At 60.7% G+C, this 56,717-nt stretch carries 50 protein-coding genes and 2 pseudogenes (2 of these 52 only partly in view); 26 read left to right on the top strand and 26 right to left on the bottom strand.

The features are described from left to right. Together ACP7CJ_RS05935 and ACP7CJ_RS05930 are read left to right on the top strand one after the other, a co-directional pair. Window positions 1-1,424, top strand: partial view of a VRR-NUC domain-containing protein gene (locus tag ACP7CJ_RS05935; RefSeq protein WP_426099815.1) — the 3' portion only. It extends 223 nt beyond the left edge of the window; 1,424 of the gene's 1,647 nt are visible here — the last part of the coding sequence; its start codon lies beyond the left edge, outside the window; its stop codon occupies window positions 1,422-1,424. Further along, complete coding sequence (locus ACP7CJ_RS05930) at window positions 1,421-3,685, top strand: ATP-dependent DNA helicase (RefSeq protein ID WP_426099814.1); 2,265 nt, start codon at window positions 1,421-1,423, stop codon at window positions 3,683-3,685. Before ACP7CJ_RS05935 ends, ACP7CJ_RS05930 begins: the two co-directional genes overlap by 4 nt. On the opposite strand, the gene ACP7CJ_RS05925 is transcribed toward ACP7CJ_RS05930, so the two are convergent. Beyond that, window positions 3,675-3,845 carry a hypothetical protein gene (locus ACP7CJ_RS05925; RefSeq protein ID WP_247399924.1) on the bottom strand — a complete coding sequence of 57 codons (171 nt, stop codon included), beginning with the start codon at window positions 3,843-3,845 and terminating at the stop codon, window positions 3,675-3,677. The genes ACP7CJ_RS05930 and ACP7CJ_RS05925 overlap by 11 nt on opposite strands. 99 nt (window positions 3,846-3,944) lie before the next feature. On the opposite strand from ACP7CJ_RS05925, the pseudogene ACP7CJ_RS05920 reads away from it, so the two are divergent. After that, window positions 3,945-4,864 (top strand): annotated as a pseudogene (locus ACP7CJ_RS05920) (AraC family transcriptional regulator). Here ACP7CJ_RS05920 and ACP7CJ_RS05915 read toward each other — a convergent pair. Further along, a complete protein-coding gene (locus ACP7CJ_RS05915; protein WP_276193062.1) occupies window positions 4,861-5,811 on the bottom strand; it encodes an alpha-E domain-containing protein in 951 nt (316 codons plus the stop codon). The pseudogene ACP7CJ_RS05920 and the gene ACP7CJ_RS05915 overlap by 4 nt on opposite strands. Before the next feature lie 2 nt (window positions 5,812-5,813). After that, window positions 5,814-7,223, bottom strand: a complete 1,410-nt coding sequence (locus ACP7CJ_RS05910) for a circularly permuted type 2 ATP-grasp protein (RefSeq protein WP_247399929.1) — start codon at window positions 7,221-7,223, stop codon at window positions 5,814-5,816. Between the two features lie 418 nt (window positions 7,224-7,641). Between ACP7CJ_RS05910 and ACP7CJ_RS05905 the strand changes: the two genes are divergently transcribed. Next, complete coding sequence (locus ACP7CJ_RS05905; protein WP_276193060.1) at window positions 7,642-8,187, top strand: hypothetical protein; 546 nt, start codon at window positions 7,642-7,644, stop codon at window positions 8,185-8,187. A gap of 111 nt (window positions 8,188-8,298) precedes the next feature. Further along, on the top strand, window positions 8,299-8,427 hold the full coding sequence (locus tag ACP7CJ_RS05900) for a hypothetical protein (protein ID WP_426099813.1): 129 nt from the start codon (window positions 8,299-8,301) through the stop codon (window positions 8,425-8,427). A gap of 64 nt (window positions 8,428-8,491) precedes the next feature. Here the strand turns inward: ACP7CJ_RS05900 and ACP7CJ_RS05895 are convergent, their stop codons facing one another. The 3 genes from ACP7CJ_RS05895 to ACP7CJ_RS05885 form a co-directional block, all read right to left on the bottom strand. Next, window positions 8,492-9,055, bottom strand: coding sequence for a GNAT family N-acetyltransferase (locus ACP7CJ_RS05895; RefSeq protein WP_276193059.1), 564 nt, complete (start codon window positions 9,053-9,055; stop codon window positions 8,492-8,494). Window positions 9,056-9,155: 100 nt separating this feature from the next. Further along, window positions 9,156-9,905 carry a helix-turn-helix domain-containing protein gene (locus ACP7CJ_RS05890; protein ID WP_276193058.1) on the bottom strand — a complete coding sequence of 250 codons (750 nt, stop codon included), beginning with the start codon at window positions 9,903-9,905 and terminating at the stop codon, window positions 9,156-9,158. 213 nt (window positions 9,906-10,118) lie between these two features. Then, window positions 10,119-11,042: a universal stress protein gene (locus tag ACP7CJ_RS05885; protein ID WP_276193057.1), complete on the bottom strand. Its 924-nt coding sequence runs from the start codon at window positions 11,040-11,042 to the stop codon at window positions 10,119-10,121. Window positions 11,043-11,285: 243 nt separating this feature from the next. Here ACP7CJ_RS05885 and ACP7CJ_RS05880 point away from each other — a divergent pair, with 243 nt between their 5' ends. Further along, window positions 11,286-12,359 carry an NAD(P)-dependent alcohol dehydrogenase gene (locus ACP7CJ_RS05880; protein ID WP_276193056.1) on the top strand — a complete coding sequence of 358 codons (1,074 nt, stop codon included), beginning with the start codon at window positions 11,286-11,288 and terminating at the stop codon, window positions 12,357-12,359. Window positions 12,360-12,416: 57 nt separating this feature from the next. On the opposite strand, the gene ACP7CJ_RS05875 is transcribed toward ACP7CJ_RS05880, so the two are convergent. Genes ACP7CJ_RS05875 through ACP7CJ_RS05845 form a run of 7 tightly spaced genes read right to left on the bottom strand, consistent with a single transcriptional unit; the run spans window position 12,417 to window position 18,705 of the window. Then, a complete protein-coding gene (locus ACP7CJ_RS05875) occupies window positions 12,417-13,781 on the bottom strand; it encodes a sensor histidine kinase (protein ID WP_276193055.1) in 1,365 nt (454 codons plus the stop codon). Further along, the gene (locus tag ACP7CJ_RS05870; protein WP_426099812.1) at window positions 13,778-14,440 is read right to left on the bottom strand and encodes a response regulator; all 663 of its coding nucleotides are present in this window, start codon (window positions 14,438-14,440) and stop codon (window positions 13,778-13,780) included. The genes ACP7CJ_RS05875 and ACP7CJ_RS05870 overlap by 4 nt, the downstream gene beginning before the upstream one ends. Before the next feature lie 11 nt (window positions 14,441-14,451). Further along, window positions 14,452-15,096: a tetratricopeptide repeat protein gene (locus tag ACP7CJ_RS05865; RefSeq protein ID WP_276193053.1), complete on the bottom strand. Its 645-nt coding sequence runs from the start codon at window positions 15,094-15,096 to the stop codon at window positions 14,452-14,454. Further along, a complete protein-coding gene (locus tag ACP7CJ_RS05860; protein WP_426099811.1) occupies window positions 15,093-15,902 on the bottom strand; it encodes an SDR family oxidoreductase in 810 nt (269 codons plus the stop codon). Before ACP7CJ_RS05860 ends, ACP7CJ_RS05865 begins: the two co-directional genes overlap by 4 nt. Beyond that, a complete protein-coding gene (locus ACP7CJ_RS05855) occupies window positions 15,889-16,563 on the bottom strand; it encodes a TenA family transcriptional regulator (protein WP_276193051.1) in 675 nt (224 codons plus the stop codon). Before ACP7CJ_RS05855 ends, ACP7CJ_RS05860 begins: the two co-directional genes overlap by 14 nt. After that, the gene (locus tag ACP7CJ_RS05850) at window positions 16,560-18,038 is read right to left on the bottom strand and encodes an AMP-binding protein (protein WP_276193050.1); all 1,479 of its coding nucleotides are present in this window, start codon (window positions 18,036-18,038) and stop codon (window positions 16,560-16,562) included. Before ACP7CJ_RS05850 ends, ACP7CJ_RS05855 begins: the two co-directional genes overlap by 4 nt. After that, on the bottom strand, window positions 18,028-18,705 hold the full coding sequence (locus tag ACP7CJ_RS05845; protein ID WP_276193049.1) for a thermostable hemolysin: 678 nt from the start codon (window positions 18,703-18,705) through the stop codon (window positions 18,028-18,030). The genes ACP7CJ_RS05850 and ACP7CJ_RS05845 overlap by 11 nt, the downstream gene beginning before the upstream one ends. Before the next feature lie 182 nt (window positions 18,706-18,887). Between ACP7CJ_RS05845 and ACP7CJ_RS05840 the strand changes: the two genes are divergently transcribed. The 6 genes from ACP7CJ_RS05840 to xylB all read left to right on the top strand — a co-directional run bounded on the left by ACP7CJ_RS05840 (window position 18,888) and on the right by xylB (window position 25,566). Then, window positions 18,888-19,439 carry a cytochrome b gene (locus tag ACP7CJ_RS05840; protein ID WP_276193048.1) on the top strand — a complete coding sequence of 184 codons (552 nt, stop codon included), beginning with the start codon at window positions 18,888-18,890 and terminating at the stop codon, window positions 19,437-19,439. A 154-nt stretch (window positions 19,440-19,593) separates the two neighbouring features. Next, window positions 19,594-21,126, top strand: coding sequence for a sugar ABC transporter ATP-binding protein (locus tag ACP7CJ_RS05835; RefSeq protein ID WP_276193047.1), 1,533 nt, complete (start codon window positions 19,594-19,596; stop codon window positions 21,124-21,126). A gap of 13 nt (window positions 21,127-21,139) precedes the next feature. Continuing rightward, window positions 21,140-22,108 (top strand): ABC transporter permease subunit, encoded by a 969-nt coding sequence (locus ACP7CJ_RS05830; protein ID WP_247407449.1) that lies wholly within the window; start codon window positions 21,140-21,142, stop codon window positions 22,106-22,108. A 34-nt stretch (window positions 22,109-22,142) separates the two neighbouring features. Next, on the top strand, window positions 22,143-23,075 hold the full coding sequence (locus tag ACP7CJ_RS05825) for an ABC transporter substrate-binding protein (protein WP_276193046.1): 933 nt from the start codon (window positions 22,143-22,145) through the stop codon (window positions 23,073-23,075). Between the two features lie 21 nt (window positions 23,076-23,096). After that, window positions 23,097-24,089 (top strand): LacI family DNA-binding transcriptional regulator, encoded by a 993-nt coding sequence (locus ACP7CJ_RS05820; RefSeq protein WP_426099810.1) that lies wholly within the window; start codon window positions 23,097-23,099, stop codon window positions 24,087-24,089. A gap of 16 nt (window positions 24,090-24,105) precedes the next feature. Next, the gene (gene xylB, locus ACP7CJ_RS05815; RefSeq protein ID WP_426099809.1) at window positions 24,106-25,566 is read left to right on the top strand and encodes a xylulokinase; all 1,461 of its coding nucleotides are present in this window, start codon (window positions 24,106-24,108) and stop codon (window positions 25,564-25,566) included. 65 nt (window positions 25,567-25,631) lie between these two features. On the opposite strand, the gene ACP7CJ_RS05810 is transcribed toward xylB, so the two are convergent. Next, entirely contained in the window at window positions 25,632-26,072 is a 441-nt protein-coding gene (locus ACP7CJ_RS05810) for an Lrp/AsnC family transcriptional regulator (RefSeq protein WP_193040203.1), read from the bottom strand. A 109-nt stretch (window positions 26,073-26,181) separates the two neighbouring features. Between ACP7CJ_RS05810 and ACP7CJ_RS05805 the strand changes: the two genes are divergently transcribed. Next, window positions 26,182-27,078 carry a DMT family transporter gene (locus tag ACP7CJ_RS05805; protein ID WP_276193042.1) on the top strand — a complete coding sequence of 299 codons (897 nt, stop codon included), beginning with the start codon at window positions 26,182-26,184 and terminating at the stop codon, window positions 27,076-27,078. Between the two features lie 40 nt (window positions 27,079-27,118). Here the strand turns inward: ACP7CJ_RS05805 and ACP7CJ_RS05800 are convergent, their stop codons facing one another. Next, window positions 27,119-29,107: a peptidase U32 family protein gene (locus ACP7CJ_RS05800; protein ID WP_276193041.1), complete on the bottom strand. Its 1,989-nt coding sequence runs from the start codon at window positions 29,105-29,107 to the stop codon at window positions 27,119-27,121. Window positions 29,108-29,223: 116 nt separating this feature from the next. Further along, a complete protein-coding gene (locus ACP7CJ_RS05795; RefSeq protein WP_276193040.1) occupies window positions 29,224-29,604 on the bottom strand; it encodes a RidA family protein in 381 nt (126 codons plus the stop codon). 204 nt (window positions 29,605-29,808) lie between these two features. On the opposite strand from ACP7CJ_RS05795, the gene ACP7CJ_RS05790 reads away from it, so the two are divergent. Beyond that, window positions 29,809-31,164, top strand: coding sequence for a methyl-accepting chemotaxis protein (locus tag ACP7CJ_RS05790; RefSeq protein ID WP_276193039.1), 1,356 nt, complete (start codon window positions 29,809-29,811; stop codon window positions 31,162-31,164). Window positions 31,165-31,184: 20 nt separating this feature from the next. Here the strand turns inward: ACP7CJ_RS05790 and ACP7CJ_RS05785 are convergent, their stop codons facing one another. Continuing rightward, complete coding sequence (locus tag ACP7CJ_RS05785; RefSeq protein WP_276193038.1) at window positions 31,185-32,054, bottom strand: isocitrate lyase/PEP mutase family protein; 870 nt, start codon at window positions 32,052-32,054, stop codon at window positions 31,185-31,187. A gap of 280 nt (window positions 32,055-32,334) precedes the next feature. Between ACP7CJ_RS05785 and ACP7CJ_RS05780 the strand changes: the two genes are divergently transcribed. Then, on the top strand, window positions 32,335-33,249 hold the full coding sequence (locus ACP7CJ_RS05780; RefSeq protein ID WP_276193037.1) for a universal stress protein: 915 nt from the start codon (window positions 32,335-32,337) through the stop codon (window positions 33,247-33,249). A 27-nt stretch (window positions 33,250-33,276) separates the two neighbouring features. On the opposite strand, the gene ACP7CJ_RS05775 is transcribed toward ACP7CJ_RS05780, so the two are convergent. Beyond that, window positions 33,277-34,260, bottom strand: a complete 984-nt coding sequence (locus tag ACP7CJ_RS05775) for a zinc-dependent alcohol dehydrogenase family protein (protein WP_426099808.1) — start codon at window positions 34,258-34,260, stop codon at window positions 33,277-33,279. Window positions 34,261-34,519: 259 nt separating this feature from the next. Here ACP7CJ_RS05775 and ACP7CJ_RS05770 point away from each other — a divergent pair, with 259 nt between their 5' ends. Continuing rightward, a complete protein-coding gene (locus ACP7CJ_RS05770; protein ID WP_426099807.1) occupies window positions 34,520-36,889 on the top strand; it encodes a phosphoketolase family protein in 2,370 nt (789 codons plus the stop codon). A 16-nt stretch (window positions 36,890-36,905) separates the two neighbouring features. On the opposite strand, the gene ACP7CJ_RS05765 is transcribed toward ACP7CJ_RS05770, so the two are convergent. From ACP7CJ_RS05765 to ACP7CJ_RS05755, 3 genes are all read right to left on the bottom strand, one after another. Beyond that, window positions 36,906-37,331 (bottom strand): potassium channel family protein, encoded by a 426-nt coding sequence (locus ACP7CJ_RS05765; RefSeq protein WP_426099806.1) that lies wholly within the window; start codon window positions 37,329-37,331, stop codon window positions 36,906-36,908. Window positions 37,332-37,364: 33 nt separating this feature from the next. Further along, the gene (ftsH, locus tag ACP7CJ_RS05760; protein WP_426099805.1) at window positions 37,365-39,188 is read right to left on the bottom strand and encodes an ATP-dependent zinc metalloprotease FtsH; all 1,824 of its coding nucleotides are present in this window, start codon (window positions 39,186-39,188) and stop codon (window positions 37,365-37,367) included. A 67-nt stretch (window positions 39,189-39,255) separates the two neighbouring features. Then, window positions 39,256-39,903 carry a BON domain-containing protein gene (locus ACP7CJ_RS05755; protein WP_426099804.1) on the bottom strand — a complete coding sequence of 216 codons (648 nt, stop codon included), beginning with the start codon at window positions 39,901-39,903 and terminating at the stop codon, window positions 39,256-39,258. A 279-nt stretch (window positions 39,904-40,182) separates the two neighbouring features. Between ACP7CJ_RS05755 and ACP7CJ_RS05750 the strand changes: the two genes are divergently transcribed. Next, window positions 40,183-41,103, top strand: a complete 921-nt coding sequence (locus ACP7CJ_RS05750) for a universal stress protein (RefSeq protein ID WP_276193031.1) — start codon at window positions 40,183-40,185, stop codon at window positions 41,101-41,103. 246 nt (window positions 41,104-41,349) lie between these two features. After that, window positions 41,350-42,030 carry a BON domain-containing protein gene (locus ACP7CJ_RS05745; RefSeq protein ID WP_276193030.1) on the top strand — a complete coding sequence of 227 codons (681 nt, stop codon included), beginning with the start codon at window positions 41,350-41,352 and terminating at the stop codon, window positions 42,028-42,030. A 32-nt stretch (window positions 42,031-42,062) separates the two neighbouring features. Here the strand turns inward: ACP7CJ_RS05745 and ACP7CJ_RS05740 are convergent, their stop codons facing one another. Next, window positions 42,063-43,133 (bottom strand): response regulator, encoded by a 1,071-nt coding sequence (locus tag ACP7CJ_RS05740; protein WP_426099803.1) that lies wholly within the window; start codon window positions 43,131-43,133, stop codon window positions 42,063-42,065. Between the two features lie 697 nt (window positions 43,134-43,830). Between ACP7CJ_RS05740 and ACP7CJ_RS05735 the strand changes: the two genes are divergently transcribed. The 8 genes and pseudogenes from ACP7CJ_RS05735 to ACP7CJ_RS05700 all read left to right on the top strand — a co-directional run. After that, window positions 43,831-45,213, top strand: a complete 1,383-nt coding sequence (locus tag ACP7CJ_RS05735) for an NAD-dependent succinate-semialdehyde dehydrogenase (RefSeq protein ID WP_426099802.1) — start codon at window positions 43,831-43,833, stop codon at window positions 45,211-45,213. A 63-nt stretch (window positions 45,214-45,276) separates the two neighbouring features. Beyond that, complete coding sequence (locus ACP7CJ_RS05730; protein ID WP_276193027.1) at window positions 45,277-46,416, top strand: NAD(P) transhydrogenase subunit alpha; 1,140 nt, start codon at window positions 45,277-45,279, stop codon at window positions 46,414-46,416. Continuing rightward, window positions 46,413-46,754: an NAD(P) transhydrogenase subunit alpha gene (locus ACP7CJ_RS05725; protein WP_276193026.1), complete on the top strand. Its 342-nt coding sequence runs from the start codon at window positions 46,413-46,415 to the stop codon at window positions 46,752-46,754. Before ACP7CJ_RS05730 ends, ACP7CJ_RS05725 begins: the two co-directional genes overlap by 4 nt. A gap of 9 nt (window positions 46,755-46,763) precedes the next feature. Continuing rightward, a complete protein-coding gene (locus ACP7CJ_RS05720; RefSeq protein ID WP_276193025.1) occupies window positions 46,764-48,200 on the top strand; it encodes an NAD(P)(+) transhydrogenase (Re/Si-specific) subunit beta in 1,437 nt (478 codons plus the stop codon). Window positions 48,201-48,543: 343 nt separating this feature from the next. Continuing rightward, window positions 48,544-48,903 carry a response regulator gene (locus tag ACP7CJ_RS05715; protein WP_247396059.1) on the top strand — a complete coding sequence of 120 codons (360 nt, stop codon included), beginning with the start codon at window positions 48,544-48,546 and terminating at the stop codon, window positions 48,901-48,903. Further along, window positions 48,903-49,514 carry a chemotaxis protein CheC gene (locus ACP7CJ_RS05710; RefSeq protein WP_276193024.1) on the top strand — a complete coding sequence of 204 codons (612 nt, stop codon included), beginning with the start codon at window positions 48,903-48,905 and terminating at the stop codon, window positions 49,512-49,514. Before ACP7CJ_RS05715 ends, ACP7CJ_RS05710 begins: the two co-directional genes overlap by 1 nt. Then, entirely contained in the window at window positions 49,471-50,856 is a 1,386-nt protein-coding gene (locus tag ACP7CJ_RS05705) for an ATP-binding protein (RefSeq protein ID WP_426099801.1), read from the top strand. Before ACP7CJ_RS05710 ends, ACP7CJ_RS05705 begins: the two co-directional genes overlap by 44 nt. 2 nt (window positions 50,857-50,858) lie before the next feature. Then, a pseudogene (locus tag ACP7CJ_RS05700) lies at window positions 50,859-51,266 on the top strand (response regulator); the annotation flags it as partial. Between the two features lie 103 nt (window positions 51,267-51,369). Here the strand turns inward: ACP7CJ_RS05700 and ACP7CJ_RS05695 are convergent. From ACP7CJ_RS05695 to ACP7CJ_RS05680, 4 genes are all read right to left on the bottom strand, one after another. Continuing rightward, complete coding sequence (locus ACP7CJ_RS05695; protein WP_276193020.1) at window positions 51,370-52,176, bottom strand: CheR family methyltransferase; 807 nt, start codon at window positions 52,174-52,176, stop codon at window positions 51,370-51,372. 30 nt (window positions 52,177-52,206) lie between these two features. Next, entirely contained in the window at window positions 52,207-52,731 is a 525-nt protein-coding gene (locus tag ACP7CJ_RS05690) for a chemotaxis protein CheW (RefSeq protein WP_247396053.1), read from the bottom strand. 41 nt (window positions 52,732-52,772) lie between these two features. Continuing rightward, entirely contained in the window at window positions 52,773-54,428 is a 1,656-nt protein-coding gene (locus tag ACP7CJ_RS05685; RefSeq protein ID WP_346429956.1) for a methyl-accepting chemotaxis protein, read from the bottom strand. 576 nt (window positions 54,429-55,004) lie between these two features. After that, window positions 55,005-56,717, bottom strand: partial view of a sensor domain-containing phosphodiesterase gene (locus ACP7CJ_RS05680; protein ID WP_426099800.1) — the 3' portion only. The gene runs 54 nt beyond the window's last position; only the last 1,713 of its 1,767 coding nucleotides appear in the window; its start codon lies off the right edge, out of view; it ends in the stop codon at window positions 55,005-55,007.

The following is a 56,717-nucleotide window of genomic DNA, read 5'->3' as shown; positions in this document are numbered from 1 at the left end:
GCCCGCATGCTGCGGCGCACCCGTTGAAGGCATTGGGTTGGATCGATGATCAGTGCCTGCTGGGTTTTGACGAACTGTTTGGGTTGCTGCAAAAGGGCGAGGTGCTGGGCGCGTTCCAGCCATGGATCGACCAGCCCAAGGGTAAGAAGACCGATTGGCTTGAGCAGTTGGCGCCGCAGTTCACTGAGCAGCGCCGCTTTGCGCACTGGTGCCCCGAGCTGGATGACGTGCTCTACAGCCTCACCGTGATGGACTTGTGTGATCGCCTACGGTTGTTGTTCTTCGGCAACCTGCATCAGGACTGGTCGGAGTTCGTGCTCGCGGACCTGGGTATCTACACCTACGAAAAGGTCGAGTTTTGTGCCGAGTCCCGTGGTTTGCGCAGCCGCGATGATGTGCTGGGGTTTCTGTTCCTGCACCAGTGCCAGCAAGCCTTTGAGTCCGCACAGGCGCTGCACAGTGTGCTGGCGCAGATCGCCATGTTGCAGACCGACAACCCATGGCTGGAAAAACGCCGGGCCAAGCTGTTGTTCCAGGTCGGCCAGTATTGCGAGCGCAGTGCCGAGTTGGCGCTGGCCGAGCAGATCTACCGCGCTTGTGTTTATCCCGGCGCGCGCGCGCGCTTGATTCGCGTGCTGGAGCGCCAGGAAGACTACGCCCAGGCCATGGCCCTGGCATGCGCCGCCCAAGAGGCACCGGAAAGTCCCGCCGAGCAGCAACACCTGCTGCGTGTGTTGCCACGCCTGCGGCGCAAATTGGGCGCGCCGGCCTTGCCCAAGGTCAAGCCTCGCGAAGTCACGCGCCTGGACCTGGCGCTGCCACTGCCGGAACCCTTGATGTCGGTGGAGTATTGCGTGCAGGCCCATCTGAGCGAGCCCGATGCGCCGGTGTACTACGTCGAAAACGGCCTGATCAATTCGCTGTTCGGCCTGTTGTGCTGGGAGGCGATCTTCGCGCCGCTGCCGGGGGCGTTTTTTCACCCGTTCCAGCGCGGGCCGGCGGATCTGCACAGCGAAGACTTTCATCAGCGCCGTGCGTCACTGTTCGCCGCCTGTTTCGAGCAACTGCGCGATGAACGCTACAAAAACACCATCCGCCAACGCTACGTGGACAAGTGGGGCATCCAGTCACCCTTTGTCTTCTGGAATCTGCTCAGTGAAGAGCTGCTGGAGCAGGCCTTGGCGTGCTTGCCCGCCGAACACTTGCACTGCTGGTTCGAGCGGCTGCTGCTGGACATCCGTGCCAACCGCGCCGGTATGCCGGACCTGATCCAGTTCTGGCCCGCCCAGAAAACCTACCGCATGATCGAAGTCAAAGGCCCTGGCGATCGCCTGCAAGACAACCAACTGCGCTGGCTGGAGTTCTGTGGCGAGTACCAGATGCCGGTCACCGTCTGTTATGTGCGCTGGGCGCAGCCCGCTTGAGTTACACCGTGGCGGTGCGCGCCCTGTGTGAGTTCACGGCCAAGGTCGGCGACCTTGACCTGCGCTTTACACCGTCGCCCAGCGCCCAGGAAGGCATCGCCGGTCATCGCACGGTCGCCTCCCGGCGCAGTGCGCATTACCAGAACGAAGTGGCCCTGGAAGGCGAATACGAGGCGCTCAAGGTGCGGGGCAGGGCGGACGGTTACGACCCGGACAGTAACCGCCTCGAAGAGGTGAAGACCTATCGCGGCGACCTCGATGCCCAGCCCGCCAACCATCGGCAATTGCACTGGGCCCAGGTCAAGGTCTACGGCTGGCTGATGTGCCAGAAGCTTGGGCTTGCGCACATCGATTTGGCGCTGGTGTATTTCGATATCGTTGGCGAGGGCGAAACCTTGCTGAACCAGCGCTTTGCGGCCGCCGATCTGCAACAGTTCTTCAACCAGCAATGCGCATTGTTTCTCGGTTGGGCGCGCCAGGAGATGCAGCACCGCGACGCCCGCAACCGCGCCGCGCAGACCCTGACGTTCCCTCACAGCGACTTTCGCCCCGGCCAGCGCACCCTCGCAGAGTCGGTGTACAAGGCTGTCAGCACCGGCCGCTGCCTGATGGCCCAGGCGCCCACCGGCATCGGCAAAACCGTCGGCACGATCTTCCCCATGCTCAAGGCCTTGGCGCCCCAGCAATTGGACAAGGTGTTTTTCCTCACCGCCAAGACCCCGGGCCGCAAACTGGCCCTCGACGCCGCACACGTGCTGTACGCCAGCAGTCCCGAGTTACCGCTGCGCGTGCTGGAGCTGGTGGCGCGGGACAAGGCCTGCGAACACCTGGACAAGGCCTGCCACGGCGAATCCTGCCCGTTGGCCAAGGGTTTCTACGACCGCTTGCCCGCCGCGCGTAACGCTGCCGCCAAGGTGCGCCTGCTCGACCAGCGCAACCTGCGCGATGTCGCCCTGGAGCACGGCGTCTGTCCGTATTACCTGAGCCAGGAAATGGCACGCTGGACCGACCTTGTGGTCGCCGACTACAACTACTATTTCGACTTTGGCGCGCTGTTGTTCGGGCTGGCCCAACTCAACCAGTGGCGCGTCGCGGTGCTGGTGGACGAGGCCCACAACCTGGTGGAGCGCGCCCGTTCGATGTACAGCGCGAGCCTTGATCAGTACGCCCTCAAGACCGTGCGCGATATGGCGCCTGAGCCGTTGAAGAAGCCCTTGCAGCGCCTGAATCGTGAGTGGAACGCCTTGCACAAGGACCAGCTCGCGCCTTATCAAGCCTACGCGGCCAAACCCGACAAAATGCTCCAGGCCCTGAGCCTTTGCGCCAGCGCCATGGGTGACTACTTCAACGACCACCCCGAGGCACTCACCGGCGATCTGCAAGCCTTCTATTTTGAAGCACTGCAATTTGCCAAGGTCGCCGAGCTGTTCAACGAACATTTCATCTTTGATATCAGCCTGCGCCAACTGCGCGGCAAGCGCAGCGGCTCCACGTTGTGCCTGCGCAATGTGGTGCCCGCCGAATTCATCCGCCCGCGATTGACGGCGGCACGCAGCAGCGTGTTGTTTTCCGCCACGCTGAGCCCGCGTCACTACTACGCCGACCTGCTGGGCCTGCCGGCGGACACCGCCTGGGTCGATGTGGAATCACCGTTCAATGCCGCGCAATTGCGGGTGCGCATTGTCGATGAGGTCTCCACCCGGTTCGTGCATCGCCAGGCCTCACTGGAACCCATCGTAGAATTGATCGCCGAGCAGTTCGCCCGCCAACCGGGTAATTACCTGGCGTTCTTCAGCAGTTTCGATTATCTGCAACAAGTGGCGCTGTTACTCGCCGAGCGACACCCGCACATCGCACTCTGGCAGCAGTCACGCGGTATGGTCGAAACCGAGCGCCAGGCCTTTCTCGAGCAGTTCACCGAACACAGCCAGGGCGTTGGCTTTGCGGTACTGGGCGGCGCGTTTGGCGAAGGCATCGACCTGCCCGGCGCGCGCTTGATCGGCGCGTTCATCGCCACGCTGGGGCTGCCGCAACTGAACCCGGTCAACGAACACATGAAGCAGCGCATGGGCGCGATCTTCGGCTCCGGCTACGACTACACCTACTTGTACCCGGGCATTCAGAAAGTCGTGCAGGCGGCGGGGCGGGTGATCCGCAGCCAGCAGGACACCGGCGTGGTGATGTTGATCGATGATCGGTTCGGCGAAGCGCGGGTGCGGCAGCTGTTGCCACGGTGGTGGGCGATAGCGACTAAAGCGTGACGCCTGCGCCTGCCAATACGCGCACGGCTTCCAGGCCAATGCCTGAATAACCTCCGGTGACGATGGCAGTCATACCGTGCAAATCTTTACCCGCCAACGCTTGCAAAGCGGTTGTCGTGCCGTCGAATCCACTCTCGATAGGGCTTTGTGTATGGATCATAGGGCGCTCTCCATGAGGGGCGGCTATGTTCTCCCCTAGAGGCCGGACGCGAAACGGCCTAAAGTCCGTTTTTCTATCGCGATCGTCCGGAGATTTTTTATGGATAGCCTGTCCGAGGTGGTGGCACTGTTAAAGAGCCATCGTGCCTATTTCGCCGGCCTCAAGGCTGGCGGCGATTGGGCCCTGGATTTTCCGCCGCCGGAGGGCATCAAGTTCAACGCTGTGGTGGAGGGAAAGTGTTGGCTGGAAGTGGAGGGCATGCCGGTGCCGATCCCCTTGAGCGAGGGCGATTGCTTTTTGTTGACGCAAAACCGTCCCTGGAGGTTGTCCAGCAACCTGGCGCGGGAGGGCGTTGATGCGCGCGAGGTGTACCGTGACGCGGTGGGGGTATTGCCCGTCTGGGTGAAACTGTTGATCTGTTCCTGATAGGCGGGCGTTTTAGCTACGGTGACGACGCCCGGCTATTGCTGGAGGGGTTGCCGCCGGTGGTGCGCATCAGCGCCAGGTCCGAGCAGGCCAGCGTTTTGCGCTGGTGCCTGGAGCGCTTGGCTCGGGAATATGCCAGCCCGATGCAAGGCGCGGCGTTGATGACCGAGCATCTGGCGCAGATGATGCTGGTGCAGATCCTGCGCCTCTATCAGGCATCCATGGGCGCCAGCACCACGGGATGGTTGGCGGCGTTGAACGATCCGCGGTTGGCACCGGTACTGCAGCAAATACACGCCGCACCGGCACGCCGCTGGACCTTGAGCGACATGGCCGGTGTCGCGAGCCAGTCCCGTTCGACCTTTGCCCTGCACTTCAAGCAGCGGGTCGGGATGGCGCCCCAGGAGTATCTGACTCGCTGGCGCATGCACCTGGCAGTACAGGCCTTGAGCACTTCGGGCAGCAGCGTGTCCCGTATCGGCCAGTCACTCGGGTATCAGTCGGACAGTGCGTTCAGCAGTGCCTTCAAGCGCCTGATGAACTGCTCCCCTCGGGAATACCGCGAGCGAAAGGGCGCGCACCTCGATGTCTAAACCACCTCCAGATACGAGCTGTGAATCGCCCGCGCTAACTCGCGCACAGTGTCGATGAATTCCGTCAGGCGGCTGTGCAAGCCTTCTTCGAGGATTTCGTCGATCCCGGTATAGCGCAGCCGCGCTTCGAACTCGGCGGCCAAGCGCTGCGCGGTGCGTCCATAACTGCCCGGCAAATCCGCCAAAATATGGCTCAGTTCCTCAATGCAGGCATGCAACGAGCGCGGCACATCACTGCGCAACAACAGCAACTCCGAGACCGAGCGCGCATTCAACGCATTCGGATACAGTTCCGTGTACGCCTCGAATGACGACAGCGCGCGGAGCAGGGCGCTCCACTGGTAATAACCGCGCGCCGACAAGTCGCTGACTTCCTCCGATTCCTCGCCGAACATCTCGTAGCGCGCATCCAGCAGACGCAAGGTGTTGTCGGCGCGCTCGACAAAGGTGCCCAAGCGAATGAACCGATAGGCATCGTTGCGCATGATGGTGCCCGACGTCGCCCCGCGAAACAGGTGTGAACGCTGCTTGACCCAATCACAGAAGTGGCTGATGCCATGCCGCGCCAGCCCGCCGGCGGCGATGCTGCGCATTTCCAGCCAGGTGGCGTTGAGGTTTTCCCACATGTCGGCGGTGATACGCCCGCGCACGGCATGGGCGTTGCCCCGCGCGGCGCGCAGGCAGTTGTAGATGCTGGCGGGGTTTTCTTCGTCGAGGGCGAAGAAGTGCAACATGCGTTCGGCATCCAGTTGGCCGTGGCGCTCCAGGTAGTTATCCAGGGTGCCGCTGCTGAGCAGCGACATCGCCAGTTCGTCGAGGCCATCGCTGTGCCCGGCCTGGGGCATCAATGACAGCGAATAGCTGACTTCGAGCATGCGCGCCAGGTTCTCGGCACGCTCCAGGTAACGGGACATCCAGTACAGATCTGCGGCGGTTCTACTCAACATACTCAGCCCTCCACCACCCAGGTGTCCTTGGTTCCGCCGCCTTGCGACGAGTTGACGATCAACGAGCCTTCGCGCAACGCCACCCGTGTGAGGCCACCGGGTACCAGGCGGGTTTCCTTACCGGACAGCACGAACGGGCGCAGGTCGATATGCCGGGGGGCGATACCGTTTTCGACAAACGTCGGGCAGGTGGACAGGCTCAGGGTCGGTTGGGCGATATAGGCGTGGGGACGCGCCTTGATGCGTTGGCGGAAGTCCTCGATCTCGGCCGCCGTGGATGCGGGACCGACCAGCATGCCGTAGCCACCGGAGCCCTGGGTTTCCTTGACCACCAATTCCGGCAGGTGGGCCAGTACGTGGGACAGCTCATCGGGCTTGCGGCACTGGAACGTCGGCACGTTTTGCAAGATCGGCTCTTCGTCCAGGTAGAAACGGATCATTTCCGGCACGTAAGGGTAGATCGACTTGTCGTCCGCGACGCCGGTGCCGATGGCGTTGGCCAGCACCACGTTGCCGGCGCAGTAGGCCGCGACCAGGCCCGGCACGCCGAGCATCGACTCCGGGTTGAACGCCTGCGGGTCGAGGAACGCGTCGTCGATACGGCGGTAGATCACGTCCACGGCCTTGGGACCGTCGGTGGTGCGCATGAACACCTTGAGGTCATGCACGAACAAGTCGGCGCCTTCCACCAACTCCACGCCCATTTCCCGGGCCAGGAACGCATGCTCGAAAAATGCGCTGTTAAAACGCCCTGGCGTCAGCACCACCACATTGGGGTTGTCCAGGCGGCTGGCGCTTTTCAGGGTTTTCAACAGCAGGTTGGGGTAGTGGTCTACGGGCGCGATGCGCTGCTTGGCGAATACTTCGGGGAACAGGCGCATCATCATTTTGCGGTCTTCGAGCATGTAGCTCACGCCGCTGGGGGTGCGCAGGTTGTCTTCGAGCACGTAGTAGGTGCCGTCGCCATCGCGCACCAGGTCCACCCCGGAAATATGCGAGTAGATGTCGCGGTGCAGGTCGAGGCCGACCATGGCCTTCTGGTAACCCTCGTTGCCTAGCACCTGGTCCGCCGGAATGATCCCGGCCTTGATGATGCGCTGGTCGTGGTAGATATCGGCAAGGAACATGTTCAGCGCATTGACGCGCTGGATACAGCCGCGCTCGATGACGCTCCATTCACTGGCGGGGATGCTGCGGGGGATGATGTCGAAGGGGATCAGGCGCTCGGTGTCCTGCTCGTCGCCATACAAGGTGAAGGTGATCCCGGCGCGGTGGAACAACAGGTCGGCTTCGCGGCGACGCTGGGCCAGCAGTTCCGGCGGCGTATTGGCCAGCCAGCGGGAGAAATCCTGATAGTGCGCACGGCACACGCCGTGTGCGTCATTCATTTCATCAAAGAAAGATTGAGCCATTCCAGTACCTTGTCAGTGCCGAGGGAAGCGCGGGGGGCACTGCCGCTTTGAAAAACGCATTTTTATGAGCCCGTGGCGCAGGGTGCCATCGGGCCAGGTCCTTACTTTCTTATGGGGTCGGCTCTGGGTCGGGGGGTAACGAATGCTCCTGTATCTGGGCATGGCAGGTGAACGATGAATGGATTAAGCAATGCCTGTGCCGAAACCGGCAAAGCGTCTCTATTCCCTTGTGGCGAGCGAGCTTGCTCGCGCTGGGCTGCGTAGCGGCCCCAAAAGACGGGAGCGCTGCGCACTCCAGCGCGAGCAAGCTCACTCACCACAATGGAGCGGTTTGCGCACTAGAACCGTGCACGAGCAAACTTGAACTTCACCCCAGCCACCGTTTTCCAAAGGGTTCAGCCCCGTAGGGAGCACTGATGTGCCCAGAATCATTTCACCCGACACCCCGGAATCGAACCTGACCGACCACAGTGAACACAACGCGAAGATCTTCGGCTCCCCCAAGGACCGCCTGGACTTCTATCGCCGCGAAATCCAGTACGAAACCTCGATTCTGGCCAACCGCACGGATGCGTATCTCACGGCGCAGTCGTTCCTGGTGATTGCCTTCGTGTCCGGCATGGGCAACCTCAACCCGGAATGGGGCAAGCTGTTCACCCTGGTGGTGCCGGCGTTCCTGGCCTTGCTCGGCATTCTCAGTTCCCTGAATGCCTGGCCGGGGATTCGTGCCGCTTACGAGATCATCGATCACTGGCACTACAAGCAGAGCGAACTGTTGCGCAGCGAGCCGCTGATGGGCATGGCCTACGACGAATCGCCGCTGTTTTCCGAGATGGAGTCATCCCACAAGGGCTATCGCAAGTCCCTGCTGTTTTCCATGCGCGCGCCGTGGCTGTTCATGGTGTTCTGGGTGCTGCTCGGCGCCTATGCGTTTTACATCCAGGTGGATAATCCAGGCGCTTAACATTCATAGGAACTTTAACGGCCCACACAGAACCTTATCTTTATGCAGGCTGCGTTTTTCAAAAGAGCTGGCCTATGCGTACACAACCCAACGCGGCTAGAGGCGACGGTCATGTCAGCAGATCAGGATGAAGATCAGGAAGAAGAGCTTAACGACCCCGGCAACGAAGACCCGGGGTCGCTGATGGATGATGCAGAAGCGCCGCTCAAGGACCCGGATGAAGCGGAGGACGTTGAGTGACAGTGTTCTCCCTTAGCTGACAGGCATTAGGGCGGCTGGCCGCCCTTTTACCGTGCTGTGATGCTCAAAGCACCACGCTGCTGATCACCTGGGTAGCGTCATCGGGGTCGGTTACGGTGTGGAAGCCCAAGGCATGGTTCAGTTCACGTAACGGGGCGTTGGTCGCTTCATCAACCGTGTACATCAACGTGAAGCCGTTTTTTCGCGCGGCGGTCATCAGGTGCTGCATCAAAATGCGCCCTAGCCCCAGGTGCTGCCAAGGGTCAGCCACGGTGACCGCGCATTCACATTCATGCTCCTTGGCTGCGGCATAGCGCGCGACGCCGATTTCGATCAGCTTGCCGTTCTCATGCACCAGAGCAATGAATGCCACACGTTGCTGATTGTCGACGTCCATCAATTGATCAAGCAGGGTCTTGCCGGGCTCGTTGATTTCACCGAGGAAGCGCGCGTGCCGGGACTCTCGGGACAAACCCTTGATGAAGTTATATTCGCGTTCCCGGTCGTCGGTCCTCAACGGACGGATCAACACATGGCGGCCGTCATCAAGCGCTTCGATCCAGTGTTCGTGCGGGACGGCCGCATAGGCGGGAGCGGCTTGCCGGTTGTGCTCTGCAATGGTGGGCATGGTAAAACCTCCGTGTTGGGGCGCCAGGAACAGCGCCCTGTTGCGTCGGTTCTACGCCTTTGCTCACCGGTCAATCTGATTTGGATCAGATGAAGCCCTGTTACTCGGCACCATGGCGATGACAGCCGGCGATAAACGTCTTGAGTTTCGGCATGTCGAGAATCTCGACATTGCGTGCGCTGATATGCACCAGGCCCAGTTTGCGCAACTGCGCAATACTGCGGCACACCGTCTCCAGTCGCAGGCCCAGGTAAGAGCCAATTTCTTCACGTCTCATGCGCAATACAAATGATCGCGGTGAATAGCCACGCGTACTCATCCGCATCGATAGATTCAATACAAATGCACAAAGCCGCTCATCGGCGTTCATATTGCCCATCTGCAATAGCATGCCGTGATCACGCACTATTTCGCGGCTCATGATTTTGTTCAAGTTATGTTGCAATGACGGTATTTGACCGGCCAGTCGCTCAAGTTGATTGAAGTGCAGAGGGCACACCTCGCTGTCTTCCAGAGCAATGGCATTGCAGGCATGGGCGTCGGCGCTGATGGCGTCGAGGCCGAGCATTTCCCCGGCCATCTGAAAACCGGTGACTTGTTCACGGCCGTCCATGGACAGTATGCAGGTCTTGAAAAACCCGGTACGCACGGCGTAGAGCGAGCGCAACGGATCGGCGGCGCGATATAGCGAAGCGCCTTTTTTCACTTTGAGACGTTGTGGAATCAGGGTGTCCAGGCGACCTACTTCGAGGTCGGTCAGGCCTATGGGCAAGCACAGCTCCAAAACGCTGCAACTGGCGCAGGTTGTTTTTAAATGTTGGACGTGTACAAGACGGGGTGTTGACTTCATTACACAAGCCTCTTGCACACCTATATTCCCTTTACTAAACATCCAAACATCGGAGAAAGATAGATGCACGTTTTATATAATTGAGCCGTTGATCGCTTTCGAGTGCAATGAGTCTAGCGCCGCCGTCGCAAAATGGATGCTTTTTGCATGCCCCTCGCTGCGAGTGCTACAGCGAGGGCGTGCCAACTATCGCGTGTGCGATCCGATGATCGTTCAGTCGAGCACTTCCGGTTTAACCATCCAGACGCTGCATGGCATTTTATACAGCAGCGTTTCGGCGGTACTGCCGAGCAGGCGTGACAGGCCGCGATGACCGACCCGGCCCATGACGATCACATCGACGTTATAGGCATCGGCATAGCTGGAGAGCACTTTCGCCGGGTTACCCAGGATCATATGGCGCTGTGCTGGCGGAATACCGTTGCGTGCGGCCAGGTCATTGAAGGCCTTGCCCTGTTCGTCGAACAGCCGTTTGGCGGCCACAGAAGAGAAGAACCCGGCGCCGCTACCAAACCCATACTCCTGGGCCCCCAGATCGGACAAGTCATGGGCGTAGATCACTTCTACCTCGGCATCACACGCTGTCGCCAATTTGACAGCTTCATGCAGGATGCGGTCGTTAAGGCTGTCGTAATGCTCGTCGTGATGGAACGGGTCGACGGCCGCTACGATCTTGCGCGGTAACGCGTGCTGGGCCCCGCTGACAAAATGCAGTGGCACCGGGCATTCGCGAATCAGGTGGACGTCCAACGGCGTAAATATCAAGCGCGATAACAGTGACTCGTGCTCCAGTGCCTTGATCACCAAGGCCATAGGCTCTTCTTTTAGACGAATCAGGAGTTCCTGTAGCGGGCTCTCCACCCAGGCCACTTCGGTGGTGACGGTCAGGCCGAGCTTGCGCAAGGGTCTGGCCTGATCTTCCAGCCACTGGTGATGGCGCTCAACGTAGCCAATACGCATCTGTTCCAGGGCTTGCTCGTTGACCAGCCCGGCGGTGGCCAGGCCCTCCAGATAGTCGAAGGCGAGGATGTGCAGCGCGGCGCCTTCAGCCTTGGCCAGGGCGGCGGCCCGGTCGAAGGCGGGGCTGTGTTCCATCAACGGCGAAACCAGCAACAAGTAACGTGCTTGAGCAGACATGGGCAATCTCCCTCGGGTAACCAGCAGGTAGCATCGGGCAGTGATGCTTGCCTCAGATCATGGCGCCGGGCGCCGGCGCCGGTTTGACTTGCATCAAGTCGCCTTGAGCCCAGGCAATGTCAGCGACATCCGGTCGGGTGCCGCGATCAATTGGGGGATTGTTGATCATTATCAACTTGCGCGGCGTCGTCGCGGTGCAGTCTGGGGGCCATTCAGGCTTTTTTAGGCGCAGGAGGTCACACCATGGCAACCATGAGAGCAGCTGTCTTCGTTGAAAAAAACCGCATCGTCCTCGACGACAAACCCATCCCCGAAGTCGGCCCACTGGATGCCTTGGTGCGCATCACCACCACGACCATCTGCGGTACCGACGTGCATATCCTGCGCGGTGAGTACCCGGTGGCCAAAGGTCTGACAGTGGGCCACGAACCGGTGGGCGTGATCGAGCGGCTGGGTTCCCAGGTGCGCGGTTTCGTTGAGGGCCAGCGCGTCATCGCGGGCGCCATCACGCCCAGCGGGCAAAGTTATGCCTGCCTGTGCGGGTGCGGTTCCCAGGACGGCCCCGACACCCGCCATGGCTTTCGCGCAGCAGGCGGCTGGAAGTTCGGCAATACCCTCGACGGCTGTCAGGCCGAATACGTGCTGGTCCCCGATGCGCTGGCCAACCTGTGCCCGATCCCCGATGGCCTGAGCGACGAACAGGTGCTGATGTGTCCGGACATCATGTCCACCGGCTTTTCCGGTGCCGAGCGCGGCGAGGTGAGCATCGGCGATACCGTCGTGGTATTCGCCCTCGGGCCGATTGGCCTGTGCGCGGTGGCAGGCGCACGGCTCAAAGGCGCGTCGATGATCATCGGCGTCGATGGCGTCAGCGAGCGCATGAGCGTCGCCCGCGGCCTGGGGGCTACCCATATCGTCGACTTCAAGAAAGGCGATGTGGTCGAGCAGATCCTGGCGCTGACCGATGGCCGAGGGGTCGACGTGGCCATCGAGGCCTTGGGCACCCAAGGTACATTCGAGTCGGCATTGCGCGTACTGCGTCCAGGGGGCCGGGTATCGAGCCTGGGTGTGTACTCCAGCGACCTGCGCATTCCCTATGATGCATTTGGCGCCGGACTGGGGGACTACAGCATCGTGTCGACCCTATGCCCCGGTGGCAAGGAGCGCATGCGTCGCTTGATGGCCGTGGTTGCCAGCGGCGGGGTGGATCTGTCGCCGCTGGTCACGCACCGTTTCAAACTCGACGATATCGAGGCAGCCTATGAGCTGTTTGCCCATCAGCGCGACGGTGTGATGAAAGTCGCGATCACGCCCTGAAGACACCTGTAGATGACGCAGACCCTAGGGCTGGCACATTAGCCGGCTAACGTCCCGTCAACCAGGGATTTCCAGGGTCGCCCGCAGGCCGCCGGTCGCCAGGTTTTCCAGGCGCACCTGGCCTCCCAGGCGCTGGGCGATGGTTTGCACGATGGTCAGGCCCAGGCCTGCACCGTGGGCATTGCCACGGCTGTAGAAACGCTCGAACAGCCGTTCGCGCTCGGTCTCGTCGATGCCGGGGCCTTGATCGTCGACGGTGAGGGCGAAACGCTCGGCGTTTTTGCGCAAGCCCACGGTGATCACGCCCTGATCCGGGGAGAAGTTCGCGGCGTTGGTCACCAGGTTGGTCAGGGCGATATTGATTGCGGCGGCATCGGTATTTACCGGGTACGGACCATCCTCGACGTCGAATACCAGTTCGAGGCCTTTGCTCAGCAGCCATGGCGTCAATTGAATCAGGGTTTCGCGCACCGTGGTCGCCAGGTCGACGGCCTGTATCGACGGTTGCACGGCGCTGGGTTCCAGGCGCGCCATGGTCAGCAATTGGTTGACCAGACGGCTGCTGCGGTCGACGCCGGCGATCAGAAAGGCCAGGGATTCGCGGCGTTCGGTTTCGGTGCCGGCTTCCAGCAGGTTCTGGGCATGCACGCGCAATACCGCCAGTGGCGTGCGCATTTCATGGGCGGCATCGGCAATGAAGCGTCGCTCGCGGCCGAGCATTTCCTGGATCTGCGCGAGCATGCGGTTCAGCGCCGCCTGCATCGGCTCAAGCTCCGTGGGCAGCGGGGTCAATTGCATCGGTTCGAGGGAGCCGGAATGCCGCGCGCGCAGGGTGGCGGCCATGTCGGCCAGGGGCTTTAGACCCCAGCCGATTGCCAGCCAGACCATCGCGGCGAGAATCAGGCTACCCAGTACGTTGGGCCACAACGTATGCCGCACGATGCGCTGCACCAGGTCGGTGCGCACATCGTCGCGCTCGCCCACCCAGATCCGCAGGCCGTTGTCCTTGTCCTTGAGTACGAAGCCGCGCCATTGACGGCCATTCAGGTCGCTGACGTTGCTGAAGCCCGGCTGGCTGGGCGCCGGGACAAATGAGGGTGCGCTGGCGGTAAACACCAGCAGTTCGCCCTTGGTGTTCCACACCTGGAAGGCGACTTTGCTTTCATAGGGGTGCCCATCCACCTTGGGCACAGCTGCGCCCAAGGCTTTGTTGAAGGCACGGTACAGGTCTTCCTGGTCTTGGCTGGCCAGCGGCATGCTCATCACGCCCTGGAGCAGCCGGGCGTTCTGTGCCAGTTGTGCGTCATAGACTTCGGCGATTTCGTGGTTGCTGTCATGCAGATTGAGCACGCTGATCAGCAGCAGCCCGGCGAGCAGCAGGCCAATGATCAGGGTCAGGGTACGCCGCCGAATAGAAGTCATCCGCGCTCCTCCACCAGGTAGCCGACGCCGCGAACGGTGCGGATCAGCTCGCTGGAGAATTTCTTGCGCAGGTGATGGATATGCACCTCCAGGGTGTTGCTTTCAGCTTCTTCGTTCCAGCCGTAGAGCAACTGCATTAACTGGTCACGGGTCATGACGCGGCCAGGTGGCGACAGCAGTTCGTGCAGCAGTTGGTACTCCTTGGGGGTGAGCAGCACCGGTTCGCCGTGATAGCTGACTTGTTGCGTGCTCGGGTCCAGGCAGACGCCCGCGTGCTCGATCATGACCCGCGCACGGCCAGCACTGCGGCGCAGCAACGCGCGCAGGCGCGCCTTGAGCTCGGCCAGGTCGAAGGGTTTGATCAGGTAATCGTCGGCACCGGCGTCGAGCCCGGCGATACGGTCTTCGGTGGCGTCTCGCGCCGTGAGGATCAGCACCGGCAGGTTCGAGCCGCTGTCACGCAGGCGGCGCAGCACCTCCAGCCCATCCATGCGCGGTAGCCCGAGGTCGAGCACCGCCACGTCAAAGGTTTCGCTGAGCAGTGCATGCAATGCACTGCTGCCATCTTTGAGCCAGTCAACGGTGTAGCCCTCACGTGCCAGCGCCTGGTGAATACCTTCACCCAATGCCTCGTCATCCTCGATCAGTAATAGGCGCATGGGGACTCCTGTCAGTTGAGTTTTTTGTTGATGTCGGCGAGCACGCTTTCGATCTCTTTGCGCCGTCCGGCATCGGCCGTTTCCCGGCCAGGTCGTGGGGCGGCGAGCAGCGCTTTTTGCAGGGCATCACGGGCTTCGCCGTAGCGTTTTTGCCGGTACAGGTGATCACCCCAGAAGTACAGACTATCTATGCCCGTCGGGTTCAGTTGCAAGGCCTGCTTGAGTAACGGTTCAGCCTTGTCGGCATCCCCAAAGCCGATCGGCCAGCCAGGCACCCGATCATACAGTGCGGCCAGGCTGGTATAGGCAGAACCTTGCAGGGCCTTGGGGTCGAGGGCGAGGGCTTTTTCCAGGTCGACCTTGGCCGCCTTGACCTTGCTCAACGCGCCAAGCCCACCCTGGGCACCGGCCCAACTGCTGCTGACAATCCCGGACCAAATCCAGGCCTCGGCTGCTTGAGGCCGCGCCTGGGTGAAGGCCGTCGCCTGGGAGGCGAGCTGCTCAAAGGCTTGGGGGCGCTGTTCCTCGGGCAGGTTGTATTGAATGTGCGCCCAGCGCGTCTGGATATCGGTCAGACGTTGCTGGTCGGCGGCGTCCAGCGCCCAGGTGAGCGGGCTCAGGGCGGTGAGCAGCAGCGCGGCGAAGAGGCGTTTCATGGGTTCAGATCCTTTTTAACGGGTTTATCGCTCAGGCGGCGTACCAGTGGCAGTTGTTTACGCAAACCACGGTCGACCAGATTCGGCAGCAGGCTGTTGAGGCGCACAAAGAAGCGCTCCGGCCAGCCCAGGTAAAGATCGCGGCGGTCGTTGGCAATCGCTTTGATCACGGCGGCGGCGACGCTGTGCGGTTCGTCGACGTTGGACTTGAGCGCATCGTTCAAGGCCTGCGCCGCCGGGCTGTTCATGCGGGTTTGGGTGGCGCGCGGCGCGACATACAACACACCGACGCGGGTGTCGGCCAGTTCCCGGCGCAAGGCTTCGGAAAACCCGCGCAAGGCGAACTTGGTGGCGCAGTAGGTGGCATAGCCGGGGTAACCGATCGAACCGTAAGTCGAGCCGACGTTCACCACCATCGCGCTCGCGGCGTGCTTGAGCATGGGCAGCAGCAGCTTGGTCAGGCAGATCGGCGCGGTGATGTTCAACGCGAGCATGCCGTTGATTTCGTTGTCGTCCAGCTGTTCCAGCATGGCGAAGTGGTTGACGCCGGCAGCGTTGATCAGCAGGTTGACGCCGCCGATGGCTTCAGCGGCGGCCAGCACCTTGCGCCGGTCGTTGAGGAAGGTCAGGTCGGCACCCACCCAGCACAGTTGCTCCGGGTACTGGGCCAACAAGGCTTCCAGCGGTGCGCGATGACGCGCCACGGCCAGCACGTGTGCACAACTGGCGCACAGCGCGGTGGCGATCGCCAGGCCAATGCCACCGCTGGCGCCGGTCAGCACCACACGGGCGTCAGACAGTTGCATGGGGAGCCTCCCCGATACGCGACAGGTTGCGGAACATGTCGGTGTAGAGGGCATACACCACCTTGGATGAATGGATCACGGCGGCCTGGTCGGCGGGGTCGTCCAGGCTGTTCATCAAGCGGCGATACGTCTCCATGTGTCCGATGTCCAGGGCACCGTGGGAGCTCAGGTAGCTGAACGCCGTCTCCGGCAACTGCAGGCGGTCACGGATGCTGCCGGCCGCGTGGGTGGCCAGGGCGATGCTGGTGCCTTCGAGCACATTGACCATGCCAAACAGGCCGACGGGGTTGTCACGGGCGATCAGGTCATAGAGGTAGCTGACCATCAACTCGATGGGCAAGCCGGGGCGGCCGTCACGGACCGCGTCTCGGTCGCCGCCACAGGCCGCGATGTCATCGAGCACCCATTGCTCATGGCCGTATTCATCCTCGATGTACTCGCCGACCGCCTTGCGCAGCCACTCCAGGCGCGAGGGCAGGCGCGCACCGCAGGCCATCATCAACGGCACGGTGTGTCGCACGTGGTAGTAGGCCTGGGCCAGGAACTCACGGTAGCTTTCCAGGCTGACTTTGCCTTCCAGTGCATCACGGATGATTGGCAGGCTGAACAGTGCCTGGCGTTCCTGTTGGGTAGCGTCTTGCAACGTGTCAAAAAAGTTCACGATGAAGTTTCCTCGTTGAGTGCAGGGGCAAGGCGGGATTGATAGCGCGCGACGATGGCGTCACGCCGTGGCCGACCATTGGCGGTGAGCAAGCCATTGGCGGCGGTAAACGGTTCTTCCAGGCGCGTCCAGCGATGCACCTGCGCGTAGTCGGGCAGGCCGCTGTTGGCCAGGGCCACGGCGGCGGCCAGTTGGGCATCGGTGCAGTCGGCACGATGCGGCCACAGCAGCGCATGGTTCTCCGGCAGGGCCTCGCCGTAGACAAAGGCCTGGGCGATGGCGCCGCCCTGGGTCAGTTCGGCCTCGACCCAGTCCGGGTTGACGTTGCGCCCGTAACTGGTGACGAATTGATGCTTCTTGCGGCCTTTGAGGTAGAGAAAACCGTCGTCATCGAACGCGCCCAGGTCGCCGCTGGGCCACCATTGTTCGGGCTGTTCGGTCTGGCCCAGGTAACCGAGCAAGGCCGAGCCCTTGATCAGCACTTCGCCGTCCTCGGCGAGGCGGATCTCAACATGCGGCAACGGCTGGCCGACACTGCCTGGCCGCTGTGCACCGGGACGATTGAGGCACACCACCGAGGCGCACTCAGAGAGCCCGTAACCTTCGAACACCGGCACGCCCAGTTGCTGCGCCCTTAGCAGTAAAGTCTTGGAGACCCGCGCACCGCCCACGGCAGCAAAGCGCAGGCCTTGCGGGCTGAACGCCTTCTGCTCGGCGGCGACCACCAGCATCAACAGCAACTGCGGCACCAGGATCAGGCTGTGGGGCTGGCGCACCGCCAGGCAGCCGAGCAATTGCGCAGCGTCCACCGCACTGGCGCCCTGGATGCCCAGGCTCTTTTGGCTGGGCAAGCTCAAGGTGGCGCCGGCATACAGCGCGGCGTAGCACCCCAGGTTCTCGAGCAGGATGGCAAGTGGCAATAATGCCAGGTGATGACGCGGGTCGCTGGTGTGGCTGGCCTGGTACAACTCGCGGGCCACCCGCAGCACGCTGTCGGTGCTCAGGCACACGCCTTTGGGCGTGCCGGTGGTGCCCGAGGTAAAGGTCACTTTGGCCGTGCCCAGGGGCATCGAAGGGCGACCTTCGAACGCGCGGCACCAAAAATCGCCGGTTTTGCGGTAACCGCCGGCGTGCAATTGGGCGTCCAGGTACGGTTCGGCGATCACGCGCTCGGCGTGGCTCTGTTCCAGGCAGTGGGCGCGCTGGGTCGGGCTGAAGAACGGCGGCAGGGTCAGGCAGGTCAAGCCTTCGAACAGGATCGCCAGGTCCCACAGCATGGCCTCGACGCCATTGTCCAGGGCCAGGGCCACCACCTTCACGCCTTCATCGCGCAGGCGTTCCTGTCGATAGGTCACCTCGGCGAACAGCGCAGTGTAATCCATCTTCAAGGTGTCTCCCCACAGGGCGACGGTGCCGTCATTGCGCTCGGCATAGCCGCGAAGAACAGCGTGGAAACGGCGGGTTTCAGGCGACATGGCTGGCGTCCTCAATTGTGGTAGGCAACCCCAGGCGCGAGAACAGGCCCATGTTGCGCAGATGGGTGAAGCCGGCGCGGATATTGCCGACATGCACCCAGGGTTGGCTTTCGTAATAACTGCCCCAGTGATGGCGCTCATCGCCCAGGCGCTGCGGGTCGGCGGCGCACAGGGTGACGGGCTTCAAACCGAGGCGATGGAAACTGTTGACCAGGCCGATATTGCCGGTGAACGCCACCCACTCCAGGCCGGCCATGGCCAGCAACCAGGTGATGGCGATGATGCTCAGGCGCGCACTGCCGGTGTCGCTGGCAGCCAGGTTGCCGACTTCGGCGATGGCCCGGCGGTCTACCGGTTGCTCGGCGGCGGCGCTGATCAGCGGATCGATCGGATGGTCCAGGTATCGCTCCAGGAACAGCGGCTCGTCGCTCGCCAGGCGCACACCGGCGACGGCACACAGTTGACCGTTGGCCTGGCTGACGCCAAACAGCTGCGGCATGAAATGACGGATATCGGCACCGTGGGCAATGCGAAAGCGCTGTTGGATGAAGGCCTCGAAGGCCGGGCGTTGAGGGTCTTGGGGCAGGGCGCGGGCAAGGGACAGCGGCGCACTGTCGGCTTGCCCGAACAACAGGGGCAAGGGAATCTTCCAATCAATACCGGGCATTGGCGTTATGCCTCCCAAGTGAAGTTGGGAGGAGTATCGAAGGCATTTCTTAACGAAGTCTGAAGGTGGTGAAAATGATCGTTTCAGCGATCTTCAGATTGTCTTAAGGCTAGCCGGGCAGGGTGACCGCGACTTTATCAAGGCCGGGTCCGGCCCCACCCCCAGCACAAGGTTCCTTTTCTATGACCGAAAACCTGATGACACCGCGCTATGCAAGGCTGTCGATGATTCTGCACTGGTTGATGCTGGCGTTGTTTGTCGGCGTATACGGTTGCATTGAAATCAAAGGTCTGTTGCCTCGCGGGCACGCACTCAAGGGGCTGTTCCTCGGCGCCCACGCGCTGTTCGGTATTGCGATTTTCCTGCTGGTGTGGCTGCGCCTGCTCGGGCGCCTGATGCCGCGTCCACCGATCGTGCCGCGCCCGCCAGCCTGGCAGACGGGGGCGTCGCACCTGATGCACCTGGCGCTGTACGGCCTGATGATCGTCACGCCGCTGCTGGCCTGGCTGATGCTCAACGCCGCGGGCAAGCCGATACCGTATTTCGAGTTTTCCTTGCCGACCCTGGTCGCGGCGGACCCGGACCTGGCCAGGCAGTTCAAGCACTGGCATGAATGGTTGGGCAGCGCCGGGTATTGGCTGATCGGCCTGCACGCCGCCGCCGGGTTGTTCCATCACTACTGGGTGCGGGACAACACCTTGGTGCGCATGCTGCCTAAACGCTACGAACGCTGAGATCGCGGCCAACTCGCTTGATGAAACGTTTCATCAGGCGACAAACGGGCTGCGCAAGCGCTTGCGTAAGTAAATGTATCTGATTAGAGTCGGTGGAAATCGGCTCTGATCCAAGGAGCGCGAATACAAAAATAATAAAATCAGGAGCTCATTCATGAGCCTCGAACCCTTGCTTGAGATGCAGGGCATCAGCAAAACCTTCAACGGTTTGCGTGTGCTCAAGAATGTCGGCCTGAAAGTCTACCCCGGCGAAATCCACGCCTTGATGGGGGAGAACGGCGCCGGCAAATCCACCCTGATGAAAATCCTCTCCGGCGCTTACCAGGCCGACCCGGGCGGCACCATCCGCATTGCCGGCCAGCCTGTCGCAACGTTCGATCCCGCCACCGCCAAAGCCCTCGGCATCGCCGTGATTTACCAGGAACTGAGCCTGTGCCCGAACCTGAGCGTGGCCGAGAACATCTACCTGGGCCGTGAACTGCGCCGTGGCTGGACCATCGACCGCCAGGGCATGCTGGCCGGTTGCGTGGAGGTGCTGCAACGCCTGGGCGCCGAGTTCACGGCGGCGACGCGGGTCAGCAGCCTGTCGATTGCCGAGCGCCAGTTAGTCGAAATCGCCCGCGCCCTGCATGCCCACGCCAAGATCCTGGTCATGGACGAGCCCACCACGCCGCTCTCGTCGCGTGAGACCGACCGCCTGTTCGCGCTGATCAAACAGTTGCGCGGCCAGGGCCTGGCGATCATCTATATCAGCCATCGCATGGCCGAGATCTACGAACTGTCGGACCGGGTTTCGGTGCTGCGCGACGGCCAGTACATCGGCGAACTGACCCGCGACGCGCTGTCGGCTGAGGTGCTGGTGAAGATGATGGTGGGCCGCGACCTCTCCGGTTTCTACAAGAAGGAGCACGCGGCCTATGACCCCGGCGCGGTGGTGATGCGCGTGCGCGACATGGCCGACGGCAAACGCGTGCGCAACTGCAGCTTCGACCTGCACGCCGGCGAAGTGCTGGGCATCGCAGGCCTGGTGGGGGCAGGGCGCACTGAACTGGCGCGGCTGATCTTCGGCGCCGACCCGCGTACCGCCGGCACCCTGGAAGTGGTGGGCAAGACGGTTACGCAACTGCGCACCCCGGCCGACGCGATTCGCGCCGGCGTGGTGTACCTCACCGAAGACCGCAAGGCCCAGGGCCTGTTCCTGGACATGAGCGTGGCCGACAACATCAATGTCTGTGCCTGTGTGCCGGACGCGCATGCCGGTGGCGTGCTCAATCGCGGGCATGCTGCGCAGCGCTCGAATGACGCGATCAAGTCGCTGTCGATTCGCGTGGCGTCCGGCAAGGTCAACGTCGGCGCGTTGTCTGGCGGCAATCAGCAAAAGGTCTTGCTGGCGCGGTTGCTGGAGGTCAAGCCGCACGTGCTGATCCTCGATGAACCCACGCGTGGCGTGGACATCGGCTCCAAATCCGAGATCTACCGCATCATCAATCAACTGGCGCAGGCCGGCGTGGGCATCGTGGTGATTTCCAGCGAGTTGCCGGAAATCATCGGCACCTGCGACCGCGTGCTGATCATGCGCGAAGGCCAGTTGGTGGCCGAAGTCGGCGGGGCTTCGGGCCACGTCATTTCCCAGGAACGTATTATTGACCTCGCCACCGGTGGCGATCAGGTGGCTGCCCATGGCTGATTCGAACAACACAATGACCCTCCCTGTCATCGGCAAGGCCGAGCGCGTCCGGGAACTGATGCGCAGCGTCGGCATGCTGCCGGTGCTGGTCCTGTTGCTGGTGGGCTTTGCCCTGGCCAGTGAAAACTTCCTGACGGTGCAGAACCTGTCGATCATCACGCAACAGGCCTCGGTCAACGTGGTGCTGGCGGCGGGCATGACCTTTGTGATCCTGACCGCCGGCATCGACCTGTCCGTCGGCGCGATCCTCGCGGCGTCGGCCGTGGTGGCGTTGCAGGCCTCGATGTCGCCGCAGTTCGGCATGTTCGGGATTGCCGCCGGGATTGGCTTTGGTCTGTTGCTGGGCCTGGTCAACGGCGGGTTGATCGCGTTCATGCGCTTGCCGCCGTTTATCGTCACCCTCGGCGCGCTGACCGCCATGCGCGGCCTCGCACGTTTGCTGGCCGACGATAAAACCGTGTTCAACCCCGACCTGCCGTTTGCCTTTATCGGCAACGACTCGATCCTCGGCGTGCCGTGGCTGGTGGTTATCGCGGTGGCGGTGGTGGCGCTGTCGTGGTTCATCCTGCGCCGCACGGTGATGGGCGTGCAGATCTATTCGGTGGGCGGCAACCCGGAAGCGGCGCGGCTCTCCGGGATCAAGGTGTGGAAGGTGCTGCTGTTTGTCTACGCGATGTCCGGTGCGTTGGCCGGGCTGGGCGCCGTGATGAGTGCTTCACGCCTGTTCGCCGCCAATGGCCTGCAACTGGGGCAATCCTACGAACTGGATGCGATCGCCGCAGTGATCCTCGGCGGCACCAGCTTTACCGGCGGCGTCGGCACCATCGGCGGCACGCTGATCGGCGCACTGATCATTGCGGTACTGACCAATGGCCTGGTGCTGCTGGGCGTCTCGGATATCTGGCAGTACATCATCAAGGGCATCGTGATCATCGGCGCGGTGGCGCTGGATCGCTATCGCCAGTCCGGTGCGCGGACCTGAGTTCACTCCTACAACAATCACAAGAGAGACCCGCATGAACCTAAAACACATCTTTCCCGTCATTGCCTTGGCTGCCCTGATGTCCCAGGCCGTGGAAGCGCGTGAATTGAAGGCCCTGGGCATCAGCATGGGCTCGTTGGGCAACCCGTATTTCGTGACCCTGGCCGACGGCGCCACGGCTCGTGCCAAGGAGCTGAACCCCAGCGTCAAGGTCACGTCGGTGTCGGCCGACTATGACTTGAGCAAGCAGTTTTCGCAGATCGACAACTTCATCTCGTCCAAGGTCGACCTGATTCTGATCAACGCCGTCGACCCGTCCGCCATGGCCTCGGCGATCAAGAAAGCCCGCGACGCCGGCATTATCGTCGTGGCGGTGGATGTGGACGCCAAGGGGGTCAACGCGACCGTGCAGACCGACAACGTCGAAGCCGGCAAACTGGCTTGCCAATTCCTGGTGGACAAGCTCGCGGGCAAAGGCAACGTGATTATCCAGAACGGCCCGCAAGTGACCGCCGTGACCGACCGCGTCAAAGGTTGCAAGGCCGCCTTGGCCGCTGCGCCGCAGATCAAGGTGCTGTCCGATGACCAGGACGGCAAAGGCTCGCGTGAAGGCGGCCTGAACGTGATGCAGGGCTACCTCACGCGTTTTGCAAAAATCGACGGTCTGTTCGCGATCAACGACCCCCAGGCCATCGGCAGCGACTTGGCGGCCAAGCAGCTTAAACGCGGCGGTATCATTATCACCTCGGTGGATGGCGCACCGGACATCGAGCATGCGCTGAAGACCGACACCCAGATCCAGGCGTCGTCCAGCCAGGACCCATGGGCCATGGCGCAGACGGCGGTGAACATCGGTAATGACCTTCTCAACGACAAGGCGCCCGCCGAAACGGTTACGCTGCTCACGCCAAAACTGATCACCCGCGACACCGTCGCGACGTACAGCGGTTGGTCGAGTAAACACTGAGTCACTGAGGGGAACAGCGCCGTGGTCACCATGGATGACGTCGCAAGCAGAGCGGGGGTGTCGACGTCAACGGTGTCCCATGTGTTGAACGGCACCCGCAAGGTCAGCCCGGCCACGGTGCAGGCGGTGCAGCGCGCGATCCAGGAACTGGGGTATATCCCCAATACCCTGGCGCGTTCGCTGGCGCGGTCGAGCACCAGCACGATTGGCGTGGCGATCTCGGCGCTGTCCAACCACTACTTCAGCGAAACCGTGCACGCGATCGAAACCGAGTGCGCCAAGCACGGTTACATGATGCTGTTCGTCGATACCCACGATGACCCGGAGCAGGAGCTGCGGGTGGTCACGGCGCTGCATCATCGGCGCGTCGACGGCATTGTGTTGGCGCCCTCGAACGGCTCGCTGGCCCTGGAGTATCTGCGGGCCAGCGAGATTCCGGCGGTGCTGGTGGACCGCATGATGAGCGAGCAATTCGATCAGGTCGGGGTGGAGAATACCCAGCCGACCCAAGCGCTGATTGCCCACCTGATCGCCCATGGGCATCGTCGAATCGGCTTTATCGCCGGGCGCGCGGGGTTCAGCACCACGGATGAACGGGTCGCCGGTTACCGTGCGGCATTGCACGCTGCGGGGCTGGCGTTCGATCCGCAACTGCTGGTCAACGGGGGCTCCAACACCGAGCCGGCACGCCAGGCCACGGTGCAGTTACTCGGCCTGGCAGCGCCGCCGACCGCGATCATGGCCGGCAACAACCTGATGACCCTCGGCGCCATGCAGGCCTTGCGCGATGCACATATCGAAGTGCCGGCGCAGATGGCGCTGGTGGGCTTCGATGATTTTGATTGGGCGGATTTCTTTGTGCCGCGCCTGACGTTGATCGCCCAGCCGGTCCAGGCGCTCGGTGCTCAGGCGGTCAACCTGTTACTGCAGCGCATGGCAGCGCCCGCCGCACCGACCCGGAGTGTGCGTCTGGAGCCGACCCTGCAAATACGTAACTCCTGTGGCTGTGATTGATTGGAATGACATGCGGATGAACAGTGCTGTTTCCCTCGGCATCGACCTGGGCACCTCGGAACTCAAAGCCATCCTGATGGACACCCACGGCGCCGTGCTGGCTCAGGCCGGCGTGCGCTTGAGCGTCTCGCGTCGGCACACCGGCTGGTCCGAACAGGCGCCGCAAGACTGGTGGCAAGCCTGTTTGCAGGCGCTGGATGTGTTGCGCGCGCATGAGTCGTTTGCCCGGGTGGCGTGCATCGGCCTGTCCGGGCAAATGCACGGCGCGGTATTGCTGGGGGACGACGACCGCGTGTTGTACCCGGCGATTCTGTGGGACGACTCGCGCGCGGTAGCCCAAGCGGCACAGCTCGGCCCAGGGTTCGCCGACGTCACCGGCAGCTTGCCGATGGCCGGGTTGACCGCGCCGAAACTGCTCTGGCTGCAACAGCATGAGCCCGAGGTGTTCAAGGCCATCGATTGCGTGCTGTCGCCCAAGGATTACCTGCGCCTGCGCTTGAGTGGGGAGCGCATCAGCGAGATGTCCGATGCGGCCGGGACGCTGTGGTTGGACGTGGCCAATCGTCAGTGGTTTAGCCCCATGCTGCGGGCCACCGGCCTTACACCGGAGCAGATGCCCAGGCTGGTGGAGGGCGGTGCGGCGAGTGCTGTTTTGACCGCCAGCGAGCTGGGTTTGTCTGCCGAGGTGGTGATTGCCGGCGGCGGTGGCGATAACCCGGTTGCGGCCGTGGGCATCGGCGCGATCAACGCGGGTGACGGTTTCATCACGCTGGGCACCAGCGCGGCGCTTGTCGCCATCACCGACCATGCGGCGGGCAACCCGGCCACTGCGGTGCATAGCTTCTGCCATGCGCTGCCTGAGCGCTGGTACACCATGGGCGCGATGTTGGCCGGCGCCAGTTGTTTGCGCTGGGTCACGCGCCTGACGGGCATGCCGGATGAACAGGCGCTGTTGGACCAGGTCCAGGCACAGTTGCCCATCGGCCAATCGGTGCCGCTGTCCACTCCGTTGTTCCTGCCTTACCTGGCCGGCGAACGCACGCCGCATAACGACCCCTTGCTGCGCGGCGGCTTCATGAACCTGGGTCACGACTGTACCCCGGCGATGCTCGGGTATGCGGTGATGGAAGGCGTGGGCTTTGGACTGCTGGACGCGTTGCGCGCGGTGCAAGCGAGCGGCGCCGACGTCACCGCCTGTGCGCTGGTGGGCGGCGGCGCGCGCAGTGAGTATTGGGCGCAGTTGTTGGCCAACATCCTGCAGCGGGAAATCTTCACGCTGCACGGCAGTGAACTGAGCGCGTGCATCGGCGCGGCGAAGCTGGGGTTCCTGGCCATCGGGCAGGGAGCGGATTTGCTCGCGGCGGGCATGCCGGTCAAGGCTCGGTATGTGCCGGATGGGGCGCAACAGCCGGTGCTGGAGGCGCGTTATCGCAAGTTTCAGGGGCTGTTGGGCGCGGCCAAGGCCCTGCACGACTGACTTGACCCGGCGCAGGACTCATATGGGAGGGGGCAAGCCCCCTCCCACATTGGGTGTGTGCGCATTCAGTCGGTCAGCGGCGGCAGGCGCCGCTTCACCGGGGTTTTCTTGACGATGGCGGTGTTGGTTTCGGCATAGGCATTGAGCCGATCCAGCAGGCTGTCGAGGTGGTCCATGGTGCGTACATGCAGGCGTGCGATGAAGCAGTCTTCACCGGTGACTTTGTCGCATTCGGTGAATTCGGGGATGGCCTGGATCTGCCGTTCCACTTCCTGCAACTGGCCGGGCAGGGGGCGAATGCGCACGATGGCTTGCAGCAGGTAGCCGAAGTGCTTGGGGTCGATGTCGACGGTGTAGTGGGTCAGCACGCCGCGTTCTTCCAGGCGGCGCAGGCGTTCACCGACGCTGGGCGACGACAGCCCGGTGATGCCGGCCAGGGCCTTGAGGGATAGCCGGGAGTCGTCCATCAAAGCGCCGATCAGTTGTTGGTCGATGGTGTCGATCATGGTATTTGCCTAATAAGTAAAGGTGATCCGAGTGTTTGGCCTTTCTTAGTCGCTGTCGCCTGCGTCAGTCAGCTTGCCATAATTGAGCCTCACTTGAGGAGTTTCAATCATGGACACATCCATCCGTCGCGGGTCGTGGGAAATGGTCGCCGCCATGCTGATCTCGGGCACCATTGGCTGGTTTGTCTTGGTGTCGGGCGTATCGGTGCTCGAAGTGGTGTTCTGGCGCTGCGTGATCGGGGCGCTGACGTTATTGCTGGTGTGCGCACTGCTGGGTTACCTGCGCCGGGACTTGCTCAGTTGGGCCGGGCTCGGCTTGGCGATGCTCAGCGGCGTGGCCATCGTCGGCAATTGGTTGCTGTTGTTCGAGTCCTATTCCCGCGCCTCCATCGCGATCAGCACGGCGGTGTACAACGTGCAGCCATTCATGTTGGTGCTGCTGGCGGCGCTGTTCCTTGGTGAAAAGATCAGCGTGCAGAAACTGGCGTGGTTGAGCGTGGCGTTCCTGGGGATGCTGGCGATTGTCAGCGCCCATGGCGATCAGCCAACCGGCGATGGGGATTACCTGGCCGGTATCGCGCTGGCCCTCTGCGCGGCGTTTCTGTATGCGATTGCCGCGCTGATCATCAAACGCTTGAAGGCGGTACCGCCGCATTTGATGGCGCTGATCCAGGTCACGACCGGCGCGTTGTTACTGGCGCCCCTGGTGCCGTGGAACAGTTTGCCGGTGGCACACAATGCCTGGGCGGCCCTGCTGACGCTCGGGGTGGTACACACCGGTTTGATGTATGTGTTGCTGTATGGGGCGATCCAGAAGCTGCCGACGGCCATCACCGGCGCGTTGTCGTTCATCTACCCGATTGCGGCGATCCTGGTCGATTGGATTGCCTTCGGGCATCGCCTGGGCTGGCTGCAATGGCTGGGAGTGGCGGCGATCCTGTTGGCGGCCGCTGGCTTGCAAAGGGGCTGGTGGTGGCGCGCAAAGACCGCGATGCAAGTGGAGTAATTGACCGCGAGCGCGCCATTGCAGCGCGCCCGCGGTTCGATCAATGCGGTGCGCGCGGGATGGTCTTGAGCAGGTCGTCCGGGCTGATGTAGCCGACCACACTGCCTGGCTGCGGCAGACCCAGGATGTGCCCCTTGATCTTGCCGATCACATGCATTTCGCAAGGCTTGCAGTCGAACTTCAAGGTCAGCACTTCATCGCCATGGATCAACTGCATCGGCGCGACCTTGGTCTTCACGCCTGTCACGCCCTTGGCCTGTTTGGGGCAAAGGTTGAACGAGAAGCGCAGACAGTGCTTGGTGATCATCACCGGCACTTCACCGGTTTCTTCGTGGGCTTCGAAGGCCGCGTCGATCAGTTTCACCCCGTGCCGATGGTAGAAGTCGCGGGCCTTTTGGTTATACACGTTGGCCAGGAACGACAGGTGCGCCTCCGGGTACACCGGCGGCGGGTTGGTTTGCGCCTTGCGCCCACCGCGTGGGTGAGCGTGGATGCGGGCCGCCGTCAGGGCTTCGATCACTTCGCGGCGCACGGCCTTGAGCTGCGAGTTGGGGATGAAGAACGCGTGCGGCGCATCCAGTTCGATGGCGGTGGCGTGGTATTCGGTGGTGCCCAGTTGGCCGAGCAAATCGCGCAGGGTGTCCAACGCCTGTTCCGGCTTGTTGGCCACGCCGAACGGGCCGGGCAGGGCGACGCTGGCGCTGATGCCTTCTTCGCTGGTGGCGGTCAGTTCCAGGCGTTCTTCGCGCAGACGGGCGACCCACGACAGGCCGATACGGCGCTCGGCAGAGGTCTTGAGCAGCGCCTGTTGCCAGTTGTGGTCGAGGTTGCGGTTCAACGGGTGGTTCGGCCGCAACTGATGCAGCCCGGCCGGCATTTCGTTGGGCTCGACGCGGTAGCGGTAGCGCTTCTCGCCGTCTTCCTCGAACTCGCCCTTGGCCTCGGCGATATTGGCGCGGAAACCCACCACTTCCCGCTTGACCAGCACATTCAGGCCGTCGCCGTTGGACAGCGGCTCATGGGTGACCACTTGCAGGTCGCGCTTGCCGGCTTTTTCCACCACGCCCACCGGCAGGCCAGTGAAGGTCGGGGTGTCGAAGGCGCCGATGTCGATCTTGCGGTCGCTGACGAAGTAGTCGGTGCTGCCTCGGTGGAAGGTTTTTTCCGGGTCGGGCAGGAAGAAATGCGCAGTCCGGCCGCTGGAGGCGCGGGCGAGGGCCGGGCGGTCTTCGAGGATTTCATCCAGGCGCTGGCGGTAATAGGCAGTGATGTTCTTCACATAGCCCATGTCCTTGTAGCGACCTTCGATCTTGAACGAGCGCACACCAGCATCGACCAGGTCACGCAGGTTGGCGCTCTGGTTGTTGTCTTTCATCGACAGCAGGTGCTTTTCAAAGGCGACGACGCGGCCTTGATCGTCTTTCAAGGTGTACGGCAGGCGGCACGCCTGGGAGCAGTCGCCCCGGTTGGCGCTGCGGCCGTTCTGCGCGTGGGAGATATTGCACTGCCCGGAGAACGCCACGCACAGGGCGCCGTGGATGAAGAACTCGATGGCGGCGTCGGTCTCATCGGCGATGGCGCGGATTTCCTGCAGGTTCAGCTCACGGGCCAATACCAGCTGGGAGAAGCCGGCCTGGTCGAGAAATTTGGCGCGGCCCAGCGTGCGGATGTCGGTCTGGGTACTGGCGTGCAGCTCGATCGGCGGGATATCCAGCTCCATCACGCCCAGGTCTTGCACGATCAACGCATCGACGCCGGCGTCGTAGAGCTGATGGATCAGCTTGCGCGCGGGTTCCAGTTCGTTGTCATGCAGGATCGTGTTGAGGGTGGTGAAGACGCGGGCGTGGTAGCGCCGGGCGAATTCGACCAACTGCGCGATATCGCTCACCTCGTTACAGGCATTGTGGCGGGCACCGAAGCTTGGGCCGCCGATGTAGATGGCGTCGGCGCCATGCAGGATGGCCTCGCGCGCGATGGCGACATCGCGGGCAGGGCTGAGCAATTCCAGGTGATGCTTGGGCAAGGACATAGTTTTTTTAGTCAGGCTTGTCACGGTCGAAGCGCGCATTGTAGCCGTGAAACGGTTGACCGGCACCTACCGCAGGGCTTGGCCTGCAGGGTGCAAGGCCAGTGGCTGCTGCGGATTCAGGCTTTGGCGGCCATCGCGGTAACTTCCACGCGCATGCCTTCCACCGCCAGGGCCGCCACGCCAACGGCGGCGCGCACCGGCCACGGCTTGGCGAAGAAGCGTGTGTAGACCTCGTTGAACGCTGCGCGGTCGGCCATGTCGGTGAGGTAGATGGTCAGGTGCATCACCCGGTCCATGGAACTGCCGGCGCGTTCAAGGGCGACTTTCAGGGCTTGCAGGGTGCATTCGCTTTGCAGCGTGATGTCGCCCAGTTCCAGGCTGCCATCGCTGCGGGTCGGGATTTGGGTGGAGACCAGGATGCCGTTGAAGCCGATCACGTCGGAGGAAATAGAGTCGGCATCCGGGTCAGGGGTGAAGCACAGGTCGTGGTTGGCCATGAAGGTCTCTTGGCAGGGAAAGGGGTCGCCAATTTAAACACAGGGGGTGCGAGGATCAGTACCCTTTGGCCTTGCAATGCTCGAGGAGTGACGAGTATTTGACGTCAAGTAATATTTATTTTTCGTGTATCAAGTCACGTATTTATTGGCCGATAGCGCGGGAGAGCAACCCCCCCCGATTCCACGCACGGCTGAGGCTACGTCATGTTCAATCAGGCACTAAAAACAGAACTGGCGGCCAGGAGGGCCGAAGTCACTGAATACCAAGGATTGATTGCCGCGCTCGAACGCTCCATGGCCGTCGTCGAGTTCGACCTGAACGGCAAGGTGTTGCGCGCCAACGACAACTTCATGAAAACCCTGGGTTACAACACGGCTCAATTGGCCGGCAAGACCCACCGTGATTTTTGCCCGCCGGCGCTGACCGGCAGCTCTGCCTATGCCGAATTCTGGCAGGAACTCAGGGCCGGGAAGTTCGTGTCGGGCACATTCAAACGCGTGGACGCCCACGGCAAGATCATCTGGCTGGAGGCCAGTTACAACCCGGTGCTGGATGCGCGCGGCCAGGTCTCGAAAGTGGTCAAGTACGCCCTCGACGTCACGCGCAAAGTCGAACAGGAGGCGGCGACCCGCAGCAAGCTGGCCGCGTTGGACCGTGCGATGGCCGTGATCGAGTTTGACTTGAACGGGCAAGTACTCGACGCCAACGAGAATTTCCTCACGGTCATGGGGTATTCACTGACGGAGCTCAAAGGCAAACATCACCGTATGTTTTGCGAACCGACCCAGGTCAACAGCCCTGAGTACGCTGACTTCTGGCGCCGCTTGAACAATGGTGAATTCTTCACCGGGCAATTCAAGCGCGTCGGCAAGCACGGCCGCGTGGTGTGGTTGGAGGCGAGTTACAACCCGGTGTATGACGGCGACGGCAAGCTGATCAAAATCGTCAAGTTCGCCAGCGACATCAGCGAGCGTGTCGAGAAGTTCGAGGAGGATTCACGCGGAGCCTCCCGCGCTTACCATATTTCCTCGGAAACCGAGCGATTCGCTGAGCACGGCACCCAGGTGATCCACGAAACCGCCAGTGAAATGCGCCGGATTGCCGATAGCATCGGCGCCTCCGCACGGCTGGTGGGGCAGTTGGGCGATCGCTCCGAGCAGATCACCGCCATCGTCAATACCATTCGCGGTATCGCCGACCAGACCAACCTGCTGGCGCTCAACGCTGCTATCGAGGCGGCGCGCGCGGGCGATCAGGGCCGTGGTTTTGCCGTGGTGGCCGATGAGGTCAGGCAACTGGCGGGGCGCACCAGCCGTTCCACCGCAGAGATTGCCGAGATGATCGGCTTGATTCTGTCGGAAACCCGTGACGCGGTAGCCAGCATGAACGCGACCCAGGAAGGCGCGCAACGGGGTGTCAGCCTGGCCGACCAGGCGGGTTCGGTGATCCTGCAAATCCGCACCAGCACCAGCGATGCGGTGCAAGCGGTGAGCATGTTTGCATCAAAGCTGGATGAGTCGGAGGTCGTTCCGAAAGCCGCTGTCGGCTGGGTCGGCTAGGCGCGCGCCCTGGGTCAGTCTCACTCGTCTACATCCATGAACTCTTTGGCCCAGGCCACGTAGCTCTCTGGCAGGGTGTAGGTATGGGTAAGCTCGGTGGCACTGAGGTTCGAGGTGCTGTGGGTGAGCTGGCGCTGGGCGCGAAGGCTGTCGTAGGTGGCCTTGATCGCCGCGAAGTAGGCGCCATGGCCGGCGACCACGATGCGCACGCCCAGGCTTGCCAGGCGCTGGCTGTCATTGAGCTTCGGATTGCCGTAGGTCACCAGCATCAAGGGCACCGTGAGTTTTTCGGCAATCTGCTCAAGGTGCTCGAAGTCGCTGATACCGACCATGCAGATCCCATCGGCGCCGGCTTTTTCATAGGCCAGGGTGCGTTCGATCACGGCCTCGGTCGGCAACACCGCTGCGTTAGTCCGGGCGATGATCGACAGTTCGGGGTCGACGCGCGCCTCAAGGGCTGCCCTGACCTTGCCGATGCCTTCCTCGATGGAGATCAGATCGGTCGATTTACGCCCGAATTGTGCCGGCAGCAGGGTGTCTTCAATCGTCAGGGCCGCCACGCCAGCGCGCTCAAGCTCCTCGACGGTGCGCATGACATTCAGGGCATTGCCATAGCCGTGGTCGGCATCCGCAATAAACGGCAACTGCGCGACGCGGCCGATCCGGGTGGCCTGTTCAACGAACTCACTCAAGGTGATCAACGCAAAATCGGGTGCCGCCAGTACCTGCAGCGAAGCGACCGAGCCCCCCAGGATGCCGACCTCGAAACCCAAGTCAGCGGCGATACGCGCAGACATCGGGTCGAACACAGAGGCTGTCTCAACGCACAGTGGCGCAGCAAGCAATTCACGGAAATTACGACGCAGAGCTGAGTGGGACACTTTTGGCATGATCTTTCCTGGTTCTGGCGATTGTCGACTGATGATCAATGCCTATTCATAGTCGTAGGAGATTACCACGCCGCCAAACCCAGGATTATGACGTTTCAGAATGGGGTATGCCCACGGCACATACTGTGGGGCGGGCGTCTTGGGCGGTGGCCCTGGCTTGAAGGTTGATGAAAATCAACTTTTGCGGCCTCCACTGATAAAGATCAAGTAGCCGCCGACCCGGAACGCTCAATCTGAAGACCTATCCACCGAATCAGTTGGCCGCGTGCCGAGGTGCCCCATGTTGCAGACTCAGCGTTTACTGTTGATTGCCCCTTCGTCCATGACCCGTACACCGGCGTTCGATCGTGCCGCCGCCCTGGCGCGCGCGATGCAGCTGCCGCTGCATATCGTGGCGTTCGACTATTTGCAGGCCCTGGCGATCGCCGGGCTGTTCGCGCCCGAACAGATCAACCGGGCGCGGGAAGCGTACCTGGACACTCATCGCCACTGGCTCACCGAGCAGGCCGACGTGATGCGCCAGCACGGGGTCGAGGTCACCAGCGAGGTGGTGTGGGTGCATCATCCTTATGAGGAAATCCTGCATTTCGTCAACGAGATGTCGCTGGCCCTGATCATCAAGGATGCCGAGGAAGAGCCCGCCTTGAAACGGGTGTTCTTCACGCCGCTGGATTGGCAACTGCTGCGCGACTGCCCGGTGCCGGTGCATCTGGTCACCGACGCGCGCCACCCGCTGCCACGCAAGGTGCTGGCGATTGTCGATGTGTTGCGCAGTGAGGACCAGGACCAGATCTTCAACGACCAGATTGTCGAAGCGGCGGTCAAGCTGGCTGAGCAATGCCAGGCACAGCTCGAGTTGCTGCATGTGTACGACTGGGCTGCTGTGTATGCCAAAGACATGGGCTTCGGCGCGGTGCCCCTGGCCGCCGGGCTCTATGAGGCGCTGAATGAAGCCCAGCATGAGGCATTTGCCGCGCTGGCGGAGCGCCAGGGAATTCCCGTCGAACATCGGCACTTTATTGAGGGCACGCCGCTCTTCAATATTTGCGACTTCGCCCGCGATCACCAGAGCGACATCATGGTCATGGGCACCGTGCAGCACTGGGGCTTGAACAAGCTGTTGGGCACTACCGCTGAAAGTCTGCTGCACCACGCGCCGTGCAGCCTGTGGGCGATTAAGCCGACGCGCAGCTGACAACCCCTCGCGTTGAGCCCGGGCAGGCTACGGGGTCAGCACGATTGCACCGTTAAATTGCCCTGTGCGTAGGTATGCCAACGCCTGATTCGCATCCTCCAGGGCGAAGCGGGTGACGTCGCAGTGGACAGGCGTCTGCTGCAAGGTTTGAAAAAACGCCGTACCGTCCTGCCGCGTCAAGTTAGCGACTGAACGCACGCTGCGCTCGCCCCATAGCAAGCGGTAGGGGAAGGCCGGAATGTCGCTCATGTGAATACCCGCGCAAATCACACAACCGCCCTTGACGGTCGCAGCCAGCGCCAGCGGTACAAGCGCTCCGACGGGGGCGAATATCAGGCTGGCATCCAGCAGGTGCGGGGGCGGCTGGTCCGAAGGCCCGGCCCACACGGCGCCCAATGAGCGCGCATAGGCCTGGCCTTCACTGTCACCCGGGCGGGTGAACGCGTACACCTGTTGGCCCCGGCCCAGTGCGACCTGAATCGCCAGATGGGCGGCCGCACCGAAGCCGTAAAGCCCCAGGTGGGGAGCGTCTGCGGCCATTTGCAAGGCGCGAAAACCGATCAGGCCGGCACACAGCAGGGGCGCGGCTTGAACGTCTGACAGCCTGTCGGGAATCGGCAGGCAAAAGCGTGCGTCCGCCACCGTGTATTCAGCGTAGCCGCCGTCCAGATTGCACCCGGTGAACTGCGCCCGGTCGCAGAGGTTTTCCCGGCCTGATCGACAGAAAGCGCACTCGCCGCAGGTCCAGCCGAGCCACGGCACCCCCACGCGGCGGCCGATCCAATGGGCGTCGACAGCGGCGCCCACGGCCGTCACTTCACCGACGATTTCATGGCCCGGCACCCGTGGCAGTTGCGCTTGCGGCAACTCACCGTCCACCAGGTGCAGGTCGGTGCGGCACACGCCACAGGCCAGGACTTTGATCAACAGCTGCCCGGCGCCGGGTGTCGGGACCGGGCGCTCCTCAAGTTGCAGTGGCTGGCCGGGGGTGTGCAGAACCATCGCACGCATAACAAATCTCCAGGTGTTCGAGCGGTGATGCCAGGTCGACCGACGGTTTCAGGCCCAGGCTCGTGACGTTGCGGCCGAGTGAGTAATAGACGAACGAAGAACATGCGCCTCCCGCACCTTCGCGCGGTATCCCTGACCCAGCGTTCTAATTGAGCTTAAGCGTCGGCCTGAAGACTTGATGTACATCAAGCCTCGCGCATTTGAGGCACCCAGAATCGACGAAGGATAATCCACTGGTCGAACCTTGGCGGAGGGACGTATGAGCGATTTTTTGAGTGCAGAGGCGCTGGACGGGTTGGATGCGTATTGGCGGGCGTCCAATTACCTGGCGGTCGGGCAGATCTACCTCAAGAGCAACCCGTTGTTACAGGCACCCCTGACCGTGGCGCACATCAAGCCGCGCTTGTTGGGGCATTGGGGCACGACGCCGGGGCTTAATCTGCTCTATACGCACCTCAATCGGCTGATCAACCAGTACGACTTGAACATGCTCTTCGTCGCCGGCCCCGGTCACGGCGGCCCGGCGGTGGTCGCGCAGACTTACCTGGAAGGCACCTACACCGAGTGTTATCCCTCGGTGGAGCGCAATACCAATGGCCTATTGCGGCTGTTTCGGCAGTTTTCCTGGCCTTACGGGATTTCCAGCCACGTCTCGGCCCAGATCCCAGGGTCGATCCATGAAGGCGGCGAACTGGGTTACTGCCTGGCCCACGCCTATGGCGCGGTATTCGATAACCCGGACCTGATCGTCGCCTGCGTGATCGGCGACGGCGAAGCCGAAACCGGCCCGCTGGCCGCCAGCTGGCACTCCAATAAATTCATCAACCCCGCGCGCGACGGGGCGGTGCTGCCGATCCTGCACCTCAACGGCTACAAGATCGCCAACCCCACGGTGCTCTCCAGGATCAGCGAAGATGAGCTGTCAGCCCTGTTGTATGGGTATGGCTACGATCCGTACTTCGTCGAAGGCGATGACCCGGCGCAGGTGCATCAGGCGCTTGCCCGTACCCTTCACACCATGCTGCTGAAAATTCGCGAGATTCAGCAGGCGGCGCGCCAGCCCCGGCGCTCCGAGGCGCCGGAGCGCCAGTTGTGGCCGGTGCTGGTATTGCGCACGCCCAAAGGCTGGACCGGGCCAAAGTTTGTCGATGGCTGTCGGGTCGAAGGCACCTGGCGCGCCCATCAAGTGCCGCTGGCGAACTTTCAGGCGCCGGGGCATGTGCAGCAGTTGGAGGAATGGCTGAACAGCTACCGCCCCGACGAACTGTTCGATGCCGACGGCGCCTTGCTCCCGGAAATCGCTGCGCTGGCGCCCACCGGACACCGCCGAATGAGCGCCAACCCCCACGCCAATGGCGGGCTGTTATTGCGCATGCTCGACTTGCCACGCTTTGCCGACTACGCGGTAGCACTGCCGGCCCCTGGTTGCCAGCGCGCCGAGGCGACTCGGGCACTGGGGAGTTTTTTGCGCGACGTGATGAAAAACGCGCGGGGCGCCAGCAACTTCCGCCTGTTCGGCCCGGATGAAACCGCCTCCAATCGCCTGGACGCCGTGTATGAGGTCACCGCCAAGGCGTGGATGGACCCATTGGAGGCCGACGACCTGAACCTGGCCGCGGATGGTCGGGTCATGGAGATCCTCAGCGAGCACGTCTGTGAGGGCTGGCTTGAAGGCTATCTGCTCACCGGGCGCCATGGCCTGCTGTCGTGTTATGAAGCGTTCATCCATATCGTCGATTCGATGGTCAACCAGCATGCCAAATGGTTGAAAACCGCCGCCAGCGTGCCCTGGCGCAAGCCGGTGGCTTCGCTCAACCTGCTGCTGACGTCCCATGTCTGGCGCCAGGACCACAACGGGTTCTCTCATCAAGACCCAGGCTTCATCGACCTGGTGGCGAACAAGAAGTCCGACGTGGCGCGTATCTACCTGCCGCCTGATGCCAACTGCCTGCTGTCGGTGGCGGATCACTGCCTGCGCAGCCGCAATTACATCAATGTCATCGTGGTGGGCAAGCAGCCGGAGTGGCAGTGGCTGAATATCGACGCGGCCGTGCAGCATTGCCTGGCGGGCATCGGCCGCTGGGACTGGGCCTGCCGTGATGATCAGGACCCGGACGTGGTCATGGCCTGTGCCGGCGACGTGCCGACCCTGGAAACCCTGGCCGCCGTGACGTTGCTGCGCGAGTACGTACCGGATCTACGGGTCAGGGTGATCAACGTGGTGGACCTGATGGTGCTGCAGTCGTCATCGCAGCATCCGCATGGGCTGGCGGATGCGGCCTTCGATGGGTTGTTCACCACCGACAAACCGGTGATTTTTGCCTTCCACGGTTACCCTGCACTGGTGCATCGGCTGCTGTACAAACGCACCAATCATGACAATTTCCATGTGCGTGGCTTCATGGAGGAGGGCGCCACCACCACCCCGTTCGATATGGCGGTGATCAACAACCTGGATCGCTACCGCTTGGCATTGGACGTCATCGAGCGTGTACCTCGGCTGTGCGAACAGCGCCACATTGCACAGGCGCGGTACTGGTCGATGATGGAGAAACACAAGCTGTACCTGATCGAACATGGTGAAGACCTGCCCGAGGTACTTAACTGGCAATGGACACCGGCCACCTAGGGGCTGATGGACGGCGTTACTTGTTCTTCCAGTATTTCTGCATTTCGATAAACAGAAACGACGCCGTCCAGCTGATCAGCACCAGACCGGTCAGCGCTTGCACGCCGGTCAGGAACTTGAGGTTGCCGATGGGGGAGATGTCACCGAAACCGATGGTGGTGTAGGTCGTGAACGAAAAGTACACGCAGTCCATGAACGAACCATCGAAGTTGCCTGACAGGCTGCCCCATTCGCCGTCGCGGATCATCAGGTAGTAGGTCAAGGCGAAGCACCAGACTTCGATCGCGTGAGCCAGCAGGGCGCCGAATACGCCAATCATCATCCTTAAACGGCTCCTGACCTTGAGGCGCGGTAGCAAGTCGTTCAGGCGCAACAGGAATTCGTAATGAATGATCACGGCGATGATGACCACCAGCGTATTAATCAGCGTGACGGCCAGCATGGCGATCCTCAGTGGGTGGTTTCAGGGCGACGCTCAACCTGCGGCGACCGGTACGGGTTTCATTGGCAACAGCGCGGGGAAGTCCTCTGGCGTCAGGCTTTCCTTTTCCATCAATAGACGCGCGCCGGCCTCGAGGTCGGCGCGATGCGCCTGGAGTAGGGTTTTGGCGCGTGCGTAGGCCTCGTCGAGCAGGGCGCGTATACATAGGTCGACTTCTCTGGCCGTCTGTTGCGAATAATCTTTTTGCCCCGTGCTCTGCATCTGCTCACCCAGGTAGGTCATGCTTTGTCGCTCCAGCACTGACTGCCCCAGTTCGGCGCTCATGCCGAAGCGGGTAATCAACTGCCGGGCGATATCGGTTGCGCGGGCCAGGTCATCGGCGGCCCCGGTGGAGATCTGCCCATACATCAGAAACTCGGCGGCGCGGCCGGCCATCAGCACGACGATGCGGTCCTTGAGCATCTGGCAACTGATCAGAAAGTGGTCTTCTGTCGGGCGCTGCAGTGTGTAGCCGAGGGAGCCAACGGCGCGCGGCACGATGGACACCTTGTGTACCGGGTCCATGGCCGGCAGGTGACTCGCCGCCAGCGCATGGCCCATCTCGTGGTACGCCACCACCTGGCGTTCTTCGGGACGCAGCACGCTGCTCTTGCGTTCGACGCCCGCGATCAGGCGTTCCACGGCAGCGGTGAAATCGTCCAGGCCGACGGTGTCGGCGCCACGGCGAGTGGCGACAATCGCCGCTTCGTTGACCAGATTCGCCAGGTCGGCGCCGGTGAAACCGGTGGTGATGTCGGCAATGCGCTCGCTGTCGAGGGCCGCGTTCACGGTGATTTTTTGCAGGTGAACCTTGAGGATCGCCTGCCGCCCCTTGCGGTCAGGCCGATCGATCAACACCTGGCGGTCGATCCGACCCGCGCGCAGCAGCGCCGGGTCGAGCACTTCCGGGCGATTGGTCGCGGCCAGCAGCACCACGCCCTCGCGGGGGTCGAAGCCGTCCAGTTCGGCCAGGAGCTGGTTGAGTGTCTGTTCCTTTTCGTCGTTGCCCCCCATTACGCCGACGCCACGCATTTTGCCCAGCGCATCCAGTTCATCGATGAAAATGATGCACGGCGCGGCCGCGCGCGCCTGTTCGAACAGGTCGTGGACCCGCGCGGCGCCGACGCCGACGAACATCTCGACGAATTCCGAGCCCGAGATCGAAAAAAACGGCACCCCGGCTTCGCCGGCGATGGCTTTGGCCACCAGGGTCTTGCCGGTGCCCGGCGGGCCCACCAGCAGCGTGCCTTTAGGAATATGCGCGCCCAAGCGCGAGTACTTGGCCTTGTCCTTGAGGAACGAGACGATCTCCACCAGTTCGGCCTTGGCGTCATCGATGCCCGCGACATCCGCAAAAGTGATCCCCGTGTCCCGTTGAACAAACACCTTGGCCCGGGACTTGCCGATGTTCATCAGCCCACCCAAGCCCTGTTTTTGCGCGACGCCGCGAAACACAAAGTGCCAGACCACCATGATCAGGATAAAGGGCAGCAGCCAACCCAGTAGACCGCTCAAAAACGTATTGTCATTGACCCCGGTGAAGCTGGCGCCCGACTGGGCCAGGTTCGTGGCTAACACCGGATCGATCCGCACCGTTGTAAACAGGTTGTGGCCGTCGATCGGCACTTTCAGCTTGCCGCTGATCTGGTCTTTCTCGACCTGCAAGTCGCTGACCTTTTGATCGTTCAACAGTTGCAGAAACTGACTGTACGGGATGCTTTGCACCGTGCGGTGTTCCGTCCACAGAAACTGCACAACGGTGAACACGACAAACGCGGTCAGAAAGTAAGACAGGTTCCACTGATGGTTCTTTTTCATAACATTGACTCAAAAAGAAGGCCCGCAACGCATATGCCCCGGTGGGCTCCCTGGGACATTCATCATTTCAGGCGAGCAACAGGTGATCCTCCACCCGCATGACACCCGGCACCGACCAGGCTGCCCGTTCCACGATTTTGCGCTCACTCCATAGGTGAACCTTGCCGTCGAGCCTGACAACGTCCCCGTCGACCCTGACGTGAATATCTTTGGCGTCCACTTCAGCGTTGCGTTTGAGCGCATCTTCGATGTGCTTGCGGATATCGACGATGTCCACCCGGGGGCTCAGGGTCAGCCGATTATCCACCCCGAGTACGCCGGACAACTTGCGCACGGCCTTCTCTACGGCTTCCTTCTGGTACTGCCAGTCGACTTCGCCTTCAAGGGTTATCCAGCCGTTCTGAACGATGACTTTTACGGCATTCCCAGGCACGTCAGCACTCCAGTTGATGATGCTCAGGGCGCGGGCGGCAATGGTGTCGTCCGCCGTGCCGGCGCCTTTGTGCAGCCTGACCTGAATCTCCTCCGCCACGGCGCGCACACCTTTGACGCCTTTTACCGCACGCTCGGCGCTGATTTTCTGCACGTAGCTACTGACATGTCCGGTGAGCGTGACAACGCCGTTTTCCACGGCAACACCGATGCTGGCTGCATCGATCTGCGGTTGGAATTCAAGCTCTTCCATAATGGCTTTGCGCAAACTCAAGTCGCTCATGTGGGTGTCCTCAGTCGAGTGCGTGGCTTAGGGGGCCTTACCTGGCCGCTTACTGGTTTCTACGCCCGAACCGCGAAAAATTATTGAGCTATATCAACAAGGCCTGAGTGATTCGCTGATTGAGTGAAAGCCGGCCATTAGTTGACAAAGATCAGATCGCACGCTTCGTGGCGTCAGATACTCGACCGATGCTTTTCAGTCACAAAGCAGGGTGCCACTCTGCTCGCAAGGAAGTCGGGTGCAGTCAGGCGGTTACACGCGCTCAGGCCGAGGTATCTAATGCTGCCACTCAAACGTATTTTATTGATTGCACCCTCCGAGATGACGCGCACCCCGGCCTTTGACCGGGCCCAGGCACTGGCCAGGGCCGCCGGTGCGTTGTTGCACATTGTGGCGTTTGACTACGTCACGTCGCTGGCGATGGCGGGGTTGTTTGACCATGACGCGATGGCCCAGGCCAGGGAGGGCTACCTGCAGGTCCATCGCCACTGGCTGGAGCAGCAAGTGCGCTTTCAACGGCGCGCGGGGTTGCAGGTCAGCTGTGAAGTGGTGTGGGCCAAACCCAGCCTGGCGCAGGTGCTGGCGTATGTGAACGCGTTTCATGCCGACCTGGTGATCAAGGACGTCGAGCATGTGTCGGCGCTTGACCGGACCTTCCATCAACCCTTGGATTGGCTGTTGTTGCGCGATTGTCCGGCCTGCCTGCACCTGGTCACCGACGCCAGGCATCCGAAACCGTTGAAAGTCCTCGCGGCCATCGACTTGTCGCATCTTGAAGAGCTGACATACGGGCTGAACGAGCGCGTCCTCGAACTGGCGTCGACATTGGCACTCGCCTGCGATGCGCAACTGCACCTGCTGAATGTCAGCAACTGGTCGGTGGTGGGCGATACCACCACGAGTGTGCCAACCCAGAGCCTGGAGAGTAGTTTGGGCGACGCGATCAACGACGCACAGGCGGAAGCCTTCGACGCACTCGCCGAACGCTATAGCGTCGAGCAGAAACACCAACATGTGCTGACCGGGATTCCCCACAAAGTGATCAGCCAGTTCGCCCGGCGCAATGCTTTCGATGTGGTGGTGCTTGGCACGGTCTATCGCGACAGGCTTGACCGGCTGATTGGCAGCACCGCCGAGAGCGTGCTGAACCGCACCTCCTGCAGTTTGATGATCGTCAAGCCATCACCCTGCGTTGACTGAAACCGGCGATGCCATGAAGTCTCAAGGAGGCACCCATGCGCATGACGTTTCTGGGGGCGGCCGGCACCGTCACCGGCAGAAAGTACTTGCTGGAGCATCGACACCTGCACGCACTGTTTGGTTGTTCAGTGCAAAAATGAACGACCGCTTTATACCCAAGGATAGGTACTTTCCGACCTGCTGAAAATTATCGCAACGAGATACGCTTTGGCCGATTGAGACTTTTAAAAACACTGGAGCTTTTTTATGAACACCGATGAAAAGCTTAGGCAGCAAGTGATTGAAGAACTGCGTTGGGACTCGGCACTGAAAGCCGATCAGGTTTTAGTGCAAGTGTCTGATGGCATCGTCACGCTCACCGGCAACGTTGCCAGTCATGCCGAGCGGTGGCACGCGGAGCAGGCTGTCGCTCATGTTGCCGGTGTCGTGGATCTGATCAACCAGATCGATGTCGTGCTGCCCTCCAGCCATGTGCGCACGGACAGTGATCTCGTCGCGGCAGCCGTTGCCGCATTGCAATGGAACACCTCGCTGGCAGACCACCGCGTCAAAGTCAGCGTGGCGGATGGCTGGCTGGTGCTCGGCGGAGAAGTGGATTCTGAGCATCAGCGCCAGACGGCCGGTTATGCAGTGCGCTATCTGCAGGGGATCAAGGGGATCAGTAACGATATCGTGGTCAAGACGCAGGCCTCTGCACAAACCATCAAGACAGATATCGAGTCAGCGTTTCGACGCAAGGCCATCATCGACGCCCATGGTATTGATGTGCGCGTGGAGGGCGGGGACGTCACGCTATCGGGGATTGTCGGATCGCTCCCGGAACGGGAGATGGCGCGTTTGACTGCATCGAGCACTGCGGGTGTGCTGAAAGTTGTCGATAATCTGCTGGTAGCGCCTATCCGACCTGATACGCCTGGCTCGATATAACCGCGCGGGATTGCCCACAGTGTTGATGTTGATCATGGGATGAGTCCGTTGCGCTTACCATCGGCAGCCGCAACCGGCGTTTTTTCGCCGGCTGCCAGGGCGATGCGGGCGAGCTCGGGAATCGATTTGGCTTCAGTCCTGCTCATGATCGACGCTCTGTGCTTTTCCACTGTCCTTTGACTAATCCCTAAATCAGCCGCAATGTTTTTGCTCGGATGGCCGTCCAGAACCATCGCCATAATCTGGCGCTGACGTGCCGTGAGGTGGCTGATATGGTCAATGGCAGCCTTGCGAAGCACCTTGGAATCTTCGGTATCGACTTGATTGGCCAACGCTGCTGTCACACTGGTTAACAGCTGCTGATAACGAAACGGCTTTTCAATGAAGTCGCATACCCCCGCCCTCATTGCATCGACGACGTCTGCTACGCGGCTGTTGCAACTGATCATGAGAATGGGCAGCTCGTCACCCTGTGCTTTAAGACGGGCAACCACCTCGAGCCCGTTGATGCCCGAGGGGCGTGCCTCAATGATCAGGCAGCCCCTTTTGTCACCGGCATAACTGCCGAGAAACTGCTCAGCAGTGCAATAGTCACGCACCAGGTAACCTACTGACTCTAATACGCTGCGCAGGTTGTTGCGCAGCACCGCATCCTCGTCCACCACGTACATGACGGGTGGGTGCGAAGAGGGCATGGCGTGTGTGGTGGGTACTGCAGCTTTTGTACTTAATGCGGCGCCGAGGGTGGCGCGCAACACGTTCAAGCTCACAGGTTTGCGCAGGAGCACGCAATCGGCGGTCAGGGCTGATTGGGTAATCTGCTTTTTCGTATCGGCGGTCAGTATGATCGCGGGTGTGATTCGATTGAATTGACCGCGGATTTTTTGCACCAGTTGGACACCGTCCATGGACCGGTCAAGCGTGTGCTCCGTCAAAATCAGGTCCGGCTGAATGCCTGAACGCGCGATCCATTCCAACGCAGCGACGCCATCGCTGACCGCTACCGTCTGATAGCCCTGCGAACCTAGTCCGCAACTGAGCATGTCGCACAGCAGGGCGTCCGGTTCCACGATCAACAGCAGGCAAATGCGCGCCGTGCTCAACGCTCGAGCGCTCAGCTGTTTGTGCGCGCAGGGTTGAGTGACTGACGGGGGGGAGGGTTGGTCGAGTCCGAATCGACTCAACAACTTCTCCACAGTGGCATCCAATTGTTCGAGCACCCTGCGCGCAGGTGTCGTGGGGTCGAATTCACACGCCTCAAGCTGGCCCACAACGAGTGAAACCAACTGTGCTGTCTGGCGAAGTTTCTGATCAATGCCTTACAACCGTTCAGCGGAGGACGGGCAGTAGACGGATGCAGGGCCTGATGCCTGATGTGGCAACACATCTTCCGACAAGGATTGATTGACTTGCATGATTAGCCCTCCTGACAAGACACGGTGTCGTATTGTCTGTTGCGCAATCCTATGCAGTTTTTAAGGCGCGTTAATTGATCTATGTAAGTATTTACCGAGCCTCTACGAATCTAAATTCCTCAGTTTATTGCGAACAAACAGACCGCTCACGCTAAGCGTCTATATAAGGCGGCCTTTGGGTTTTAATTGTCGGTTTTTGCACCATCGAAGTGCGCTCGTAGCACCGTTAAAGTGCCAGCCCGCACTGAATGACGATGCCATCAGTAGTTTCCGACGCTAGCCACCCGCATGCATTCGGGCCACCGTAATGCCGGTTCATGGAGACGGCGACTGAACGTGGCCGGTTAGACGTTGGATAACTCAATCTCATTGGAAGGCAACCGTTATGGCTTATACGACTATCAATCCATACAACGGCGAGTTGCTCGCACAATTCGATACTCTGACGGCTGAGCAACTGGAGCACAAACTGGCGGCCGCGGCGCAGTGCTATGCGACGTGGAAAAACACAACGTATGCCCAGCGTGCATCGATCATCGCGAAGGCCGGTGAATTGATGCATCAGCGCTTCGATGCCCTGGCCCGTAAGATCACGCTGGAAATGGGCAAGCGAATCAACGAGGCCCGAGGCGAAGTGCAGTTCAGCGCCGATATCATGGCGTACTACGCCAAAAACGCCGAACGCTTCCTGGCCCCGCAAACGCTTGAGCCGACCCAAGGTGAAGCGCATATGGAGAGCAGTCCCATCGGCGTGATCTTCGGTGTCGAACCGTGGAACTTTCCCTTCTATCAGTTGGCTCGCGTGGCCGGCCCGCATTTGATGGCAGGCAACGTGCTGGTGATCAAACATGCCGGTTGCGTGCCTCAATGTGCGATCGCCTTTGAGCAAATCCTGCTCGAAGCCGGCGCTCCTGCCGGGCTCTATACCAACCTGTCGATCTCCCATGAACAGTCCAAACAGGTGGTCGATGACCCCCGTGTTCGTGGCGTTGCGCTCACCGGTAGTGTCGCCGCCGGTCGCAGCCTGGCGTCTTGGGCCGGGCAGAACTTGAAGCCATCCTCCATGGAACTGGGGGGCAGCGATGCCTTCATTGTGCTGGAAGACGCGGATCTGGATCTGGCCGTCAAATGGGCGATATGGGGGCGGATGTATAACTGCGGGCAGACCTGTTGCGCGGCAAAACGCTTCATTGTCGTGGATAAGGTGGCCGATGCGTTCCTGAAGGGCTTTCAGGCCGGGCTCGCGGCGCTGAAACCCGGCGATCCCATGGAAGAAGCGACGACCCTGGGTCCGCTGTCTTCGGAAGCGGCACTGTTGCAGTTGCTCGGGCAGGTTCGCACGGCGACCGATCACGGTGCCAGGATTCTGCTGGGGGGCACACGTATCGATCGCCCCGGCGCCTTTATGACGCCGACCATTCTCAGCGATATCGCCCCTGAAAACCCGGCGTTCCGGGATGAGTTCTTCGGCCCGGTGGCGCTGTTTTTCCGGGTCAAGGACGAAGACGCTGCGATCGCCTTGGCAAACGATTCTGACTTTGGCCTGGGCGGCTCTGTGTTCACACGCGACCTGGACAGGGGGCGTCGTGTGGCCAGTCGCGTGGAGACCGGGATGATGTTTATCAACAACATCAGCTGGAGCGATGCCGAGTTGCCCTTTGGCGGCATCAAGGACTCAGGCTATGGACGCGAGCTGGGCGACATGGGGATCCAGCAGTTCGTCAATAAAAAACTCGTGCGTTACGTGTCGGCTCAAGCTCCCGTCTGAAGCCTTGTCTTTTTTACATTCCGGGTGCCCGGCGATACGCGGGCGCCTTCAACGGAGCGCGCGATGTACGTCAATGTGGCTGTGCTGAAAGAAACCCACCCGCACGAACGACGTGTGGCCCTCGTGCCTGGCCTCTGCGCGAAGTTAAGTGCTTTAGGGGCAAAACTTCATATGCAGTCGGGGGCGGGTGACGCGAGTTTTTTGCCGGACGCGGCTTATTCGGACGTGTTGTTCGTGTCCAGCGGCGGACAGTGGCTGCATGAGGCCGATGTGCTTCTCGCGGTGCAGGCGCCTTCGCTTGAGGTCGTAGGCAAGATGAAGCCTGGGTCGGTACTCCTGTGTTTTGTGTATGCGCAGAAGAATCCGGCCTTGGTGCAGCGTTTATTGGAGCGCCAAGTCACGTGTTTTGCCATGGAGCGCCTGCCGCGCATCACGCGGGCTCAGTCGATGGATGCGCTTTCCAGTCAATCAGCGTTGTCTGGGTACTATGCGGTCCAACTGGGCTCGGTACAGATGTCTCGCATCCTGCCAAAAGTCACCACGGCGGCGGGTATCGTGGGGCCGGCGCGAGTGTTGGTCCTGGGATTGGGCGTGGCGGGGCTGGAGGCCATCGCGACCGCGCACCGCCTGGGCGCCGTGGTAGAGGGGTACGACGTTCGCCCGGAAACCGCGGAGCAGGCCAGATCCCTGGGCGCCAACTTTGTCGATGTGGGGGTCGATGCGCGAGGCAAAGGCGGTTATGCGCGGGAGTTGAGTGACGCAGAAAAAACGCAAGTGGCTCAAGTCTTGACTGAGCATATCCAACAAGCGGACCTGGTCATTACCACGGCGGCAGTGCCGGGGCGGCCCTCACCACGCTTGGTCAGTGCCGCACAGCTCGCCGGGATGAAGCCCGGTGCAGTGATCGTTGATCTTGGCGCCGAAGGCGGCGGCAATTGCGAAGGGTGTGTGCCCGGACAGACTGTCATGGTCGGCCAGGTAACACTGATGGCACCGTTGAATCTGCCCTCATCCTTGAGCCAGGACGCCAGCCTGCTATACGCAAAAAATCAGTTCAACTTATTGGCGCTGATGTTGAAGAACAACGTCATCAGCATCGACTGGGACGATCAGATTCTGGCGCAAACGGTACTCACCCACGCGGGCAAACTCATGCATGCGCTGAACCCAACGGATGCCGCAACCCAGGAGAAGACCTCATGAACAGTGCTGGCTTCGTCGGGCTTTATATTTTCATGCTCGCCGCGTTTGCCGGCTGGGTCATCATCGGCCGGGTCCCGGCCATTTTGCACACGCCGTTAATGTCGGGCTCGAATTTCATCCATGGCATTGTGGTGATCGGCGGGCTTATCGGGCTGCTCGATGCCGCGAGCGTGCCCGAACAAACGGCCGGTTTTGTCGCCGTGTTGCTGGGGGCGGGGAATGCCGCAGGCGGGTATGCCGTCACTGGCCGGATGCTGGCGATGTTCCAGACCAGCGCGCCGGAGCCCAAGCGGCGTAAAGCTCATCACTCTGCCACCCGGAAACCTGAAAAGGCTTGAGGTTTGATCATGTTGATTATGACGTCGCAGTGGCTGATTGGGCTGGTGTATTTCTTCGCGGCTTTTTTACTGATTTTCGGGTTGTGGCGCATGTCTTCGCCCGTCACGGCGGCCGGCGGCATTCATGTTGCCGGTTGGGGCATGGCGGCCGCCGTCATCGTGAGTTTTCTCTACGCATTCTCCGTGAGTGAGGCGGCCCGCCCACATTTGCCTGTTAACGTCAGCCTCGCGCTCGGCGCGCTGCTGTTGGGCGGTGGCGCAGCGTGGTGGAGTGGGCGCAAAGCGGCAATGACCGCCATGCCGCAGATGGTCGCGATATACAACGGCATGGGCGGGGGCGCCGCCGCCGCGATCGCCGCCATGGAGTTGTTCGGGAATCGAGTGTTCGACCTTTCCGCATTGGTCGGCACGTTGTTTGGCGCGTTGATCGGCGCCATCTCGTTATCGGGTTCCTTGATTGCCTGGGCCAAGTTGGATGGCCGCATCAACAAGCCATTGCGCATGAAAGGCCTGCAACTGATCAACGCCTTGCTGATGCTGGTGACGCTCTGCGTAGGCGCTTGGCTGATGGTCGTCATGCAGGCCGCACACGGTTCGTTAAACGACGTCCTGTGGTTGATCGGTGTGTTCTTCGGCTGTGCGTTGCTGTTCGGGGTGCTGATGACGTTGCCCATCGGCGGTGCCGACATGCCGGTGGTTATCTCTATCTACAACGCCTTCACCGGACTGGCGGTCGGCCTTGAAGGCTTTGTGTTGCAGGTTCCGGCCATGATGATCGCCGGCATGCTGGTTGGCGCTGCTGGCGTACTGCTCACATTGCTGATGGCCAAAGCCATGAATCGCACGGTCGCGCATGTGCTGTTTGCACGTTTTGGCGATCAGCCGGTTCGTAAAGGCGCAGCGATCGTGGGTGAGCTCAAGCCGACGGCGGCGAGTGATGCAGGCGTCGCCATGCGTTACGCCAATAAAATCATCATCGTGCCCGGCTATGGCCTGGCCGTCGCGCAGGGGCAACAAAAGCTCTACGAGTTCGTGAAGTTGTTGCAAGCCCACGGCGTGCTTGTGCGATTCGCGGTACACCCGGTAGCGGGGCGTATGCCGGGACAAATGGACGTGTTACTGGCTGAGGCCGGTGTGCCTTACGACCTGATATTCCAGTTGGATGACATCAATGCCGATTTCGCTGACACCGATGTGGTGTTAGTGATCGGCGCCAACGACGTGGTCAACCCCGCTGCACGCAGCGATAAAGCATCGCCCATCTATGGCATGCCGATCCTTGATGTGGACAAGGCTCATCACGTGTATGTGGTCAAGCGCGGGGAGGGCAAGGGTTATGCCGGTATTCAGAATCAGCTGTTTTACGCAGAAAACTGCAACATGGTGTACGGCGATGCGCAGGCCGTCCTGGTCAAGATGATCGAGGCGGTCAGAGGTTTGGGATAACGCGTTTTCGGGCTGGGCCAGGCCACCTTTCAGGCCGGCGGGCACCCCGCTCGCCGGTGGTGCTCTGCGGGCCGGGCTGCAACGGCGCCCAGGCGGGTCAGAAACAGCAGGCGTCATTAAATTAATCAGCGATCTGATGGTCCCAGTTCGGGAAATACACCCCAGGTCTATAGCGGCGTGTAGGGAATGCCCTACATGCGTCTCCAATCAATAGGGCAGTATCAGCATTGGCTGATGGCTCTTTGATATTCTTCAGGCTAGAGTGGTTAAAAGATTCTAACGAATCTTAGTTTCTGCGGCCTCGACCGACGCTGCGAGACACTTCATAAATGTGGAGTGCGCCATGAAAGTTCTAATCGCCGATGACTCATCCATGTCCCGCAAGCTGGTCTTGCGATCCCTGCCAGAATCACTGACCGAAGATATTCGCCAGGCCTGTAATGGTGCCGAGGTGATGGAGGCGTATCACGCCGGGTTGGTGGAGCTGCTGTTTCTCGACCTGACCATGCCGGTCATGGACGGCTTCCAGACGCTTGAGGCCCTCAAGCGTGAAGACGCCAATGTGGTGGTCGTAGTGATTAGCGCAGACATCCAGCCGCTGGCCAGGCAGCGAGTATTCGAGCTGGGCGCTGCTGCATTCGTCGCCAAGCCCGTTACAGCTGAAGCTGTACTCGATGCATTGCATCTCATAGGAGTGCTGTGATGGAAACCTTGGCCGCGCTCACCGAAGACCAACGTGATGCCCTGCAGGAACTGATGAATATTGCCATGGGGCAGGCGGCCGAGCGACTGGCCCTGCTGACCGATACCATGGTTACGCTTTCGGTTCCTTTCATTCACCCGCTGATTCGGGAACAGAACAAACTGTCGATTCCGGAGCATCTTCGCCGACGCTTCATGATTGTCACCCGCCAGTCTTTTCTGGGTGAGTTACGCGGCGAGGTGTTCGTGTGCTTTGGCTCGATGGGGGCCGATAAGCTGGCCGAGCTGCTGGGCTATAACGACGACGGCCCTGAGCAGCAGGAAGAGCTCATGTTAGATGTCACCAACATCCTGTCCGGCGCCTGCATCAGTGGCCTGGCCAGGCAGGTGGCGATACAAGTGAGCTATGACGCGCCGTCGATTCTGGTCCACAGAGAAGAGCCCACGAACGCACTGGATGAATTGAACCTGAACGAACACCTTGCGATGGTGTTAGAAATCCGTTTCGAGGTTCAGGCTCATCAATTCTCGTGCGACCTGCTGATCTGCATCACCGAACGTACAGCCGGTGTTGTCATTCGGGCCATCGATCGTTTGCTTTACGAGCTTTGAAAAGGGCGTCTTCATGACAGACAACAAGGCAATTTCCCGGGAAACCCTGGAGTCGATGCTCAAGGCGATCAATATGGGCGTGCTGCTGGTCGATCAGGACTGCAAGGTGCTGTTCTCCAACCACTTTATGTCTATCAATAGCGGCCGAAGTTCCCAGGAGCTGGTGGGGCGCACGCTGTTCGAAGCATTTCCGGAGCTGCCTGAGCGCTGGACCCGGCAGAAGATCAACAGTGTCTTCACGCTGCAAAACTTTGCTTTTACCTCCTGGCAGCAACGGCCGCACCTGTTCAATTTCGAAAGCACCCGGCCCATCAGCGGCATGGTCCGGCACATGTATCAGAACTGCACCTTCTTCCCCGTGCAGGACGCCGATGGCGGCAGTCTGGGTGTAGGCCTAGCCATCAGTGATACGACCGACACCGCGGCCCGCCAACTCGAACTGACGCACCTTAACGAGTTGCTAGAAGAGGAAAAGAGCGCCCAGGCACTGCTTATCGCACGGCTCGAAGACGCCCAGGCGCAGTTGCTGCAGTCCGAGAAGATGGCGGCGATAGGGCAACTGGCTGCGGGGGTGGCCCACGAGATCAATAACCCGATTGGCTTTGTTTGCTCCAACGTCAACAGCCTGCGCCGTTACCTCGTGGATATTTTCGCACTGCTCGATGCCTATGAGCAGGCCAGTGACGAAACACATGCCCATGCTCATCCTGAGCTCGCGGCCATGCGGGACAAGGCCGATTACAACTTCATGCGTCAGGACATCGACGAATTGCTCACCGAATCGGTCGACGGGCTGGACCGTGTCACTCGTATAGTCAAGGACCTGCGCGAGTTCTCCCATGTCGACAGTTACGAATGGCAGTTGGCCGATCTGCACAAGGGGCTGGATAGCACCCTCAACGTTATCTGGAACGAGATCAAGTTCAAGGCTCAGGTAATCAAGTACTACGGCGATATCGAACCCATCGAGTGCATGGGGTCACAGATCAATCAGGTTTTCCTGAACCTGCTCATCAATGCCAGCCATGCCGTCGGCGCCGACGGCGAAATCATCATCAGCAGTGGCAGGGAAGACGGCGGCGTTTTCGTCGAGATCACCGACAACGGTCATGGCATTCCTCTGGAAATCCAGAACCGGATATTCGAACCGTTTTTCACAACCAAACCGGTGGGCATGGGATCGGGCCTTGGCCTGTCGCTGTCGTACAGCATCATCGTCAAGCACCATGGAAGGCTCACCGTCAGAAGTGAGCCGGGCAGGGGCAGTTGCTTTCGCGCGTGGTTGCCATTGCGCCAGCCCCTGGTTCAGGCCCACTTGGCCTCTGCTGTTGAAGGTAGCTGATCATGGACACCCCTTCCTTGAGCGAAAAACGCCACACCGTCATGCTGGTGGACGACGAAGAAAGTATCCTCAACAGCCTGCGCCGCTTGCTGCGCGGCAAGCCTTACGACTTGCTGCTGGCCACGAGTGGGGCGCAGGCGCTGAGTCTTTTCGAACTGCACCCTATAGACATGATTGTCTGCGACGCGCGCATGCCGTTTATGGACGGTCCGACCCTACTCCGGGAGGTGCATAAGCGCGATCCAACATGCATGAATATCCTGCTGACCGGTTATGCCGACATGAGCATGATCACTCAGGCAATCAGCGATGGGTATATTTTCCGCTACATCAGCAAGCCCTGGAATGATGAAGAGCTTCAGCTCACCCTCGATCAGGCTCTGGACCTGCAGAATGTGCTGCGTGGCCGTGACAACCCGAAGGCGCTCATTAGCGAATAGAACGAAAAATTGCGCGCGATCGGGCTATCACCTCAGCGCCCCCACGCAACGTCAGTTGATGTTCGCTGGCAGCTCATGGTTTTTGATAAATCGAAGGCGCCACCAGCTTGAGCGCATCGCTGACGCCGTTCAGGCTTTCCGAATGACTGATCATGAAATAGCCGCCACGTCGCAGAAATGGGAGGAGGCGGCTGACCACTTTTCGCTTGGTCTCCTGATCAAAGTAAATCATCACGTTGCGCAGGAAAATCACATCGAATTCGCCCAATTTGGGCAGGGTCTCGATCAGGTTGACTTGAACGAAACTGACCCGGTGGCGCAGGGTTTTGTCGATCAGGAAGGTGCCTTCCTGCTGGCCAATGCCCTTGAGGCAGTATCGACTGAGCAAGGGTAGCGGCAGCCTGTTCGCGCGTTCCATCGAGTAATGCCCGTTCCGGGCCTTGGCCAGGACCTGGGTGCTGATATCTGATCCGATAACCTCCCAGGGCGTACTGCGCAGGTGTTCGGCAAGGGTCATGGCCAGGCTGTAAGGTTCTTCGCCCGAGGAACTGGCCGCGCTCCACACCCTGAAGGTCTTGCCTGGCGATGCGAAGGGCAATACCCGTTCGCGCAGGAACTCGAAGTGCTTGGGTTCACGAAAGAAATACGTTTCGTTGGTGGTCAACAGGTCCAGGGCAAACTGCAGCTCGTCGGGGTTCTCCTTGCCCATTATCATTTTGAAATACGCGCCGTAGCTCTCCAGCTCATGGAACTGCAGGCGCTTGAACAGACGTCCAGCAACCAGGGCCTTTTTCATGGGAGACAAGTGGATGCCTGCCGCGCCATAGAGCCAGGACTGGAACTGGGTGAATTCGCGATCTTCAAGATTGATCTGTTTCAATCCGAACTCCTTGTTCGTGACTCACTGGGCCTAGAGGGTAGGGCTGTCGCCGGCGTCCGCCAGTTGAGATATTTCATCCACGGATAACACCTTGTCGACCTGCAACACGATGACGAACCTACCGGCGACCTTTGCCATGCCGCTGATAAAGTCAGGACGAATGCGTGCGCCAAAGCTGGGGGGCGGCGCGATCTCGTCCGCCGGAATTGCCAGCACCTCTGACACACTGTCCACCAGAAGCCCGATATCCTGGGCCTGGTGGTCTTCACTGCTGGTTTCGAGGATCACTACACAGCTGCGTCGGGTCACCTTCGTGCAGGGCTGTCCGAACCGTGCCTTGAGGTCCAGCACCGGCACCACGGCACCCCGCAGATTGAGCACGCCGCGCACGAAGTCGGGCATCATCGGCACCGGGGTCACGTGTCCGTACTCGATGATTTCCTTGATACCCAGGATATCTATGGCGAACATTTCGCCGCCCAGCAGGAGCGTCAGGTACTGCGCCTCCTGCTTTTGAATCGCAGCCGTTTGTCGGGTATTGGTTAACGCGCCCATGTCGCTCTCCTGCATGAAAAAGCATCGCGTCCGGTTTGCGCTTAGAACCGCGTGAACTCGCTTTCGTCGGGGCCTGCGCTCTTGAGGAAGGTTTTCTGCTGGACCGCTCGCGGTGCCCGCGCCACCGCGCGCGACACACTGCTTGCCGGGCTAGGCTTGCCAAGTGTGACGTTCGATGCCCGCTCACCCGCCTCCAGTGTGAAAAAGCTCATGGACTGCTGCAACTGTTCGGCCTGGGTACTCATTTCTTCGGCGGTAGAAGCGAGCTCCTCGCTGCTGGAGGCATTTTGCTGAGTGACCTGGTTGAGTTGGTTCATTGCCGAATTGATCTGCGACACGCCGGCTGCCTGTTCTTCGGAGGCGGCCGTGATTTCCTGGACCAGATCGGAGGTCTTGTTGATCGAAGGCAGCATCTCGCCAAGCAAACGGCCCGCCCGTTCGGCCATTTCGACACTGCTGGTGGATAGCTCGCCTATTTCCAGCGCGGCCACCTGGCTGCGTTCGGCCAGTTTGCGCACTTCGGCCGCCACCACTGCGAAGCCCTTGCCATGTTCGCCGGCTCGCGCCGCTTCAATGGCTGCGTTCAAGGCCAGCAAGTTGGTCTGGTAGGCGATGTCGTCGATGATGCTGATGCGTTGCGCGATTTTTTTCATCGCCTGGACCGTCTGCTGAACAGAGTCGCCTCCGTCCCCGGCTTCCTTGGCCGCCTTGCTGGCCATGCCGTCGGTTATCTTGGCGTTCTCGGTGTTCTGGTTGATGCTGGCACTCATTTGTTCGATGGATGCGCTGGTTTCTTCGACGCTTGCGGCTTGTTGGCTGGTGGTCTGGCTGATGGACTGGGCTGTAGCGCTGACTTCCTCCGACGCGCTGGCCAGACCGTCGGCGGCATTGCGCACCTCACCGATAATCTGCGAAAGCTTGCCGACCATTGCCTGCATCGCCGTGAGCACCTGCCCGGTTTCGTCTCTGGAACCCCCTTCGATCTTCACGGCCAGGTTACCTTCGGCCAGTTGGCTGGCGACATCCACGGCCCTTCTCAGCGGGTTGGAAATGATGCGTGAGATAAACAACGCCAGCGCGATGCCCACCAGCAGGGCCACGAGTACCGCGGCGATGATTGACAGTCGCGCGTTCGCGTAGATTTCGTTACCCCGTTGATTGGCTGCCGTCGCCCCGGCGTCGTTGAAGTCGATAATTTTTACCAGGTCGCTGGCGACTTGTTCGAAGTCGCGTTTCGAGTCCCCTTTGAGAATGGCGTTGGTCTGTTCCTTCGCACCCAGCCGGGACTCGGCCAACAGGTTCTTGCTGGTATTGAGGTAGTTGTTCCAATCGTTCTTGAATGTATCGAACAACGCCTGCTCAGCCGGGCTTGAGATCAGCTCTTTTTCATAGCGCGCGATGCGGGTATCGACTTCCTTGCGAGCATCGACGGCCTCCTGTTCATATTGCGTCTGTTCTGTCGGACTGTCGGCCATCAGATGGCGCAGTTCCTTGATCCGATAGTTGGCGACAAAAAAACGGATGCCAGAGGCAACCCGCACTGAGGGCAACCAGTTGTCGCGCATCTCAGTGGCAGTCTCGTTGACCATGCCCAGTTGGATGATGGCGAACCCGCCCGTCAGGGCCGTCAGCACCAACACCAGCAAAAACGACGTGATGAGCTTGGTGGCTATTCTTAAATCGTAGAACCATTTCATTGAAAGGCCTCTCCATGTGCGGTGCGGTCGGCTTAATTGCCGGTATTGTTATCGTTCAACGAATAAACAGCGGGCTGCCCGGGTTTACGCCGGGCACGTTTCCTGGTGGTCGGCGGGTTGATTGACGTTGACTCGTCTGCTGGGCGATGGCCGCTACTTCATTCACCATCGCCCGTCGTTCTGGCGTAGGCTCAGCAGCCCCAGCCCCAGCGGGGCGTGAGTCGCTCAATAGCGGGGCGCACACACCACCGGCGGCGGATATGAGCGGTAATCGGAAAAAAGCGCCTGCCTGAGGAAGGGGCTGCAAGTTGCCGTATGACGACATAAGTTCCTCCCTGAATCAGTAAACCTCGATCCTTCTCACATCCCTATCGGCCCAGGCCAGGATCAACTTGAGCGCAGAACAGGTCAGTCGTCGGCCAGTGGCAAAATAGTTCAGTTTTACAGGGGCGCTCAGTAACGGCAGTAATGTTGCACTGATCATTTATATAATCGGTCGTCGACCAGCGGCGGAAGCGCGTTATATACAAAGCCCGCAACCGCAGAGTGATAATCCTTAAGAATCACGAGTGCCTCCTAGCTTCTTTGTCCTATCCAGGCTTCTAAAGCCTTGGAACTCATAGGTTTTGCTATCAAGTAACCCTGCGCTTCAGAGCATCCCCACTGTGTTAAAAGCTCTAGAACTTCTTCGCTTTCTACACCTTCTGCAACGACTCGGTAGCCGAGGCCCTTCGCCAGCTCTATCAGGGTTTTAACCAGTTTCTTATCATTTTTATTGGTGCACAGCCCACTGATCAGCGACTGGTCAAGTTTAACGGTGCTGGCCGGAAGTTTCTTCAAATACGCCCAGTTACTGTAGCCGGTGCCAAAGTCGTCAACGGCGACCGCTACGCCAAACTTACGAACGCGCTCCAGTTGCCGGATGACTTCTTTCGGGTTGGTCATGAGCATACTTTCGGTAAGCTCAACTTCAAAGTCGGCAGGTTCCAGGCCGTGTTTTTCGACTTCATGAATCAGGGTGTCTACGAACTCGGCGCTTTCCATGTCACTGACAGTAATATTCATCGCTATCAGCAGGCGCAAACCTCGCGCTTTCCAGGCCGCCGCTTGCTGGATAATGGCTTTGAGCACCCATAACCCAATGGAGGCTATCAGCGCTGTTTTTTCAGCCAAGGGGATGAATTCAGCGGGACTGATGTTGCCGAGTACCGGATGCGTCCAACGTATCAATGCTTCTACCGAATGGCATGTTCCCGAGGGTAGTTTGATTTTTGGCTGATATACCAGACTGAACTGTCGGTCAGCGTTGACCGCCTCCGGCAACGCACTCAACAGCATAAAAGCCCGTTGTTGAGCTGCATCAAATTGCGGCTCATAAAGAAACCATCCGAGCTTGCGGTCACGGGCCTCATCCGCAGCGCTTACCACCAGGCGTAGCCAGTCCTGCTGGAGCTCTTGGGATTTTAAAATAGGCAGTACGCCAATCCCTACTTGCATGGGTATGGGGATGCCGTGACACGCAACCGGTGTTTTGAAGTTATGCAGAATATTTTCGCAAATGTGCTCAGGCGTCTGCTGCTCCTTGAGAATGAAGCCAAATCGCGTTGGGCTGATTTTATAAAGCAAGCAGGTATCGGGCAGCAGTTTTTGTAGGCGCGACTTTATGGCCAGGATCAGGTCTTGTGCAAAAATATAACCCAGCGCTTTCACGATATCGTTGAGAAATTTCGGCGCAATGACGTCGATCGCATAAACCTCGCACGTACTTTTCACCCGGATCGTTTGATGGATATCCTCCTCAAACTTCAGTCGATTAAATAGCCCTGTGGGTGGGTCTACGAAGTTACGAGATCGCATATGACAGATACGCATCATGACCAGTTCAGCGAAGCCATTGAGCATGTCAACGTCGAGCGCGCTCATGGGTGTGCGGGCGGCGGTGTCGATGATGCAGAGACTTCCCAGGGTAAAACCATCTTCGGTAATAAGTGGCGCACCGGCGTAGTAACGAATATACGGCGCGCCAGTAACCAAGAGGTTGTCTTTAAACCGGGTATCAAGGCTGGCGTCCAACACCTCCAACCGCGAATTATCCAACGTCGAGTAGGCGCAAAAGGAAACCTCTCTTGGCGTTTGGGTTGCCTCCAGGCCAACCCGCGCGCGGAACCATTGACGATGTTCATCGACGATTGAGATCAGCGTGATCGGCGCGTTGAAATACGCAGAGGTCATTGCGACGATTTTGTCGAAGACTTCGTCGGAGTCGCCGCCCGCGGGGCAAAATTTCGC

This window comes from Pseudomonas sp. PSPC3-2 (assembly GCF_049897085.1).
Taxonomy (GTDB): Bacteria; Pseudomonadota; Gammaproteobacteria; order Pseudomonadales; family Pseudomonadaceae; genus Aquipseudomonas; species Aquipseudomonas paraveronii.
Note: the sequence above shows the minus strand (reverse complement) of the source record. Positions and strands in the feature narration are given on the sequence as shown.

Excerpts from the sequence above, each read along its gene's own strand:
- ACP7CJ_RS05925 (WP_247399924.1), bottom strand. The coding sequence starts at position 3,845 with ATGATCCATACACAAAGCCCTATCGAGAGTGGATTCGACGGCACGACA.
- ACP7CJ_RS05915 (WP_276193062.1), bottom strand. The coding sequence starts at position 5,811 with ATGTTGAGTAGAACCGCCGCAGATCTGTACTGGATGTCCCGTTACCTG.
- ACP7CJ_RS05910 (WP_247399929.1), bottom strand. The coding sequence starts at position 7,223 with ATGGCTCAATCTTTCTTTGATGAAATGAATGACGCACACGGCGTGTGC.
- ACP7CJ_RS05900 (WP_426099813.1), top strand. The coding sequence starts at position 8,299 with ATGTCAGCAGATCAGGATGAAGATCAGGAAGAAGAGCTTAACGACCCC.
- ACP7CJ_RS05895 (WP_276193059.1), bottom strand. The coding sequence starts at position 9,055 with ATGCCCACCATTGCAGAGCACAACCGGCAAGCCGCTCCCGCCTATGCG.
- ACP7CJ_RS05890 (WP_276193058.1), bottom strand. The coding sequence starts at position 9,905 with ATGAAGTCAACACCCCGTCTTGTACACGTCCAACATTTAAAAACAACC.
- ACP7CJ_RS05885 (WP_276193057.1), bottom strand. The coding sequence starts at position 11,042 with ATGTCTGCTCAAGCACGTTACTTGTTGCTGGTTTCGCCGTTGATGGAA.
- ACP7CJ_RS05880 (WP_276193056.1), top strand. The coding sequence starts at position 11,286 with ATGGCAACCATGAGAGCAGCTGTCTTCGTTGAAAAAAACCGCATCGTC.
- ACP7CJ_RS05875 (WP_276193055.1), bottom strand. The coding sequence starts at position 13,781 with ATGACTTCTATTCGGCGGCGTACCCTGACCCTGATCATTGGCCTGCTG.
- ACP7CJ_RS05870 (WP_426099812.1), bottom strand. The coding sequence starts at position 14,440 with ATGCGCCTATTACTGATCGAGGATGACGAGGCATTGGGTGAAGGTATT.
- ACP7CJ_RS05865 (WP_276193053.1), bottom strand. The coding sequence starts at position 15,096 with ATGAAACGCCTCTTCGCCGCGCTGCTGCTCACCGCCCTGAGCCCGCTC.
- ACP7CJ_RS05860 (WP_426099811.1), bottom strand. The coding sequence starts at position 15,902 with ATGCAACTGTCTGACGCCCGTGTGGTGCTGACCGGCGCCAGCGGTGGC.
- ACP7CJ_RS05850 (WP_276193050.1), bottom strand. The coding sequence starts at position 18,038 with ATGTCGCCTGAAACCCGCCGTTTCCACGCTGTTCTTCGCGGCTATGCC.
- ACP7CJ_RS05845 (WP_276193049.1), bottom strand. The coding sequence starts at position 18,705 with ATGCCCGGTATTGATTGGAAGATTCCCTTGCCCCTGTTGTTCGGGCAA.
- ACP7CJ_RS05840 (WP_276193048.1), top strand. The coding sequence starts at position 18,888 with ATGACCGAAAACCTGATGACACCGCGCTATGCAAGGCTGTCGATGATT.
- ACP7CJ_RS05835 (WP_276193047.1), top strand. The coding sequence starts at position 19,594 with ATGAGCCTCGAACCCTTGCTTGAGATGCAGGGCATCAGCAAAACCTTC.
- ACP7CJ_RS05830 (WP_247407449.1), top strand. The coding sequence starts at position 21,140 with ATGACCCTCCCTGTCATCGGCAAGGCCGAGCGCGTCCGGGAACTGATG.
- ACP7CJ_RS05825 (WP_276193046.1), top strand. The coding sequence starts at position 22,143 with ATGAACCTAAAACACATCTTTCCCGTCATTGCCTTGGCTGCCCTGATG.
- xylB (WP_426099809.1), top strand. The coding sequence starts at position 24,106 with ATGAACAGTGCTGTTTCCCTCGGCATCGACCTGGGCACCTCGGAACTC.
- ACP7CJ_RS05810 (WP_193040203.1), bottom strand. The coding sequence starts at position 26,072 with ATGATCGACACCATCGACCAACAACTGATCGGCGCTTTGATGGACGAC.
- ACP7CJ_RS05805 (WP_276193042.1), top strand. The coding sequence starts at position 26,182 with ATGGACACATCCATCCGTCGCGGGTCGTGGGAAATGGTCGCCGCCATG.
- ACP7CJ_RS05800 (WP_276193041.1), bottom strand. The coding sequence starts at position 29,107 with ATGTCCTTGCCCAAGCATCACCTGGAATTGCTCAGCCCTGCCCGCGAT.
- ACP7CJ_RS05795 (WP_276193040.1), bottom strand. The coding sequence starts at position 29,604 with ATGGCCAACCACGACCTGTGCTTCACCCCTGACCCGGATGCCGACTCT.
- ACP7CJ_RS05790 (WP_276193039.1), top strand. The coding sequence starts at position 29,809 with ATGTTCAATCAGGCACTAAAAACAGAACTGGCGGCCAGGAGGGCCGAA.
- ACP7CJ_RS05785 (WP_276193038.1), bottom strand. The coding sequence starts at position 32,054 with ATGCCAAAAGTGTCCCACTCAGCTCTGCGTCGTAATTTCCGTGAATTG.
- ACP7CJ_RS05780 (WP_276193037.1), top strand. The coding sequence starts at position 32,335 with ATGTTGCAGACTCAGCGTTTACTGTTGATTGCCCCTTCGTCCATGACC.
- ACP7CJ_RS05775 (WP_426099808.1), bottom strand. The coding sequence starts at position 34,260 with ATGCGTGCGATGGTTCTGCACACCCCCGGCCAGCCACTGCAACTTGAG.
- ACP7CJ_RS05770 (WP_426099807.1), top strand. The coding sequence starts at position 34,520 with ATGAGCGATTTTTTGAGTGCAGAGGCGCTGGACGGGTTGGATGCGTAT.
- ACP7CJ_RS05765 (WP_426099806.1), bottom strand. The coding sequence starts at position 37,331 with ATGCTGGCCGTCACGCTGATTAATACGCTGGTGGTCATCATCGCCGTG.
- ftsH (WP_426099805.1), bottom strand. The coding sequence starts at position 39,188 with ATGAAAAAGAACCATCAGTGGAACCTGTCTTACTTTCTGACCGCGTTT.
- ACP7CJ_RS05755 (WP_426099804.1), bottom strand. The coding sequence starts at position 39,903 with ATGAGCGACTTGAGTTTGCGCAAAGCCATTATGGAAGAGCTTGAATTC.
- ACP7CJ_RS05750 (WP_276193031.1), top strand. The coding sequence starts at position 40,183 with ATGCTGCCACTCAAACGTATTTTATTGATTGCACCCTCCGAGATGACG.
- ACP7CJ_RS05745 (WP_276193030.1), top strand. The coding sequence starts at position 41,350 with ATGAACACCGATGAAAAGCTTAGGCAGCAAGTGATTGAAGAACTGCGT.
- ACP7CJ_RS05735 (WP_426099802.1), top strand. The coding sequence starts at position 43,831 with ATGGCTTATACGACTATCAATCCATACAACGGCGAGTTGCTCGCACAA.
- ACP7CJ_RS05730 (WP_276193027.1), top strand. The coding sequence starts at position 45,277 with ATGTACGTCAATGTGGCTGTGCTGAAAGAAACCCACCCGCACGAACGA.
- ACP7CJ_RS05725 (WP_276193026.1), top strand. The coding sequence starts at position 46,413 with ATGAACAGTGCTGGCTTCGTCGGGCTTTATATTTTCATGCTCGCCGCG.
- ACP7CJ_RS05720 (WP_276193025.1), top strand. The coding sequence starts at position 46,764 with ATGTTGATTATGACGTCGCAGTGGCTGATTGGGCTGGTGTATTTCTTC.
- ACP7CJ_RS05715 (WP_247396059.1), top strand. The coding sequence starts at position 48,544 with ATGAAAGTTCTAATCGCCGATGACTCATCCATGTCCCGCAAGCTGGTC.
- ACP7CJ_RS05710 (WP_276193024.1), top strand. The coding sequence starts at position 48,903 with ATGGAAACCTTGGCCGCGCTCACCGAAGACCAACGTGATGCCCTGCAG.
- ACP7CJ_RS05690 (WP_247396053.1), bottom strand. The coding sequence starts at position 52,731 with ATGGGCGCGTTAACCAATACCCGACAAACGGCTGCGATTCAAAAGCAG.
- ACP7CJ_RS05685 (WP_346429956.1), bottom strand. The coding sequence starts at position 54,428 with ATGAAATGGTTCTACGATTTAAGAATAGCCACCAAGCTCATCACGTCG.